Annotated in this window: 50 protein-coding genes, 2 tRNA genes, 1 rRNA gene, 1 other RNA gene, 1 pseudogene and 1 riboswitch (1 of these 56 running past the window's edge); of the genes and pseudogenes, 13 read left to right on the plus strand and 42 right to left on the minus strand. The window is 26.0% G+C overall.

What is annotated here, in order from left to right; genetic code table 11:
• Together J2Z53_RS10650 and J2Z53_RS10655 are read right to left on the minus strand one after the other, a co-directional pair.
• Positions 1-184, minus strand: a 16S ribosomal RNA gene (locus tag J2Z53_RS10650); the annotation flags it as partial.
• 262 nt (positions 185-446) lie between these two features.
• Complete coding sequence (locus tag J2Z53_RS10655; protein ID WP_209797479.1) at positions 447-977, minus strand: hypothetical protein; 531 nt, start codon at positions 975-977, stop codon at positions 447-449.
• Between the two features lie 304 nt (positions 978-1,281).
• Here J2Z53_RS10655 and J2Z53_RS10660 point away from each other — a divergent pair, with 304 nt between their 5' ends.
• Complete coding sequence (locus J2Z53_RS10660) at positions 1,282-1,773, plus strand: PTS sugar transporter subunit IIA (protein ID WP_209797480.1); 492 nt, start codon at positions 1,282-1,284, stop codon at positions 1,771-1,773.
• Between the two features lie 54 nt (positions 1,774-1,827).
• Here J2Z53_RS10660 and J2Z53_RS10665 read toward each other — a convergent pair whose 3' ends face one another.
• The 4 genes from J2Z53_RS10665 to J2Z53_RS10680 all read right to left on the minus strand — a co-directional run bounded on the left by J2Z53_RS10665 (position 1,828) and on the right by J2Z53_RS10680 (position 6,876).
• Positions 1,828-4,035 (minus strand): SdrD B-like domain-containing protein, encoded by a 2,208-nt coding sequence (locus tag J2Z53_RS10665; protein WP_209797481.1) that lies wholly within the window; start codon positions 4,033-4,035, stop codon positions 1,828-1,830.
• 28 nt (positions 4,036-4,063) lie between these two features.
• Positions 4,064-4,708: a class D sortase gene (locus J2Z53_RS10670; protein ID WP_209797482.1), complete on the minus strand. Its 645-nt coding sequence runs from the start codon at positions 4,706-4,708 to the stop codon at positions 4,064-4,066.
• Between the two features lie 51 nt (positions 4,709-4,759).
• A complete protein-coding gene (locus tag J2Z53_RS10675) occupies positions 4,760-5,692 on the minus strand; it encodes a GNAT family N-acetyltransferase (RefSeq protein WP_209797483.1) in 933 nt (310 codons plus the stop codon).
• 419 nt (positions 5,693-6,111) lie between these two features.
• A complete protein-coding gene (locus tag J2Z53_RS10680) occupies positions 6,112-6,876 on the minus strand; it encodes a tRNA threonylcarbamoyladenosine dehydratase (RefSeq protein WP_209797484.1) in 765 nt (254 codons plus the stop codon).
• A 200-nt stretch (positions 6,877-7,076) separates the two neighbouring features.
• On the opposite strand from J2Z53_RS10680, the gene J2Z53_RS10685 reads away from it, so the two are divergent.
• Positions 7,077-7,769, plus strand: coding sequence for a 5'-methylthioadenosine/adenosylhomocysteine nucleosidase (locus tag J2Z53_RS10685; RefSeq protein WP_209797485.1), 693 nt, complete (start codon positions 7,077-7,079; stop codon positions 7,767-7,769).
• 113 nt (positions 7,770-7,882) lie between these two features.
• On the opposite strand, the gene J2Z53_RS12970 is transcribed toward J2Z53_RS10685, so the two are convergent.
• The 14 genes from J2Z53_RS12970 to dnaX form a co-directional block, all read right to left on the minus strand.
• The gene (locus J2Z53_RS12970) at positions 7,883-9,619 is read right to left on the minus strand and encodes an ABC transporter ATP-binding protein (protein ID WP_209797486.1); all 1,737 of its coding nucleotides are present in this window, start codon (positions 9,617-9,619) and stop codon (positions 7,883-7,885) included.
• Positions 9,612-11,411 carry an ABC transporter ATP-binding protein gene (locus J2Z53_RS10695; protein WP_234925846.1) on the minus strand — a complete coding sequence of 600 codons (1,800 nt, stop codon included), beginning with the start codon at positions 11,409-11,411 and terminating at the stop codon, positions 9,612-9,614. Before J2Z53_RS10695 ends, J2Z53_RS12970 begins: the two co-directional genes overlap by 8 nt.
• Before the next feature lie 541 nt (positions 11,412-11,952).
• On the minus strand, positions 11,953-13,356 hold the full coding sequence (locus J2Z53_RS10700; RefSeq protein ID WP_209797487.1) for a glutamate decarboxylase: 1,404 nt from the start codon (positions 13,354-13,356) through the stop codon (positions 11,953-11,955).
• Between the two features lie 112 nt (positions 13,357-13,468).
• A complete protein-coding gene (gene gadC, locus J2Z53_RS10705) occupies positions 13,469-15,034 on the minus strand; it encodes a glutamate:gamma-aminobutyrate antiporter (RefSeq protein ID WP_209797535.1) in 1,566 nt (521 codons plus the stop codon).
• A gap of 641 nt (positions 15,035-15,675) precedes the next feature.
• On the minus strand, positions 15,676-17,172 hold the full coding sequence (locus J2Z53_RS10710) for a carboxypeptidase M32 (RefSeq protein WP_209797488.1): 1,497 nt from the start codon (positions 17,170-17,172) through the stop codon (positions 15,676-15,678).
• Between the two features lie 23 nt (positions 17,173-17,195).
• Positions 17,196-17,372 (minus strand): hypothetical protein, encoded by a 177-nt coding sequence (locus J2Z53_RS10715; protein WP_209797489.1) that lies wholly within the window; start codon positions 17,370-17,372, stop codon positions 17,196-17,198.
• A gap of 145 nt (positions 17,373-17,517) precedes the next feature.
• Positions 17,518-18,609, minus strand: a complete 1,092-nt coding sequence (locus J2Z53_RS10720; RefSeq protein ID WP_209797490.1) for a glycerol dehydrogenase — start codon at positions 18,607-18,609, stop codon at positions 17,518-17,520.
• 154 nt (positions 18,610-18,763) lie between these two features.
• Positions 18,764-20,032, minus strand: a complete 1,269-nt coding sequence (locus tag J2Z53_RS10725; RefSeq protein WP_209797491.1) for an ABC transporter permease — start codon at positions 20,030-20,032, stop codon at positions 18,764-18,766.
• Complete coding sequence (locus J2Z53_RS10730) at positions 20,032-20,946, minus strand: ABC transporter ATP-binding protein (RefSeq protein WP_209797492.1); 915 nt, start codon at positions 20,944-20,946, stop codon at positions 20,032-20,034. The genes J2Z53_RS10725 and J2Z53_RS10730 overlap by 1 nt, the downstream gene beginning before the upstream one ends.
• Before the next feature lie 234 nt (positions 20,947-21,180).
• A complete protein-coding gene (locus tag J2Z53_RS10735) occupies positions 21,181-21,429 on the minus strand; it encodes a pro-sigmaK processing inhibitor BofA family protein (RefSeq protein WP_209797493.1) in 249 nt (82 codons plus the stop codon).
• A gap of 26 nt (positions 21,430-21,455) precedes the next feature.
• Positions 21,456-21,716, minus strand: coding sequence for a YaaL family protein (locus J2Z53_RS10740; protein WP_209797494.1), 261 nt, complete (start codon positions 21,714-21,716; stop codon positions 21,456-21,458).
• 198 nt (positions 21,717-21,914) lie between these two features.
• Positions 21,915-22,511 carry a recombination mediator RecR gene (gene recR / locus J2Z53_RS10745; protein WP_209797495.1) on the minus strand — a complete coding sequence of 199 codons (597 nt, stop codon included), beginning with the start codon at positions 22,509-22,511 and terminating at the stop codon, positions 21,915-21,917.
• A gap of 192 nt (positions 22,512-22,703) precedes the next feature.
• A complete protein-coding gene (locus J2Z53_RS10750; protein ID WP_209797496.1) occupies positions 22,704-23,042 on the minus strand; it encodes a YbaB/EbfC family nucleoid-associated protein in 339 nt (112 codons plus the stop codon).
• Between the two features lie 147 nt (positions 23,043-23,189).
• A complete protein-coding gene (gene dnaX, locus J2Z53_RS10755; protein WP_209797497.1) occupies positions 23,190-24,830 on the minus strand; it encodes a DNA polymerase III subunit gamma/tau in 1,641 nt (546 codons plus the stop codon).
• Between the two features lie 266 nt (positions 24,831-25,096).
• On the opposite strand from dnaX, the gene J2Z53_RS10760 reads away from it, so the two are divergent.
• From J2Z53_RS10760 to J2Z53_RS10775, 4 genes are all read left to right on the plus strand, one after another.
• Positions 25,097-25,294 (plus strand): hypothetical protein, encoded by a 198-nt coding sequence (locus J2Z53_RS10760; protein WP_209797498.1) that lies wholly within the window; start codon positions 25,097-25,099, stop codon positions 25,292-25,294.
• Positions 25,295-25,509: 215 nt separating this feature from the next.
• Entirely contained in the window at positions 25,510-26,301 is a 792-nt protein-coding gene (locus J2Z53_RS10765) for a thymidylate synthase (protein ID WP_209797499.1), read from the plus strand.
• The gene (locus J2Z53_RS10770) at positions 26,301-26,792 is read left to right on the plus strand and encodes a dihydrofolate reductase (protein WP_209797500.1); all 492 of its coding nucleotides are present in this window, start codon (positions 26,301-26,303) and stop codon (positions 26,790-26,792) included. The genes J2Z53_RS10765 and J2Z53_RS10770 overlap by 1 nt, the downstream gene beginning before the upstream one ends.
• 59 nt (positions 26,793-26,851) lie before the next feature.
• Positions 26,852-27,307: a hypothetical protein gene (locus J2Z53_RS10775; protein WP_209797501.1), complete on the plus strand. Its 456-nt coding sequence runs from the start codon at positions 26,852-26,854 to the stop codon at positions 27,305-27,307.
• A 210-nt stretch (positions 27,308-27,517) separates the two neighbouring features.
• Here the strand turns inward: J2Z53_RS10775 and ffs are convergent.
• From ffs to J2Z53_RS10815, 8 genes are all read right to left on the minus strand, one after another.
• An RNA gene (gene ffs, locus J2Z53_RS10780) (signal recognition particle sRNA large type) lies at positions 27,518-27,782 on the minus strand.
• A gap of 3 nt (positions 27,783-27,785) precedes the next feature.
• Positions 27,786-27,875 (minus strand) — tRNA-Ser (locus J2Z53_RS10785).
• Positions 27,876-28,034: 159 nt separating this feature from the next.
• Positions 28,035-28,226: a hypothetical protein gene (locus tag J2Z53_RS10790; protein ID WP_209797502.1), complete on the minus strand. Its 192-nt coding sequence runs from the start codon at positions 28,224-28,226 to the stop codon at positions 28,035-28,037.
• A 166-nt stretch (positions 28,227-28,392) separates the two neighbouring features.
• Positions 28,393-29,733, minus strand: coding sequence for a 2-hydroxycarboxylate transporter family protein (locus J2Z53_RS10795; RefSeq protein WP_209797503.1), 1,341 nt, complete (start codon positions 29,731-29,733; stop codon positions 28,393-28,395).
• A 597-nt stretch (positions 29,734-30,330) separates the two neighbouring features.
• Positions 30,331-31,101, minus strand: a complete 771-nt coding sequence (gene lgt / locus J2Z53_RS10800) for a prolipoprotein diacylglyceryl transferase (protein ID WP_209797504.1) — start codon at positions 31,099-31,101, stop codon at positions 30,331-30,333.
• 59 nt (positions 31,102-31,160) lie between these two features.
• Complete coding sequence (locus J2Z53_RS10805; RefSeq protein ID WP_407927661.1) at positions 31,161-31,619, minus strand: nucleoside deaminase; 459 nt, start codon at positions 31,617-31,619, stop codon at positions 31,161-31,163.
• A gap of 64 nt (positions 31,620-31,683) precedes the next feature.
• On the minus strand, positions 31,684-32,934 hold the full coding sequence (locus J2Z53_RS10810) for an HlyC/CorC family transporter (protein WP_209797537.1): 1,251 nt from the start codon (positions 32,932-32,934) through the stop codon (positions 31,684-31,686).
• A 355-nt stretch (positions 32,935-33,289) separates the two neighbouring features.
• Positions 33,290-33,673 (minus strand): cation transporter, encoded by a 384-nt coding sequence (locus tag J2Z53_RS10815; RefSeq protein ID WP_209797505.1) that lies wholly within the window; start codon positions 33,671-33,673, stop codon positions 33,290-33,292.
• 105 nt (positions 33,674-33,778) lie between these two features.
• On the opposite strand from J2Z53_RS10815, the gene J2Z53_RS10820 reads away from it, so the two are divergent.
• Positions 33,779-34,342 carry a hypothetical protein gene (locus tag J2Z53_RS10820; RefSeq protein ID WP_209797506.1) on the plus strand — a complete coding sequence of 188 codons (564 nt, stop codon included), beginning with the start codon at positions 33,779-33,781 and terminating at the stop codon, positions 34,340-34,342.
• Positions 34,343-34,360: 18 nt separating this feature from the next.
• Here J2Z53_RS10820 and J2Z53_RS10825 read toward each other — a convergent pair whose 3' ends face one another.
• Positions 34,361-34,579, minus strand: coding sequence for a hypothetical protein (locus J2Z53_RS10825; protein ID WP_209797507.1), 219 nt, complete (start codon positions 34,577-34,579; stop codon positions 34,361-34,363).
• Positions 34,580-35,146: 567 nt separating this feature from the next.
• Here J2Z53_RS10825 and J2Z53_RS10830 point away from each other — a divergent pair.
• A complete protein-coding gene (locus J2Z53_RS10830) occupies positions 35,147-35,467 on the plus strand; it encodes a bacteriocin immunity protein (protein ID WP_234925847.1) in 321 nt (106 codons plus the stop codon).
• A gap of 58 nt (positions 35,468-35,525) precedes the next feature.
• Positions 35,526-36,566 carry a coiled-coil domain-containing protein gene (locus J2Z53_RS10835; RefSeq protein ID WP_209797508.1) on the plus strand — a complete coding sequence of 347 codons (1,041 nt, stop codon included), beginning with the start codon at positions 35,526-35,528 and terminating at the stop codon, positions 36,564-36,566.
• A gap of 480 nt (positions 36,567-37,046) precedes the next feature.
• On the opposite strand, the gene J2Z53_RS10840 is transcribed toward J2Z53_RS10835, so the two are convergent.
• Positions 37,047-37,910: an Abi family protein gene (locus J2Z53_RS10840; protein ID WP_209797509.1), complete on the minus strand. Its 864-nt coding sequence runs from the start codon at positions 37,908-37,910 to the stop codon at positions 37,047-37,049.
• Between the two features lie 1,047 nt (positions 37,911-38,957).
• Positions 38,958-39,908: a hypothetical protein gene (locus tag J2Z53_RS10845; protein ID WP_209797510.1), complete on the minus strand. Its 951-nt coding sequence runs from the start codon at positions 39,906-39,908 to the stop codon at positions 38,958-38,960.
• A 111-nt stretch (positions 39,909-40,019) separates the two neighbouring features.
• On the opposite strand from J2Z53_RS10845, the pseudogene J2Z53_RS10850 reads away from it, so the two are divergent.
• A pseudogene (locus J2Z53_RS10850) lies at positions 40,020-40,403 on the plus strand (site-specific integrase); the annotation flags it as partial.
• Between the two features lie 94 nt (positions 40,404-40,497).
• Here J2Z53_RS10850 and J2Z53_RS10855 read toward each other — a convergent pair.
• The 3 genes from J2Z53_RS10855 to J2Z53_RS10865 all read right to left on the minus strand — a co-directional run bounded on the left by J2Z53_RS10855 (position 40,498) and on the right by J2Z53_RS10865 (position 43,713).
• Positions 40,498-40,572, minus strand: a tRNA-Arg gene (locus J2Z53_RS10855).
• Positions 40,573-40,672: 100 nt separating this feature from the next.
• Entirely contained in the window at positions 40,673-43,039 is a 2,367-nt protein-coding gene (locus J2Z53_RS10860) for a cation-translocating P-type ATPase (protein WP_209797511.1), read from the minus strand.
• A gap of 110 nt (positions 43,040-43,149) precedes the next feature.
• Positions 43,150-43,713, minus strand: a complete 564-nt coding sequence (locus J2Z53_RS10865; protein ID WP_209797512.1) for an alpha/beta hydrolase family protein — start codon at positions 43,711-43,713, stop codon at positions 43,150-43,152.
• 159 nt (positions 43,714-43,872) lie between these two features.
• Between J2Z53_RS10865 and J2Z53_RS10870 the strand changes: the two genes are divergently transcribed.
• The 3 genes from J2Z53_RS10870 to J2Z53_RS10880 all read left to right on the plus strand — a co-directional run bounded on the left by J2Z53_RS10870 (position 43,873) and on the right by J2Z53_RS10880 (position 46,846).
• Positions 43,873-44,601: a lysophospholipid acyltransferase family protein gene (locus tag J2Z53_RS10870; RefSeq protein ID WP_209797513.1), complete on the plus strand. Its 729-nt coding sequence runs from the start codon at positions 43,873-43,875 to the stop codon at positions 44,599-44,601.
• A gap of 145 nt (positions 44,602-44,746) precedes the next feature.
• Positions 44,747-45,490 carry a hypothetical protein gene (locus J2Z53_RS10875; RefSeq protein ID WP_209797514.1) on the plus strand — a complete coding sequence of 248 codons (744 nt, stop codon included), beginning with the start codon at positions 44,747-44,749 and terminating at the stop codon, positions 45,488-45,490.
• A 507-nt stretch (positions 45,491-45,997) separates the two neighbouring features.
• Positions 45,998-46,846, plus strand: a complete 849-nt coding sequence (locus J2Z53_RS10880) for a DMT family transporter (protein ID WP_209797540.1) — start codon at positions 45,998-46,000, stop codon at positions 46,844-46,846.
• A gap of 55 nt (positions 46,847-46,901) precedes the next feature.
• On the opposite strand, the gene J2Z53_RS10885 is transcribed toward J2Z53_RS10880, so the two are convergent.
• The 8 genes from J2Z53_RS10885 to J2Z53_RS10920 form a co-directional block, all read right to left on the minus strand.
• Positions 46,902-48,404, minus strand: a complete 1,503-nt coding sequence (locus J2Z53_RS10885; RefSeq protein WP_209797515.1) for a YfcC family protein — start codon at positions 48,402-48,404, stop codon at positions 46,902-46,904.
• A 310-nt stretch (positions 48,405-48,714) separates the two neighbouring features.
• The gene (locus J2Z53_RS10890) at positions 48,715-50,127 is read right to left on the minus strand and encodes an NAD(P)/FAD-dependent oxidoreductase (protein ID WP_209797516.1); all 1,413 of its coding nucleotides are present in this window, start codon (positions 50,125-50,127) and stop codon (positions 48,715-48,717) included.
• Between the two features lie 368 nt (positions 50,128-50,495).
• Complete coding sequence (locus tag J2Z53_RS10895) at positions 50,496-50,978, minus strand: mannose/fructose/sorbose PTS transporter subunit IIB (RefSeq protein ID WP_209797517.1); 483 nt, start codon at positions 50,976-50,978, stop codon at positions 50,496-50,498.
• A gap of 236 nt (positions 50,979-51,214) precedes the next feature.
• Entirely contained in the window at positions 51,215-54,004 is a 2,790-nt protein-coding gene (locus tag J2Z53_RS10900; RefSeq protein ID WP_209797518.1) for a sigma 54-interacting transcriptional regulator, read from the minus strand.
• A gap of 189 nt (positions 54,005-54,193) precedes the next feature.
• A complete protein-coding gene (locus J2Z53_RS10905) occupies positions 54,194-54,529 on the minus strand; it encodes a DUF190 domain-containing protein (RefSeq protein WP_209797519.1) in 336 nt (111 codons plus the stop codon).
• A gap of 31 nt (positions 54,530-54,560) precedes the next feature.
• On the minus strand, positions 54,561-54,947 hold the full coding sequence (gene crcB, locus J2Z53_RS10910; protein ID WP_209797520.1) for a fluoride efflux transporter CrcB: 387 nt from the start codon (positions 54,945-54,947) through the stop codon (positions 54,561-54,563).
• A 68-nt stretch (positions 54,948-55,015) separates the two neighbouring features.
• Positions 55,016-55,076, minus strand: a riboswitch (Fluoride riboswitch).
• A 96-nt stretch (positions 55,077-55,172) separates the two neighbouring features.
• A complete protein-coding gene (locus J2Z53_RS10915) occupies positions 55,173-57,467 on the minus strand; it encodes a vWA domain-containing protein (protein WP_209797521.1) in 2,295 nt (764 codons plus the stop codon).
• Positions 57,468-57,540: 73 nt separating this feature from the next.
• Positions 57,541-57,671 carry the 3' end of a hypothetical protein gene (locus J2Z53_RS10920; RefSeq protein ID WP_209797522.1) on the minus strand. Its footprint extends 547 nt past the window's final position, so 131 of the gene's 678 nt are visible here — the last part of the coding sequence; its start codon lies off the right edge, out of view; the stop codon is at positions 57,541-57,543.

The following is a 57,671-nucleotide window of genomic DNA, read 5'->3' on the forward strand; positions in this document are numbered from 1 at the left end:
TACAATATTATGCGGTATTAATCTTCCTTTCGGAAGGCTATTCCCCTCTACAAGGCAGGTTACCCACGTGTTACTCACCCGTCCGCCGCTAATCCATTTCCCGAAGGAAATTTCATCGCTCGACTTGCATGTGTTAGGCACGCCGCCAGCGTTCGTCCTGAGCCAGGATCAAACTCTCAATAAAAAGTTTAATCTTACTCTAAAACTTACTTTAATAAAAAGAATTGCTGGTTCTAAATGTATTTCTATATTCTGTTCAATTTTCAAAGACCATTTTATCTCGTCGCCCTCAAGCGACATGACTTATTATATATGGATTTTTGACACTTTTCGACTTTATTTTCCCTGTATGATTAATTTATATTTATATTTCTTTTGTTTTCTTATTATTACTATATTTATCTTATATTGATACACTAGGTATAGTTTGTGTGATAATTCTTGTATTATTCAACTTTTTTAACATTTTTTATAATTAATTTATATTTTTCTGCTAATAATTTATATTTTTCTAAAGTCTCATCTTTATTAAAAAACATAACAAATTTATAATCATAATTGCTCCATATAGTAATTTCATCATCTATAAAATAGAAAGTGCTAAATAATATTCCCTTTAAAGATAACTTTATGAAGATATTTAAAATACTCTTGTCTTCAATTTGAAAATATATATCTTCACTATTAAAATTATTTTTTATATTATTAAGAATCCTTTTTTCCTCTTCTGTTACTTCTTTTAACATCCTACTAAATTCTTCATTAGTTAAAACATTTCCATAATAATCAACTATAAATCTATCATTCTCTTCATAAGCTTCATTTAGAAATTTAATAAAGTTATTTTCAATGTACTCAGCTTCACTAATGTTTTTATATGTAATTATTGCATTACTATAATTATTAAATCCCTCCATTATACTTTTAGGTCTTATATTAACCATATTGATAAAACTACCTTTACTTAAAGATCTCATATTACAATTCCTTTCTTAACTTAAAATTTCTATATAATTAAATATTATAATAATTATTTTTTATAAAAAGAAAAAGCTACTAACTTAAAATAGCTTAACATTTATCTTATCTTTATTATTGCTAAAGTTAATATAGTAATCAATATAAATATATCTGCAACTATTGATATAAATATCCTTGCAAGTAGTATCAATCTTGATAAAAATACAAAAATGTTATACTATTTCTATATTATATGTAACACAATTATATGTAACACAATAATTAAAATTTAAAACGTTTTAATTGAAAGGATTTGAAAATATGTTTGAATTTTTAAAGAAAAATAAAAGAAATAGCTCATTAAGTTTTGTTGCACCTGTTACCGGAAAAACTATTGATTTATCAGATATTCCAGATCCAGTATTTGCTCAAAAAATGGCTGGAGATGGATTAGGAATTGATTCAACAGGTGATGTTATTGTAGCTCCTTGTGATGGTGACTTAACTTTAGTATTTAAAACTAAGCATGCTTTTGCTATGACTTTAGAAAACGATATCGAAATTCTTGTACATATAGGAATTGAAACTGTATCTCTTAATGGAGAAGGATTTGAGCAACTAGTTGAACAAGGAACAACTGTTAAGACTGGAACTCCTATTATAAAAATAGATAGAGAGTTTATTAAAAGCAAAGGTCTATCATTAGTTACTCCTGTTCTTATTACAAATCCTGATATTACCAAATCAATAGACGCAAAAATAGGCATTGATGTTGTAGCAGGAGAAACTACAGTATTAGAATATAGTATCTAAAAAATAAAAAGGAATTGTATTATATAAAATTCTAATACAATTCCTTTTTAATTATTATTTTTCTTTTTTGTTATTTTTTTGTTTTAATAGGATAATAGCAACTCCTAATATTATTAGCCCACTTCCTATTAACATATATTTAGAAAAATCTTTCCCAGTGCTTGGTAATTCTAATTTATCATTTTTTATGTCATCTTTTTTATATAAGCCTAATTTTAAGCTTTTATTATTTTCTCCTGATACCAATATAATTTTCTTACTTTTATATTCTTTATTTTTATTATTTTTTAGATTAGTTACTCCAAAGTTTGATGGTACTTGAAATAATGTATAGTATTCCCCTGGCTCTAAATTATTAAAGCTATATCTTCCATCTTTATCTGTGTTAGCTATTGAAATAAGTTTTCCATTTCCATCACAAAGTAATACATTAATACCTTCTATTCCTTCTTCGCCTTCATCTTCTTTTTCATTTCTATTTTTATCATTCCAAACTCTACTACTAATCTTTCCAGCCTTAACAATACCAGCACTTACTGTATTATTGGAACTAAAGTTATTAACATTAATATTTTCACTAAATCCACCAGTATTAACATTACTAAAGTTTTCATTTATATTTGTATTTTGTTTAGTAAAATTACTATAACCATTAGGTAGTATAACATTAACCTTATATTTACCTTTAGGTAATTGTTTAAAATATACTCTTCCATTTTTATCTGTAGTTTTTTCTCCTACCTTATTTCCAAATATATCTTTAACTTCATCTCCATTAGAATTAAGTAATTTAACTCTTATTCCCTTGCAAAATTTTTCATTATTATCTTTTATTCCATTGTAATTACTATCCTCAAAAACTTTCGCACTCACTTCTCCAAAAAAGGTCATACCTGCATTTAAATTACTATATAATTGTCCTTTACCTATATATACAGTATTTGATATTCCTCTTCTGTTTACTGAGCTTTTATTTTCACTATCAGTATCTACTTTTGGTGAAAAATAATTGTATTCTATTGGTTTTATAACTTTAATAAAATATCTACCTGGTAATAAGTTATTAAATTCATATAATCCATTGCTGTCAGTTATAGTTGTTTTTATTAATTGTCCATCTTCTGAAAATAATTTAACTTCAACATTACTTATTCCGTTTTCATCTTTATCTTTTATTCCATTATAATTTTTATCTTCAAAAACTCTACTTTTTATTTTTGCTTTATGAAAGGCTCCATCAATATCCTTTTTATTATCTCCTGAAAGTAATGAGTATATCTTTGTTTCTCCTGCATCATTTATTATACTACTATCACTATTAACATTTAATGTTGGCATGTATATATCTGTTGGTGATATAAATTTTAATTTATATTCTCCTGGTAAAAGATTATTAAAAGTGTAATATCCATTTTCATTTGTTTTTGTTTTATGTACTAATTTTCCATCTTTATATAAGTTAACAGTAACTCCTGAAATACCATATTCACCTTCATCATGTTTTCCATTCCAATTAGTATCATTCCAAACATAATCACCTATGCTTATAGGTTTTAGAAGTCCAGCATCAATACTATAATCATTTTTTCCTTTATTTAGTTCTATTTTTGAACTTATTCCATTATCATTAAAGTTACTATCAATGTTAGTATCTTCACTACTTTCTTGCTTTGTAAATAATTTATAATCATCAAATAAAAGAACTTTTACATAGTAAACTCCTTCACCTAAATTTTCAAAAATGTATCTTCCAAAATAGTCTGTATCAGTCTTTCTAATAACATTCTTATTTTCATCTAAAAGTTCTACTATTGCACTTCTAACTAATGATTCATTGTCCTGTTGTATTCCATCTCCATTTAAGTCATTCCAAACCTTTCCTCCTACTGAAGAAAGATCATTATTATTTTCATTTTCTTGAACTTCATCTTTATTAATTTTATTTTTTAAAATGCTATTTTTTAGTATTTCTTTATATTCCCCTATTGTTATTGGTGTATTTTTTGATAAACTCATCTTTTGTTTTTCGTTCATTTCCGGTGCAATTTGTCCTTTGTTTTCATTTAAGTATGGAAATTTATAATATAAATCTTTACTAGTATCTAATTCATTATTTTCTTCTTCTAAATCATTTTTTGAATTATTATTACTATTATTATCTGCATATGCATAATTAGTTCCTTTTATAGGAAGGAACTGTAATGTTACGGTGGTAACTATAAGTAAACTTAACCACCTTACAATATCTTTATACTTTCTCATACTATTTATCACCTTGTTTTTCCTATTTTTATTTAATTAAATCGAGTTTAACTATAAATCTATCAGGTGCAGGTCCAACATATCTAAAAGGATAACAAGTTACTAAAGTAAGGCTTGGTCTTTTTTCCTGCGCAAGAATTGATTCATTATCTGGTTTTGTAACATACGTCTTTTTAACTTTAAATTTGTAAGTATTGTTTAAACTTTGAACTTCAACTTCATCTCCAACCTTTATATTTTCTAAAAATCCAAAGGTTGTTTCTCTATGACCTAATATAACTGCTGTACCATTATCTCCTGGATATATTCCATTATCATAAAGTGTAGCACCACCTCTTAGGTTTTCTTCTGTAGCTCCCATAAGTATTGGTATTTGCTCTCCTGTTTTTACAACAATTATTTTACCTATTATGCTTTTTCCGTCTACTTTAACAACAGGATATTTATTTTTTTTCTTATTCTTATTACTACTATCTGGTTTTTTAGCTACTTCACTTTTTCTTTGCTTATCCCACTGATTTATATTTTTTGATATATCCATTTTATCTAATCCTATTTCAATAAATGGATGTGCAATTAAAATTACGCCTCCTAAAATACATATAATCCCCAAAATAGTAATTAGCTTATTTCTTTTTTTACCCACTTTTGCTGTACCATCTTTTTTTCTCATACTAACACTCCTGTAAATAGCATTATTATATAATAAGTCTTGTTAATTTCTTTATTTTTTTATTTTGTAATATGTTATATGATCCTGCCATATACCATTTATAAAAAGATATTTCTCATTTATCCCTAATTGTTTAAATCCAGTTCCTAATAATACTCCTTTAGATCTTTCATTTTCTAATAAAACTGATGCTTCAACTCTATGAAGATCCAAATCTTTAAAAGCATAATTTACTACTAAATTAACTGCTTCTTTCATATATCCTCTACCTTGATAGTCTTCATCCATAGAATAACCTAATATTCCACTTTTGAAAACTCCATAAACTATGTTTGATAATCTAACTTTTCCTATTATGATATCATCCTTTATAATTGCTAAATCTATTGAAGTTCCATTTAAAAATTGTTTATAACTTTCATTTAATAAATTTCTTTGACATTCTATTGTAAAAAATTCATTATCTCTTGTAGGTTCAAACTTTTCTAAATGCTTCTTATTTTTAGTATAGTATAATAATAAACCTTCTGCATCATTAGGAGTTAAATTCCTTAAAATTATATTTTCTCCTTTTAATTGTATCATTGGTGCACAATTTTTATATCTATAGTCTTCTCTATTTATTCCTAATATAAATTCATCTTTATAAATTCCATTTAAAAAAATATTATCTGATAATATACCTTCTAATATAAATCCTAAATCAAGAAAAGGTGCAAGATTAATTCCCTCACTAACCTTTATATTGACTTTAAAAATATTTTTATCTTTAAATGTTGCCATTAATACAAGTTCTAATGTTTCTCTTAATAGCTTATAATCATTTTCTCTATAGAATTTAAAATCAATTGTACATCTTTTATTAGTTATATCTAATTCTTCTATTGAAAACCTACCTATACTTATATTGTTTTTATCTTTTATAAGATACTCATTTGTACTACCTTTATTTAAAGATATATTTATATTATTATTTGATGACATATTAAATTCTCCTAAAATTTTAGTCTTATAACAATATTATATAGTATCATCTAGTGTTTACAAGGTATAAGTATTGATATTTATAAATAAAATATCTACTTTTTATTTATATAACATGAACTTATTTTTATTAAATAAAAAGTGCCGACAAAGTCGACACTATAATGAACTATAAATATATATTATATTTTTTTATTTATTTCAATTACTTAATTATATGTTTTATAGTTTATATATTTTTATGGATAACTTTAAAGTTATCCCCAATTTTATCAACATGTTGTTGATAACTTTTATTCAAGATACTACATATTGTATTTTGTATGCTGTTATATATTATATTTTTTTGACTAAGTAAATCGACAATAGTCAAAATTTATCTTTTTTTAAATGTAATTCTTAAAAGTTATCCACAATAATTATTTATTGTTCATTCCAATTATATCTTTTATAACTTCTCCCCCAATTATCATACCTGCAACTGAAGGTACAAAAGGCATACTACCTGGAGTTTGTCTTTTTACTATATTTATTTTTCCATTATCTTCTGAAACTTCTTTCTTCTCTTCACTAACTTCCTCTGGAGCATTTGGTTTTACTGGAAGTTCTTCTGAATAAACTACTTTAAGTTTTTTAACTCCTCTATTTTTAAGTTCCCTTCTCATTACTTTTGCAAGAGGACATACTTTTGTTTTAAATACATCACTTACTTTAAATTGAGTTGGATCAAACTTATTTCCTGTTCCCATTGAACTTATTATTTTTATATCATTTTCATAGCAATACTTTGCAATAGCAATTTTTGCAGTTACTGTATCAATTGCATCTACAACATAGTCTACATCATCATCTATAAAATCTTTAATATTATCTGGCGTAACAAAAGTTTGATGAGTTATTACATTGCAATCTTTATTTATACTTAAAATTCTTTCCTTCATAACATCAACTTTAACTTTATCTACAGTATTATAGTTTGCATGTATTTGTCTGTTTAAATTACTAATTGATACTGTATCATTGTCAATTAGAACTAAAGTTCCAACACCAGCTCTAGCTAACGCTTCAACAGTAAAGCTACCAACTCCACCAACTCCAAATACAACTACTTTCACTTTTTTTAATTTATCTAAACCTTCTTTTCCTATCAAGAGTTCAATTCTTGATAATGAATGTTCTGTCATTATTTTTCCTCTCCTTTTGTAAAAAATATTTATATATATTTTATTTTATATTATTAGGTTATACAAGAAATTTATTTAACCATAATATTCCCTACATCTTATAAAATAATAAGTTTTGCTTTGGTTTACTAAAATATTAATTAACATTATAATGATAGTTAGGTATTATAACCTAATTTTTGTTATGGAGGATTGTGTTTATGATAATTGGAATAATAAGTGCAATGGATGAAGAATTAGCAATTCTTTTAAAAGATATGGATGTTGAAGATAAAAAAGTTAAAGCTAATATGACTTTTCATAAAGGTAAGCTTTGGGGCAAGGATGTTGTTGCTGTAGTTTCTGGAATAGGTAAAGTTAATGCAGCAGTTTGTACTCAAATACTTATATCAGAATATAAGGTTAATAAAGTTATTAACGTTGGAGTTGCTGGTGGTATTGGAATGGATATATACCCAGGAGATGTTGTTATAGCTGAAAATTTAGTTCAATATGATATGGATACAACAGTATTTGGTGATAGACATGGTCAAATACCAAGATTAGATACTTTTGATTTTGTATGTGATAATGAATTAGTTAAAGTTTCTAAAGAAGCTTGTAATGAAATTGATAGTTTTAATACTTTCTCTGGAAGAATTGTATCTGGAGATCAATTTGTTGCAAGTATTGAAAAAATTAAGTGGCTTGAAGAAGAATTTAATGCTAAGGCTGTTGAAATGGAAGGAGCAAGTATTGCTCACGTTTGCTATTTAAACCATATTCCTTTTGTAGTAATAAGATCTATTTCTGATAATGCTAATAATGGGGCTCATATGGATTATGAGAAGTTTACTCCAATTGGTGTTAAAAACTCAACAACAATTCTTAAAAAAATGATAGAGAAGCTATAAAATATAAAATGACTTTATCTTTATAAAGATAAAGTCATTTTATATTTAAATTTTATATCTCCACATACCATTTCTTTTGAGAATTAAACATCTCCTCATATTTTCCTTTATTTTTAAAGTTCCTCATGAGTTCCACACTCTACAATCTCACCTTTATCTAAAACTACTATTTTATCTGCAATTTTGGCTGAGCCTAATCTATGAGTAACTATTATAGATGTTTTTCCCTTTGACATTTCATTAAACTTTTTATAAAGCCTTGTTTCTTCAACAGGATCAATTGCAGCTGTTGGTTCATCTAAAACTATAATATTATGATTTGAATAAAATCCTCTTGCAATTGCAACTCTTTGCCACTGTCCACCAGATAAATCAATACCATTAAATTCTCTAGATAGCATTGTGTTATATCCATCTTTAAACCTTTCTTTATCCATAACTAAATCTGCTTTTTTCATTGCAATATCTTTATATTTATTAGAAGAATCCTCCTTTAAAGGACTGCTAATTGAAATATTTTCTCCTAAAGTCATCTTATATTTTTGGAAGTTTTGAAATACTGCTGAAACAGCTTTAAATAAGGACTTATTAGAAATTTCCTTTGTATTAAAATCTTTTATTTTCACATCTCCTTTAGTTGGCAAATAAAGTCCAATCATAACCTTTACTAAAGTAGTTTTTCCAGAACCATTTTCCCCAACTACTGCAACTGTTTCTCCTGATTTTATGTGTAAATTTATATTATTTAAAGATAGTTTATTGCTTAATGGATATGAAAAAGAAACATTTTCTAATTTTATATCTGGAACCCCTTCTATTTCTACATCCCTACCTTCTTTCTCTTTAAGATTCAAAAAACTTATAAAATTCCTTACGGTTCCCATTCCTTTAGTAATATTTGATATATGAACACAAATCATTTCTTCCATTAAATTAAACATAGTTCCTATAGAGGCAAAAATAGCGCCAAAAGCCCCAATTGATATATGTCCATCAATTAAACTAACAACTAATAAATAAAGAACTCCAAAATAACCAAGTAATGTTATTAACTTCATTAATAACTCTAAGCTTATTGCCTTTTTTTGAGCCTTCCATATTTCTTTATTTAATATTTTTAAGGAATCTAAATATAACTTTTTAAAGTACCCAAAAGCTCCTAGGATACGTGTTTCCTTAAAATATTCTCTACTTCCTATACAGTTTTCATAGTAGTCATATTCCCTTCTAATAGGTGCTGATTTATCTTCAAGTTCACCAAATATTTTAACTCTTATAAATTGTGTAAGTACAATTGGAATGAAAATAAATAAAAGTGAAAGTGCCAAAATAGGTCTTAACTTATATAAATATATCCCCATAACTATAAAATAAGGCATATAAGTAGTAAAAATAGTAATCATTATAATAATTAAAACTACACTATTTTGTATACCTTCATTAGCTTTATTTATATTATCTAAAGTTTCAGGATTTTCAAATAATATTGTGTCTATCTTACCAGTTTTTATATTTACTAAGCTTGTTACCTTTCCAGTTGCCTTTTTTAATAAGTTTTGAAATATAAAATTACTTATACCATTTAACACTTGGCAAATTATAAAAACTAGTCCTAGTAAAAGTGCCATTAATATAGCATAGGATAATGTAGCTCTTCCATTTACCATATCTGTAACTGAATCAAATAATTTTTGAGTTGCAAAGGTATTAAAAGCCCAAGAACTTCCATGTAAAATACCAAAAATTATATGTAAAATGCAATAAATTGGAGCTGCTTTAAAAACCATTGGTACTAATATCTTTAATATTTCAGAAACAGAAATATTATCTTTTGATTTTTCCTTAATCACAATACCAACTCCTTTGACTTTCATACATATTTGCATACTTTCCATTAATATTCATAAGCTCTCTGTGACTACCTTTTTCTATAACTTTACCATTTTCAATTACAAAAATTTCATCTGCAAGTTTTGTAGAACCTAATCTATGACTTATAAATATTGTAGTTTTTCCCTTACTTATTTCTTTAAACTCATCATAAAGATTACTTTCACTTATTGGATCTAGTGCCGCTGTTGGTTCATCTAATATTTTTAAAGATGCATCACTTAAAATATTTCTAGCTAGTGCTATACGTTGCCATTGACCCCCTGATACATCAATTCCATCACTTTTAATCTTTCCTAAATTACTTTCCTTTCCCTTATCTAACTTGGAAACTAAATTATCTAGTTCTATAAGCTTAATTGCATTATCTATGTCCTTTTCCTTAAGTTTTTCATCTGTATAATTTAAATTTCCTAATGCTATATTATCTTTAATGGAAATAAAATATTTAGCAAAGTCTTGATAAACTACTGATGTTAATTTTTTCAATTGACTTTGAGTATATTCTTTTATATTTATTCCATTTATTAAAATCTCTCCTTCAAATTCATCATACAAGCCAGTTATTAATTTTGTTATTGTAGTTTTTCCTGCTCCATTTATGCCTACAAAGGAATAACGCTTGTCCTTTTCTATAATGAATGAAAGATTTTTTAGTATATATCTATCAGTATTAGGATATTTAAATGATACATTTTTAAACTCTAAAATTTCTAAAGTTATATTTTCTGTGGTAGGTTTATCTATGGCGTTTTTACATTCCTCCATATTCATAAATTCAGATAAATCTTTTAAATATTCTTTGCTTTTTGCAAGTTCTTGAGTATATGCAGTTAAATCCCAACTCATTACTTGAACAAGGTCAAAAACTGAATTAGTTATGGAAATAAATAAACCTATATTTAAGAAATTATCTTTAACTAAATTTAATAAAACTATTACTATTAAAACTGAAATAATTGCAGTAATTATTCCTCCAAGTTTCATTCTAGTAAACCATTTTGCATATACTTTAAATTCAAATTTTCTTACCTTTTCATATAAATTCAGCCACTTTTCATTTAAAAAATTTGTATATTGAAATATAGCTCTTTCAGAAGCACTTTCTCTTCCTGTAATTACTTTTTCTATATAGTTAGACTGTCTTTGATATTCTGAAACACTTCTATGGGCTTCATAATTTGACTTTCCAGCCTTTATTGATAAATAAAATAATGGAATTGATATTAAAAGAATTATAAATGCAGACCACCAAACAGCATAAATTAATACAGAAATTAAACCTATAACTCTAATTGCTAAGGCAATTGAATTTAATATATTGTCAAAAGATTTTGTTATTTGTAATTCAGGAGTTTCTGAAACCCTTGATATTAAATCCCAAGTTTCCTTATTTTCAATATACTTATATTTAAGTTTAGCCTTCTTTTCAACTATCATAACTCTAAAATTTTCCCTTAATTTTGCCTCAAGTTTAACTTTTATAAAATCAACTAACTTTTTTGAAGTCCACTGAAAAGATATTAATAATATAATTAAAATAATGGGGAAGATTATTTCTTTTATGTCTGCTTGTTTATTGAAGATTTTTATAGCTATATTTATAAAATTTGCTGTAACTATTATTTGAAATGTTGGAACTAACCCTTCAAAAACTTTTTGAAAAGTCATTATTAAAGAATATTTAGGAGAAAATTTAAAAGGTATTGTTAAATTTTCTAAAGCTTTACCTTTTACATTAATATACTTCATAAAATAGCCCTCCTTTTTATATTTTAGGAAACTTTTTATAGTTTTAAAAATGTAAACGTTAATTATTATTGTTTAATATAAATTTTATCAAAAAAATAAAATTATTTAAATTTTACATGGTTATTTAATTTTAAGATTTATGTATTCATAGGCAAGAAAATAAAATACAACTTTATACTTTTGTTATAAATTTATTAATTTCTAATAATTAATTTGATATATATAATAATCTTTTAATACTTCCAAGAGAATAGACAAAATTAGAAATAGCTTAACTAATTATTTTGTATTTCTTTAGTTAAGCTATTTTTTTAATTATATTTAAATTCTATAAATAAAAAGTCCACTTCTAAACTTTAGTCCAATCCATTTAGATTTAAGTGGCATAACCTTTCTTATATATGAATCTTCCATGTAGGTAATGAATAATAAGATTTAATTTTTACATAAAAAAGAACTTGTTTAAATTTAATTTAAACAAGTTCTTTTATAATATAGTGAATTTCAAATAAGGTTATTTTTATAATTTATTTACTTCAAATTAGTGTGTAAATCCGTATGCACCTTTCTTTGGTTCTCTTTCTTGTAATACACGAGCTTTATTAAGTGCATTAATTCCGTCCTTCATATCTTGAATAAATTGTTCAGCCATATTATGACCTAAGTCAGCACGACATACAATACGTTGAATTATTACATCTTGTAGATTTTCTGGTAATGGATAAGCTGGTACTTGCCATCCCTTCATTAATAATCTATCTGCTAAATCGTATAATGACCATTCTACATTAGCATCTTCTTTTAACTTATAGCAAACTATTGGTAGATGTGATCCATCATTATATATTTCAAATAAGCCCATAGCTTCTATTTCTTTTGATAAATACATTGCAACATCTTTTGTTCTTTGATGTATTTGTCTGTATCCTTCAAATCCGTATCTTAAGAAGTTATAATATTGTCCAATTATTTGGCTTGCACTTCTTGAAAAGTTAATAGCCATTGTTGGTAACTTGCCACCTAAGTAACTTACTTCAAATACTAATTCTTTTGGTAAATATTGTTCATCTTTCCATAATACCCAACCAATTCCTGGATAAACAAGTCCATATTTATGACCTGAAGTACTAATTGATACAACATTCTTTAATCTAAAATCCCATTCTAAATCTGGTTCAACAAATGGTGTAAATAATCCACCTGATGCAGCATCAACATGAATTGGTACTGAAATTTTTGCAGTTTTATTGTATTCTTCTATCTTTTTATCTAATGCTTTAATATCATCATATTTTCCAGTATAAGTTATACCAAGTATTCCAACTACACCAATTGTATATTCATCAACATAATCTAATACTTTATCAGTATTTAAACTCATATGTTCTTCATCTAATGGAACTAATCTCATTTCTATATCCCAATATACACAGAATTTTTCCCAGCATACTTGATATCCTGAACATACTACTAAATTAGGTTTCTTTGCATTTACATCTATTCCTAATGCTTTTGCTCTGTTTCTCCATCTAAACTTCATTGCCATACCACCAAGCATACAAGCTTCTGATGATCCAACTGTTGAAGTTCCCATATACTTCATATCTGATGGTGCATGCCATAAATCAGCAATTATATTTACACATCTGTTTTCAAGTTCAGTTGTTTGTGGATATTCTGATTTATCTATAGCATTCTTTTCTAATGTTTCTGACATTAACTTAGTTGCTTCTGGTTCCATATAAGTTTGACAGAAAGTAGCTAAATTTAATCTTGCATTACCTTCATCCATTAATTCATCCTTAACTAGTCTATAAGCGATTCTTGGTTCTATTGGATTTTTATGAAGAGTATATCTTGGTAATTCTACATCCTCCTCTTCAGTTCCAAATATTGGTGTTCTGTAAGTATCCTTTAATTTTTTATCTTCTCTACTAAACAACATATTACTACCTCCATAAATTAATTTTTATTTTAATGTTCATCATAGGTAAATATTTAGTAGTAAATTCTAGCCTTTTTGGTGAACTATTTTTTTAATTTTTATTTTTTATAATTTAGTTCTTTTTATCAGAGTCTTTCATATTATCTATTTGTTTCATAACATCATTTGGATGTGGATTAATATGATGTTCTCCTCTTGCCATTGGATGTACGAAACCATTAACTTCATGATGTTTAATTCTTGAAATTTTAGGTTCAACATTATGATGCTCTGATTTATCATGTAATGCATATATAACAAATGGTATTATAACTGATATTATAAAGCTTATTACTAATATAGCTTCATATTCTGTAATACTCTTTCCTGTTAAACTGCTTGGTGGAACAAATGAAATTACTAATGAAAGTATTGACATTATTAATCCAGCTGCTGCAATTATAGTTTTTACTCCTTTACCTCCTGGAATTTGATATGCTCTCTTTAAATTATTTTTCTTGTATATTAATACAAAATAACCTATAAAGAAGAATATATATCCAACTAAGTAAATTACAACTGTTAATGATATTGCAGTTAAGAAGGAAACATTGTTTCCGCCTCCACCGAATGTAAGAACTGCTGCCCATATTGTAACTACAAGTCCTTGAACCATAATTAATGGAACTGGAACATTATGTTCATTAACTTTTCTAAATACTTTTGGTAAAATACCTTTTTGAGCTGCTACATAAATTCCTCTTGAAGGTCCAACAACCCATGCACTAACTTCTCCCATAACACCAAGGGATATCATTAATGCTATTATTTTTACAAGCCAACCTAAGCTTCCACTAAAGTGTCCTATTAAAGCTTCAAATGTTTGTACAACACCTGCACTTAAGTTTAATTGTGATTGTGGTATTACTGCTGCAACACCTAAACCACCAACAGTATTTAATATAATAGCTAATACTACAAGTATTATCATTGCTATTGGATAATCTCTCTTTGGATTAACCATTTCATTAACATGAGATGCTGATGCTTCAACTCCCATATAAGCTAATATAAATGATACGAAAACAACTAATGTATTAATCTTTGTAAAATCTGGTACAAATGTACTTGAACTTATTTTTACATCAATTGGATTTCCTCCAGCTATATAAGCTATTACCAATCCAAATAAAATTATTGCTGGTATTAAGATACCTACTATAAATCCTGCCTTTGCTATTTTAGCAGTATTTTTTGTTCCTCCTAATTGAGAGAAAGTTAAAATCCAAAATATTACTAAAACACCTATAAATTTTATAATTGGATTAGTATTAAGTGCTGGGAAATCAAATACATATGATAGTGCTCCTAATATGAAATAAATCATTGTTACAAAGCCAACTGTAATTTGAAACCATTGAAAAAATATTGCCGCAAATCCAAACCTTTCACCTAAAGTATTACCTACCCAAGCAAATATTCCTCCTTCTTCCCATCCATCTACTGTAGCCATTTCAGCTGCACATAGAGCTACTGGTAAAAACCATAAGAATCCGCCTAATAGTAAGAAGAATACCAAGTGAAATCCTGATGTTGCAAATGTTGGGTATTCGTATACTGTCATTACCATAGATGCTGTTATTGCAAAGAACCCAAATAAAGTTAAACTTTTTTTAGTACTTGCTGAACCATTATCCATAATTTCACGACCTTCACTATTAATTTTTGAAATTACACAACTTAAATTTGTCGACAATTTTAAGTGACTATGGAACTTTTTCTTGTTCCTATCTATGGCTCAAGTATATTCCCCTTTAATTTTTATGTAAATTTAAATATTTTTCTTACAAATCCTATTTTTTATAATATTATATTATTAAATAAAAATATATCCCATTTTCTCTTATAATCTATATTTTTTGCATTATTACTATGTTTTTTATAAAATTTAAATAATTGTTCTTGGCAATCCCTCTATTTTCAACGCTTTAAGAGATTTTCCTAAATATTCATTTAATTGTTAATTTTACAGAAATAGTATATGCCTTGCTGTAATCGTTTAACTAACTATCAAATCACACTTATTCTTTTAAACTTTTATCTAAAAACTTTATTTTTGTACTAATTCTGATACATATCTTAGTATTTAAGTCTTATTTGTTAATATCGTTCAATATTGTATTAATATATGCTTTTAATTTTTAAATTTTTTAATAATAAAGTCTATTTTTAGAGTATTTATTCCTACTTTTTATGAATTTTTAAACTATTTGTAATGAAAAAGAAAACACCTAAAAATAAAAGTTTAAAATTTTATTTTTAGGTGTTAACAATTTAAATCTACTTATATATTGATAAATACTTATTTTCTAGGTAATCTAAGAAATATTTTGCACTTAATTCCTCATTACTTATCATTTTTATAAGCTTACTTGGAGAATATGTTGCTCCATACTTATGGACATTTTCACGTAACCAATTGTGAATTCCATCTAAATTTCCTTTTCTAATATCATCATACAATCCTGTATATTCTTTTTTCATAACATTAAGCATTTGTGCTCCATAAAGATTTCCTAAAGCATAACTTGGAAAATATCCAAAAGATCCATCAGACCAATGTATATCTTGAAGAATTCCTTCGCTATCATTTTTAGGTTCTACCCCTAAGTATTCTTTATATTTTTTATTCCATTCATTCTTAACATCATCAATAGTTAATGTACCATTTATAAGTGCCTTTTCTATTTCATATCTAATTATTATATGAAGACTATATGTTAATTCATCTGATTCTGTTCTTATAAGTGAAGGTTTTACATAGTTTACTGCTTCATAAAATTCTTCTAAAGTTATATTATTAAATTCCTTAAATTGATACTTTGCATATGGAAAGAAATATTCCCAAAATTCTTTACTTCTACCTATAATATTTTCGTAAAATCTAGATTGTGATTCATGAATACTCATTGCAATTGCAGAATCAAGTCCAGTGTTTTGAAGATTATCTGGAATATCTTGTTCAAAGATTCCATGTCCAGCTTCATGAACACAACTAAATAATGCTGAAGTGAAATCAGGATTATCATAATTTGTAGTTAATCTTACATCCTTATTACCAAAGCCTATTGTAAATGGATGCATACTTTCATCAAGTCTTCCAGCTCCAAAATCATATCCCATTTTATTTAATACAAATATAGAAAACTTTTCTTGATCTTCCTTACTAAACTTTCCAATTAAAAAATCTTTATTTACTGTTTTTTCACTATTATTTATTTTTTCTAATATTTTTATTATTCCTTCTTTAAGTTCTCCAAATAATTTATCTAACTTCCTTACTGTTAATCCTTCTTCATACTTATCTAAAAGAGTATCATACTTATTATCTTCATAACCCCAATAATCTACAAACTCTCTTTGAAAATCTATCATTTTCTTTAAATGAGGCTTAAATATTTCAAAATCATTTTTTTCCTTAGCTTCTTCCCATGCACCTTGTGAAAGAGTTGATGCAACAATAAATTCTCTATATCTATCCTCTGGAATTTTTTTTGTTTCATTGTATTCTTTTTCAATATTTTTTATTATAGCTTTATCTACATCTGATAATCCTTCAGTATTTCCCGCGAAATAGTTTAAAAGTTCTCCTAACTTATCAGAAGTTGTCATTTTAAATATTTCGCCTGACATATGCTCTATAATTTCTGAACGTTGCTCGATAGCCTTCTTTGGCATCTTTGTTTGCATATCCCAGTATATAATTTCTAGTGCCTTGTTCATCTTGCCAATACTTGCGACATACTGTTTTAATTCTTTTAATTTTTCTTCTCTCATGTTCTCAATACATCTCCTTTGAATTAATATTCTGGTCCAAAGTAAAGAACAGATTCTGTTTCTCTACAGTATTTTGTTATTATGCATTCGCTTAATTTTCTTGGACATTTAAAACATACACACTGTATGTCTTTTCCATCACAGTTTCCATTCTTTTTTTCTGGACATTCTAAACAATTTACTCCAACTCCTGCTGCCACTAAATACTCCCCCTAAATTATTTATTAAAAATATACTATACTTTAATTATAGCTTTATTTGTAAATTAAATCATATAAATTTAATGTAAATAAAAAATAACGTAGAAATTAATTTCTACGTTATTTTTTTATTAATTATATACTTTTATATATATTGTTCTCCTAATGAGTTAGCTGTAAGTATAGCATTAAATACATCTTCAACCTTAACATCACCTAAAGTATTATGTATAGTTTCTCCTTCAACACAAGCTGCAACTGCAACTTTCATTATGTCATCTTTATTAATTTCTTTTAATCCAATTTGCTTAAGAGTTATAGGAAGATTTACATCTAAGCAGAAGTTTATAACTTCTTCTATTTCTTCCATAGGACTATCTTCTAATATTAATTGTACTAATGTACCAAATGCAACTATTTCTCCGTGCATATACTTTTCACATTCTTTAAGAACAGTAAATCCATTATATATTGAATGTGCTGCAGCAAGACCACCATTTTCTGCTCCAACTCCACTTAAATAAGTTGTTGCTTCTAAAACTTTTTCAACGGCAGGAACAGATACTGAATTTTCAACGGCTAACTTAGCCTTTAATCCATATTCTAATAATATTTCATAACAAAGCTTTGAAAGTGCGTAGCCAGCTTGAGAAACTGCACCTGAAACAAGATTAGGTGACTTTGCATTTAAGCAAGTTCTTGCTTCAAAAAATGTTGCAAGTGCATCTCCCATTCCAGCAACAAAAAATCTAACTGGTGCTTTAGAAATTATTGTACTATCAACTAATACAAGATCTGGATTTTTTGGATAGAACAGATACTCACTAAATTCACCATCTTCTTTATATACAACTGAAAGTGCAGTACAAGGAGAATCTGTTGCTGCTATTGTTGGTACTATAACAACTGATATATCTTCAAAATGTCCAACTGCTTTAACAGTATCAAAAGTTTTTCCTCCTCCAATACCTATTATTGCATCACACTTATTATCTCTTATAACTTTTTGTAATCTTTCAATTTCTTTCTTAGTACTTTGTCCATTAAATATTTCAAAGAAAACATTTTTTTCAGTGTTTTCAAAACATTTTTCAATGGTGCGTTTCATCATATTCATAACAAATGAATCAGCTACAACAAGAAAAGATGTACCTAATGTTTCAACATGATTTTTTAATTCTAAAATTGCATTTTCACCTTGAACATATCTTGAAGGTGCTCTCATAATTTTAAGCATTTAATCATCTCCAAATAATTTATTTTTTATAATTCATTAAATATTATTAACAAATCAGCAGATTCATTATACATATTTTAATTAAGTATATATATTTAAAAAATGCAAACGTAATAAAGAACAAGGTTTAATTAAACCTTGTTCTTTATTACGTTTATACCAACATATCTCTTTTACTAAATACTACATGAGCTATTATATATGAAACTATTATAGTTATAACCATAAGTGTAGCTCCAAGTTCTGGAGTGAAATTTGTATTTGCATATATATGTGCTATGTCTCCACCTATAACCCCTGGAGTATTACCGTAATTTAAGAAATTTAAATGTGCATATTCTCCAATTTTTTTACTTACAGTTGGTAAAATTACAGCAGCAATTGAAATTACAACTGAAACTGCCATAGTTATCATACTACTCTTAAATAAAGAAGATATCATAAATATAAATGCACAACAAGCTACTACAAATAAAATTTGTAGTAAGAAACTTCGTAAAACAAAATCTCCCATAGTTGAATTATATCCTGAGTTTGCTACTAAATCCAATTGCTTAAAGCCTTCTTTCATCAAGATTTCCTGATTTACTTTATATCTAAGACCTAGTTCTACTGGCATCTTTATAGCATCAAATCCTGTAAATGCTCCAACTGCTCCAAAGGCTATTAATTCACTTCCACATATCATCATAACAACTGTTATTACTATTGCTACAAATTTTGATAATATTACTTTTCCTCTTGAAATTGGCTGTACTAGTAAAAATTTAAGAGTTGCTGGAGTACATTCTCCTGATATTATATCACTCATAAAAACTGCTATACCTGCAACTAAAATTGCCATACCAAATATCATCATAACTTGTATAGCTAGATTACTAGGATAGAATTCCCACTTTTTTACTGGTTTTAAATTATTATCTAAAAAATATTGATTTATATCAATTTGCTTATTTAAACTATCTAAATATTTTTTATCTACATTTCCTTCTCTTTTTGCTTTTTCCTTTTCGCTATTAAGATTTTTTATAGAAGCTTTAACTTCCTCTCTCCAATCTGGAGTTTTAGCATTAATAAGTTTTTCTTGAAGTTTTCTGTCTTCTTTTAATCTTTTTATATCCTCCTTTGCAAAAGCTATACGTTCTTTAGTGCTAATTATTTCTGATTTATTTTTAGTTTTATTATTTTCTAAAGACTTTAAATGTGCTTCACTACTTTTTAAATCTTCATTTTGCCATTTTAACTGTTTATCTATAATTTCTATTTGTCCTTGTGGAGAGTTCCAATGTTTTGATTCATTTGCACCAACTTTACCAACAACTATAAGTCCTATCATGGCTAAAATAAACATCCCAAACACTATCCATGTTTTTCCTCTTTTTGATATTTTAATAAGTTCGTTTTTAATTAATGTAAGTACCATTATCTTATTCCTCCTTCCACAAGTTCCATATATCTTTGTTCTAATCCTTCTCTATTCTTATATATCTCTTCTATCAATATATCTTCTTTTACTAATGCTTTAATTAATTCAGGAGTCATACCAATATGGATAACAACATTTATTCCATCTTTATTTCCCTCTGCTGTTACTACAAAAGGTTGATTTCTAAGTACTTTAATTACTTTGTCCTCTTTATTTCTTGTTACTAATGTTAAACTTTCCTTGCTTGTTCCTTGAATTGCCTCACCCATATCTTCTGTAGCCTTTATAACTCCATCATTTATAAAAGCAACTCTATCACAAAGTTGCTGAACTTCACTTAATATATGTGAAGATACAAGAACTGCCATTCCTCTTTCTCTTGAAGCTTTTTTAACTATATTTCTAAAATCTATAATTCCTGATGGATCAAGTCCATTTGTTGGTTCATCTAATATTAATAATTTTGGGTTTCCAATAAGAGCTGCTGCAAGTCCTAATCTTTGTTTCATCCCAAGAGAATATTTTTTAACTTTATCATCTATTCTATTTTCTAATCCTACAAGCTTAATTAATTTATTAATTTCATCCTTTGATACCTTTCTTATTCTTGCAATTTGCATTAAGTTTTCTCTTCCTGAAAGGTATTTATAAAGTTCTGGATTTTCAACTACAGCTCCCACATCCTTAAGTGCCTTTTCTTTATTTTTTTGTAGACTTTCTCCACAAATTAATACTTCTCCTGAAGTAGGTGATATAAGTCCAACTAACATTCTGATTGTTGTTGTTTTACCAGCTCCATTTGGTCCTAAAAAACCATATATCTCTCCTGGTTTTACTGTAAAATTTAAATCTTTTATTATTTCTCTTTTTCCAATAACCTTTTTAAGGTTTCTAACTTCTAAAACATTCATTACTACCCCTCCATTACTTTCTATAATAAAATTCTAAATATAAAAACTTAATTTTAAATTATACAATTTCTTATTAAATCCTTAATAATTTCTTAAGTGAAAATTTTATTTGATAAATTATAGTTTTTGCTATCATACAAAAATTATTTAAATATTTTTACTTATTTTTATAAGTAATAAAAAAGAGAGCAATTTTTACAAAATTATTGTAAAAATTGCTCTCTTTAAATTTTATTAAATAAATAATTGAAATAATATAAGTACTACCACTCCAGGTATTCCAAATATACCAGCTATTAAAGCTGTTATTATATTTATAGCTATATGAAATCCTAATGTGCCTCCAATTAAATTCACTATATATAATAATATAACTCCTATTATTCCATTTATTAATAATTTAATTGGCCATTTTAATAAAGTTATAAGTACATATAAAACAATTAATCCTATAACTCCATATATAATTAATTCCATATCCATAAAAACACCTCTTTATTCTGCAAATATCATATGTTTATAATATACTTTCTATTTACTTTTATACTTTTCTTCCTTGCTTCATTTATTAAATAAGAATATCGTTTTTTTGCTGCTTCTTCTTTATATATTGCGGCTTCAATAAGTAATGAATCATCTACATTATCAAAAATACTTTTTGCAACCTCTATCTCTTTGTTTGTCTCTTCTATTGCTCTAATTATTTTATTGCTTTCATCTTTATTACATATTATACTTCTAAAATAGTTAAAACTAAAAAATTTACCCATACTACCCCCTAAAAAAATTGTGTATATATAATTCTATCCAAAAACAGGGTTAAGTATACAAGCTTTTTTAAATTTTAGTAACATCTTTTTATTAATGTCATAGATTATTATCATAAGAAGCTTTTCACTCATTCTCAAACAAAACTTCTAACTCCCATCTAAATTAGGGACTCAAAAAAATTTTTGAGTCCTTCTTTTTTATATTTGAGTTCTTCCTTCTAATGCCTTTGAAAGAGTTACCTCATCTGCATATTCTAAGTCTCCACCAACTGGTATACCTGCTGCAATTCTAGTAACCTTAATATCTAATGGTTTAAGAATTTTTGCTATATACATTGCTGTAGCTTCTCCTTCTATATTAGGATTTGTTGCTATAATAACCTCTTTAATTTCCTCTTTCATTCTAGATACTAGCTCTCTTATTCTAATATCTTGAGGCCCTCTTCCTTGCATTGGTGAAATATTTCCATGAAGTACGTGATAAACTCCATTATATTCTTTTACTTTCTCCATAGTCATTATGTCCTTTGGTTGTTCAACAACACATATAGTGCTCTTATCTCTATTAGGATTTGAACATATTGCACATGGATCAGAATCAGTAAAATTACCACAAATTGAACAATATTTTATTGTTCCTCTTGCTTTAACTAAAGCATCTGCAAATTCTTTTACTTCATCTTCTGGTAAATTAAGTACATGAAGAGTTAATCTTTGTGCTGTCTTTTGTCCTATACTAGGTAACTTTGCAAATTCTTCTATTAGTTTCTCTATTGCAACTGGATAAAATTCCATAAATCTCGTCTTCCTTTCAAGTTTTCTTTATTAAAATTAAACTTTAAAACTCTAATAATAGTAGTTTAATATAGTTTATATTATTTAACAACTTATATAAATAAATTTAAAAGGATCTTAAAAATTATTTGTAAATAAAAAAGCCAGTTAAATAACTGACTTTTTATTAATTTAGTTATAAAATACTTTTAATTAAAATAATCCTGGTATATTCATTCCACCAGTTAATTTACCCATTTGATTTGAAGTTTCTTGTTCTGCCTTTCTTAGTGCTTCATTTACTGCACTTAAAACTAAATCTTCTAGCATTTCTACATCATCTTCATCTACAACTTCTGGCTTTATGTTAATTGCTAATATATCTTTTTTACCATTTGCAGTTACAGTTACAGCTCCGCCTCCAACTGATGCTACAAATTCTTTTTCTTCAAGCTCTTTTTGCATTTGCTCCATTTTCTTTTGCATTTGCTGTGCTTGTTTCATTAAGTTATTCATTCCTCCCATACCACCTGGGAATCCACCTCTTGCCATGTATATGTCCTCCTTAATAATAAAAATCTAATTTTAATTATATATTATTTTTAAAAACTTTACTATATATTATAGTGCTATTCATTTATATTCTCACTTTATAACTTATGTGTATTAATTCTAAAGTGTACCAAATAATATAATCCTTTATTCATCAATTATTTCTAGGAAATCTTTTCCTATTACATCACTTAATACCTCTTCTGGTGCTGAGTTTTCTTTTCCTTCATTTAAAACTTCAAATCTAACTCTTACATTTCCCTTTAAAACTTCTGAAAACACTTCATTTATAATCTTATTGTTTTCTGCCTTTTCTAATCTATTTTTATTAAAAGAATATTGTTCAGTATATTGAACTGTTATTACTCCATTTTGACAGCTTGCTGGTCTACCAGTAGTTATTGAAGCATAAATAATCATAGCTCTTCTATTTTTAAATTCTTCTAATATATCTTTCCATGATGCTTTTACATTCTGTATAGTTATATCATTTGAAAGATCTTCATTTTCTTTAATAATCTCTGAAGTCTTTACATTATTATTTATTTTTTTAGAAACTACTTGATCCTTTAAATTAGTGACTGCCCTTTCATCATCTACTTTTTGTCCTTGATTAACACTAGACACTTGTATCTTTCCTGATTTTAAAGCTGCCTCTAATCTGTTTAACCTTCCAAGTATAACTTCATTTGAAGTATCATATTCTATTTTACACATTTTAATTATAGCAAGTTCTAAATACAGTCTTGCCTGCTTTGACATTTTTGCCTTCTCTTCAGCCTCTTGCAAAATTCTAATACTTCTCATTATTTCTTCTACCCTTATTCTTTCTCCTTGTTCTTTTACAAGGGCTATATTTTCAAGGGACATATCAAGAACCTCTTCTGGATTATTTGTTACTTTAATCATAAGAAGATTTCTATAATGAGCTATTAAATCTTTTATAAATAAAAATATATCCTTACCTGCATAAACTATTTTGTCTATTGTAGTCATTGCATTTTCTATATTTCTCTCTATTATAGCTGAAGTTATTTGGAATAAATACTCATTAGTAACCAATCCAAGCATTGAAACTAATTCATTATAATCTACATTACCATCACCCATTGCAATTGCTTGATCTAATATACTTAATGAATCTCTCATTGCTCCATCTGATACTCTTGCAATAAGTTCTAAACTCTTATCTTCTGCAAAAACTCCCTTACTTTCAGTAATTTCTCTAAGTCTTCCTGTTATTTCAGAATTATTTATTCTTCTAAAGTCAAATCTTTGACATCTTGAAAGTATTGTTATTGGAAGCTTTTGAGGATCTGTTGTTGCTAAAATAAATATAACATTTGCTGGTGGTTCCTCTAGTGTTTTAAGGAAAGCATTAACTGCTCCTGTTGAAAGCATGTGAACCTCATCCATTATATAAACTTTATATTTAGCCTCTTGTGGAGGATATTTAGAATCTTCAATAATATCTCTAATTTTATCAACTCCGTTATTTGAAGCTGCATCTAATTCTGTAACATCTATTGCAAGACCTTCATTTATTTTCTTACACATCTCACATTCGTTACAAGGCTCACCATCTTTTAAATTAAAACAATTTAAAGCCTTTGCAAACACTTTAGCTGTTGAGGTCTTACCAGTTCCTCTAGTACCACAGAAAAGATATGCATGAGCAATTCTCTCATTTAATATTTGATTTTTAAGTGTTGTTGTTATGTGTTCTTGACCTACTACATCTTTAAATGTTTTAGGTCTCCACTCTCTATAAAGTGCTGTATATGCCAAGGTCTTGTCACCTCTTTTTTCTAAAGTTAAAGTTTATATTAATTATACAATAAATATATTAATAAAACTATGGATAAACTTCTATTACTGATTATTACCTATAATATAAATTCTATAAGCTATTTATTAAGATAACTTTATATTATACTTAGCTATATAAAATCAATGTTCACCTAAAATTTTAATGTATATTCAAACTAATAAGTATCTCTAAAATTTTTCAAAGGTTTCATATATTAATAGCATTAATTGCAATTTCTATAATTATGATTCATGCTTATATATTTTTACATTTAGGCTTTAAGTGGAAAATTGGATATATCTTTGGATTTTCAGCCCTTGTAGATTTAAATTTAATATTCATTACAGGAATACTTAGAATATTTAATAAAAGTATCCATAGTCACAAAGGACTTGGGGTAATATTTATAATATTAATGTGTTTACATATAGCACTTATCTAATTTTTAAAAAACCTAAAATACTGTTTTTAGCATTTTAGGTTTTTTATTTATCATTTACATATTTTTTAATAAACTTAATTAATAATTTTAAGCCTTTCATACAGTTCTATCTTTTGTTAAAATAATATAATGAAATTAAAAGTATAACTAAATTATAAAATGAATTAAATAATCACTTTTTTAAAATGTACTAAATAAATGAAAGGGGTTTTAAAATGAGTTTATACGATAAGCAATACCTTGATATTGTAGAAAAAATTTTAGACCATGGATACTATGACCAAAATAGAACTGGAGTTGCTACATATAAAATTCCTCATCAAATATTACAATTTGATTTAGAAAAAGAATTTCCTATACTAACAACTAAATTCGTAGCATTTAAAACTGCTGTTAAAGAACTTCTATGGATATATAAAGACCAATCAAACAATGTTAAAAAACTTCAAGAACAAAACGTTAAGATTTGGAATGAATGGATGATGGATGATGGAACTATAGGAACATCTTATGGTTGGGTTGTTAAAAAGTTTGATCAAATAGACAAACTAATTGAAACTCTAAAAACTAATCCACAAGATAGAAGAATGATGATTAATCTATGGCAAATTCCTTACTTAGATACAGGTGCCCTTCACCCATGCTGCTTCCTTACTATGTGGGATGTAACAGATGGGAGATTAAACTGTATGCTTATACAACGTAGTGGAGATATTCCTCTTGGAGTACCTTTTAATACTACTCAATATGCAGTTCTTGTTCACCTTATAGCTCAAGTAACTGGATTAAAGCCAGGTTTATTTACTCACGTTATAAATAATGCCCATATATATGAAAATCAAGTAGAAGGAATGAAGCTTCAATTAACAAGAAAAGATGAAGCATATGATGCTCCAAAACTTTGGATAAATCCAGAAATAAAAGATTTTTATGATTTTACACCAGATGATATTAAGTTAGAAGATTATAAACACCATCCATCTATAAAAATGGAGGTATCTGTTTAATGTTATCAATAATAGTTGCAATTGCAAACAATAATACCATTGGAAAAGATAATAGTTTATTATGGCATATACCAGAAGATTTAAAAAGATTTAAAGAAATAACTTCTAATCATAAAATACTTATGGGAAGAAAAACTTTTCAATCTTTACCTGGAATACTTCCAAATAGACATCATGTAGTTTTAACTAGAGATAAAAGTTTTACTGTAGATTCTGATAGTGTATCTGTAATTTATAACTTAGAAGATTTATTAAAACAATATGAAAATTCTAGTGAAGAAGTTTTTGTAATAGGTGGAGGAGAGATTTATAAATTATTACTTCCTTATGCAAAAAAACTTTATTTAACAAAAGTACATAAGGATTTTGTTGGAGATACATTTTTTCCACAAATAGATATGAATGAATGGGAAGTTATCCACAAATCTAACACTAAAACTGATGAAAAAAGTGGATTAAATTTTGAGTTTATAGACCTTTTAAGAAAATAAGTATTACTATTATTAAATTAATAAATCTAAAATTTAATAATTAAAAGGAGGAGTATAAAATGAGTTTTTCAGATAAATTTGCTCCAAGAGTACAGAAAAGATTTTTGTTATTATTTGCTGGTCTATTTTGGGGATTTGCAGGATATAAATTATTAAGTCTTGGACTTCCAAATATGATAAATGGAACAAGTTCTTCTATTATAAGCATTATCTTTGCAATAATAATATTTTTTGTATTCTTTAAATTTATATTTTTGAAAATGCATCTTAAACATAAAAATAGAATATTATCTAATCCTAATGATTTTTTGTGTGCCTTTGCTTTTTTTGATATTAAAGGTTACATTATAATAATTTTTATGATTACTTTTGGAATAGTAATTAGAACTTATAATCTTATAAGTCCTGTTTACTTAAGTCCTTTTTTTACAGGATTGGGATCAGCATTATTTTGTGCAGGTGTTCTTTTCTTAGTTGCATTTATTAAATATAAAAACATTATTAAAAAAATATAAGTAAAAGCTATTTTATACTAAATATTTAGTATAAAATAGCTTTTTATTTATTACAAGAAAAAGAGGGTTCTTTGATCTTGGTTTCAAAGTTCCCTCTCTTTCTTATCCTATTGTTTTTGTCCTATATTGTTAATCCTATTGAAGAGTAACCAAATTTAATTATTTTTATTGAATATGTACGTCTATATTCAAAATTTAACATTAAAAAAGCTGCGCACCTCGATTCGACAGTGGTTTATATGCGTTACCTATGCAGTTAGCTCAGGCTAGATTGATCCACGGCACACGGAAGTATCCACTTATTGCTGCTTCCTTCCGGACCTGACAAGGTTCATGGGCTCCAGTTGCGTGGGACCCAGCCATCAACACCACTTACATAGGGCAGACCACACAAAGCAAAGCCTCCACGAGGAATTCGATCCTGCTGTAGCGGATTGCAGGTTACAGGGCACCGCTAACTCCCCATCTAGCACAGCTCTGGCGGAGAGGGTGGGATTTGAACCCACGGTAGAGTTTCCCCTACACACGCGTTCCAGGCGTGCTCCTTCGACCACTCGGACACCTCTCCATATCAAAAAAATTTAACGGTTTAAGTAATTCCTACTACCGTTTTATGGTTCTTGACCTACGATATATAAGCTTTATTCTTTTTTACACTTCATCATTCTAACACAAATATTATTTTAGTTCAATAGAAACATTCTATAAGAATACTAAGTTATTTATATTATTTGTTTTTGTCATTAAATTTATTTTTATTTTCAGAATACATTTGTTTTTTTATCTGACCATTTATTAAAAGTATCGGTATTAAAAATACAAACAGTGCTCCTCTTATTACATTATTATGTATTAAAAATATAATTGATATTAATACTAACATTTCTATTGCATTTAGTATATAAGATAATTTTTTCAAAATTTCACCTACTTAATAAGATTTTATATCTATTATATCTAATACTCACCTTTAATAAAATATTTATATAAAAATAAAATTATATATAACACTATAAAAAAGTCTCTTTAACTAATTTATTTAAATTAACTAAAGAGACTATGTTTAATTTGTATATTCTATATAATTAAAGCCATATACTGAAAAGAACTCCAGCTAATACTAATATTAATGCTCCTCCAAGTCTTGTAGCTATTTGAGCATAAGCCATTAAGTTCATTCTCTTTGCAGCTCCTAATATTTCTAAGTCTCCAGATCCACCTCTGTTAACGTGACATAAACCAGCAGCTATTGCAGATTCTATAGGATAGAAACCAAATATTTTAGATGATAACCAAGGTCCAATTATAGCTCCAATAACAGCAAATAATGAAATTACTACTGTTGTAAAGTTAAATGCTTTTAATAATGCTCCGAAATCAACTAAAGCTAATCCAACACCAGCTATAAGAACATAAAATAAGTTACCTACCATAAATTTTTGAACTTGTTTTGCTCCAACTCTGATTCTTTCTGGAACTAAGTTAAATCCATTAGCTAATAATACAAAGATAACTAAGTAAGCAAATGGGTGAATTACTACTCCACCTATAGTTGGGAAAAATCCTTTTCCAACAAGATTTGCTAAACAATAAAATGCAAGTGTTATAAATAATCCAGCTGCTCCATCTTCAAATGTTGCTTTAAAAGTAGACTTTTCTGATTTTGCATTAGCAGCTCCCTTTATTAGTTCACCATGACCTGTTAATTCTGGTTTCTTATTACCAATTCCGTTTAAGATTGCACCTGCTATAATAGCTATAATATTTGCTATTGTTAATATTGCCATAGCAGATGAATACCAAATCTTTGGATCCTTACCAGTTACTTGTCCCCATATTTGGCTCATAGGTATAGCACCAGCTCCATTTCCACCTCCCATAATAGGAAGTGCATAGTTTAATATAACATCTTTAGGATGTACACCTGTTACTAATCCACCTAATATAGCAAATCCACCAGCTGTAATTGTAGCGATAATAACCATTGGAATAAATCCACCTATAGTTTTTGCTAAAAACTTTCTATCAATAGATAATAATGAACCACAAATCATTATAGATATGTATAGATTTAAAAATCCACCGCTAAAAAGTGACTTTACATTTTTTACATATACTGTTGGTATAAGTCCAACATAAACAAGCCATGACATTACTAAGAATGCAAGTATTGCTCCACCACCAAGGTAATCTTTCCAAATAGGAATTGAATCACCAATTTTACCTAAAACTATACCAAAAGTAAATATTAAAAATAAGCTTCCAACCATATCCTTAGGTAAAGATTTAGTTTGTATACCTAAAATTATTATAACTGCACCAACAAGAAATAATGGCATAGGTATTCCAAAAAGACTTATTTTAAAGAATTTTTTTATAAGTCCGGGTTCTTGATTACTTGAAGTATTTTTAATTTTTGCTTCCATGATAAAATCCTCCTTAAATTATTTAAATATAGTCTTACAGATTCTTAAAATGTAATAACTAAGTTGTAATAAAAATATTCATAGTGTCTTAAACGTTTTTGGCAAACGTTATCATAAAAGCCAAAGTCATTTAATCACTCTTAAATATAAAAAAAATAAATTGAATTACTAAATTCAGTTATTAAACAAATTAAGAATACATTTACATTAAAGTTTTTTATTTGATAAATAAAAAAATAATCTATTAAATTATTTTTCTTATTTATTAAGTTATGCTTAAAAATATATTTTTGAAACATCTAACATTTGTTTATTTTTTAAACATTTGTGATATGATTATATTTTACCACATTATTCTTAAAGTTCAATATTTTTTTAAAATTTAGTTTATCTGTATCTTTTACACCTATTTTTTATCATTTATATTATTTTTTTTGATATTTTATATTACTTTATTAATTATATTGCTTTCACATTTTTATTTTTTTTTATCATTTGTTGAAAAATTGTATTGAATTATTTTACTTATATGTGTAACTTTTGAATTTAAAATAAAAAAAGAATACTTAAAAAGTATTCTTTTTTATTCAAAAATAATTATTTTTTATTTTTTATAATAATATAAGTTATAAATATAAAACCTAAACTGATTCCAATAAGAGATATTATTTGAGCTATTCTAAGTCCAAAAAACATCAAACTATCAGTTCTTAATCCCTCAATAAAAAATCTTCCAACAGAATATAGAATCATATATGAACTTATTACAATTCCTTCATAACCTTTTTTAACTTTATAAAGTATTATTACTAATAAAAAACATACAAATATATCCCATATTGATTCATATAAAAAAGTAGGATTGTAAAACTGTCCATTTATATTCATTCCATTTTGAATAAACTTAGGAAACTTTGATATAAATTCATAAGAAACAACATCTCCATGAGCTTCACTATTCATAAAATTTCCCCATCTACCAATTCCTTGAGCTAATATTATTGATGGCGCAACTAAATCAGCATAGGCTAAAAATTTTATCTTTTTAACTCTTGTATATATAAAAGCTGATAAAAATGCTCCTATAAGCCCTCCATGAATAGCAAGTCCCCCTTCTCTTATATTAAATATATCAAATAAATTGTTTTTATAACTATTCCATTCAAAAATTACATAGTATGCTCTTGCACCTATTATCGCACAAGGAAATGAAATTAAAAAAATATCAATTAAAACATCAAAGTTCAATCCTTTTCTCTTTGCATTTATATATGCTAATAAAAAAGCTAAAATAATTCCTATTCCTATAAGCACTCCATACCACATAACCTTAAACCCAAAAATTTCAAAGGCTATTGGATTATTCATATCATACCTCCTTTAATTTAGTATTTATCTTAATATAACAAATAATATTCATTTCTTCATTATTTTTTAATTAATATTTTTTCTTTTCTTCTAATTTTAAAAAATTCCGTCATAAGTTTGCTACACTCTTCATTATATAACCAGTTAATTTCCAAATATGAATTTAAATACTTATTATTAACTATGTCAACAACAGATCCACAAGCTCCCATATCTTTATTAAAAGTTCCTATATAAAGCTTTGAAATTCTACTTTGAACTATGGCACCAGCACACATTGGGCATGGCTCTAGTGTTACATACATCTCACAACCATTTAATCTCCAATCACCTATAAATTTACATGCCTCCTCTATTGCAATTATTTCAGCATGTGCAATAACACTCTTTTTACTTTCTTTTAAATTGTACCCTTTGCCAATCACCTTTCCATCCTTTAAAATAATTGCACCAACAGGTATTTCACCTAAGTTTAAAGCTTTTTTACCTTCATTAATAGCTAAATTTATATAACTCAAAAACATCACCACTTTAAATATAAAAATGTAGGATAAAAGGACAGTTTAATACTGTCCTTTTATCCTAAGTATATATTCTTACTTTCATAATTCTATTCTTTTCAACTTCTTCCACTACAAACTTAATTCTATCTATTACAACTTCCTCATGTTCTTCTGGAATTCTACCAAGTGCTCCTATAATAAGTCCACCAACTGAATCAAACTCCTCAGATTCCATATTAACTCCTATAAGATCACTTACATCATCAAGTCTAGCACTTCCATCAACTACATATTCATCTTCTTTTATTACTTCAATGCTATCTCTCTCTTTATCATACTCATCTTCTATATCTCCAACAATTTCTTCAACTAAGTCTTCAATTGTTACAATCCCAACAGTTCCACCATATTCATCTAAAACTACTGCCATATGATTTCTTGATTTTTTCATTTCAGTAAAAAGTTCTGTAATTTTTTTAAATTCAAATGTATATAAAGGTTCACGCATATAATCTTTAACTACAAGTTCTCCACCATTATATCCTGCAATAATAAGATCCTTTACGTTTAGTATACCTACTATGTCATCTATAGTATCATCATATACGGGAATTCTAGAAAACTGTTCTTCCTTTATTACTTTTAATAATTCATCATATCCATCATTAATTTCTATAGCTGTAACATCAACTCTTTGTACCATAACATCTTTAACCTGAAGATCCGCAAAATCAAAAACATTAAAAATCATTTCTTTTTCTACATCTTCAAGAACGCCTTCTTCTTCACTAACTCCAACCATTGTTTTTAATTCTTCTTCTGTAATAAATGGTTCAGCAGCCTTTGGATCTCCTCCAAATATTTTTATAAATACTGATGAGATTATAGTAAAGATAGTAACAAAAGGCTTAAATATAAAAACGCATAACTTTATAGGCTTACTTACCTTTAAAGAAACAGCTTCTGACTTTTGCTTTGCAATGGATTTTGGAGTAATCTCTCCAAATATAAGAACCAAAACAGTCATTACTCCAGTTGCAATTACAACAGCACCTTCACTTCCACCTGACATCTTAACTGCAAGGGAGGTAGCCAAAGATGATGCTCCTATATTAACTATATTATTTCCTATTAAAATAGCTCCTAAAAGCTTATTAGGATCTTCTATTAACTTTTGTACAAGTTTAGCTCCCTTTACTCCTTCTTCCACCATATGTCTAATTCTAATTTTACTTAAGGACATAAGTGCCGTTTCTGACATTGAAAAAAAAGCAGATAGTATAAGAAGTACTATTAACAGAATAACCTGCCCCGTATAACTAGAGTCCAACAATTATCACTCTCCTATATTCCTCGTTTTAATTACTTAATTATATCATATACAAGAAAATTTTTATATATACTCATATCCTATTGTAAGTAAAAAAATACTATTTATTCCATTGATTTTATAATAATTAAATTAAATTTTATATTATTTGATATAAAACCTTTCATAAAATTTTAACTATATTATTATCTAAAAATATTAATAATAAATTAAACCACTTAAATTATAGTTAAAAATTTAACATATATTTTATTATTAGTTATTTTTTTAACAATAGGTGTATTTTTTGTATTTACTTATATGTCTAAATTCGAGTTATTTCAACATATATAACGTTTTCTTAATATTCTTGTTATTATCTTAACAAATACTTTTTAGCTTCTTTATCAAGTTTTTTATCTATAATTTCAACTACATAATCTAAATTTCTGCTTCCATGCAATTTTATTAAATCTAAATTATTTATTCCAATATCTTTAATACTTCCTATCCATTTAATTATATTTTCCTTTTTTTGTTCATTCTCATCATAATTTATAGTTGCATATCCTTTCTCTTTATCGAGTTCTATTTTAGTTATTCCATTTAATTTCATAACAGCTTTTTTCAAAAACATCTCATAACCTTCATGCTTACTTAAAATTATTTTTAAACATTTTATTTCAATTATTACCTTACCAGGTGTACATTTATAAACCTTAAAGTTTATTAATTTATTTACTATTTTTGATTTAAACACTATTTATATCTCCTAAATAATTATTTTTTATTAAACACTTTTATATACTTTATTTATTAAAAAGTATTATAATTTATTTATAATACTTTCTGGAGGTGTTTATTTTTGAAAAAATTAGAATTATTTATTAAAAATTTATGCGGTGAATTTAATAATGATGAACAAATATCCAAAGAAAAATCCCATGGAAAAATAATTCATCCTAAAGCTAAACATATTAATGGAGTATTAAATGATAGAATTAAAAATATACCAGAAAACTTTGATGGATATTTTGTTTTAGAAGAAAGTTATTATGATACAGGTACGTTTAAAAACATACTTCCTCATTTATTTTTATTTAATTTAGATAAAGATCATAATATTGTATTAACCTCTTATGAGATTCCTGAAGATATAACTAAAGAAGAGTTTAGAAATGATAATTTAGATTTAAATATAGATTTTAATAATTTAAAAGTATCTAATAAATTTAACCCTATTACTTATTATTGTGTAGATGGAATATTTAAAGGAGAAAGTGTTAGTCATCTTAACGCTGAAACAACTTTTACATTAAAAGAAACTATTAAAGATGGAGTTTCAATTGTTAGTGAAGTTTTTGAGAAAAATGGAAAAATTACTTTTGGATGTACAGATCCAATAGTTTATAAAAAAAAGAAGCCTTAAATTAGGCTGCTTTTATATTTATTTTAATGCTTCTAATGTTTTATCTAAAGATTTTGTAAGATATATAAATGTAAATTGCAAAGAGAATATAGTAACTATTGCTAAAATTTCAATCCAAGTAGGTCCTAATAATTCAAAATCAAAAAGTAATACAAAGTTATACAATATAATCTCCAAACAAGTTGCTGTAGAAGTAACCTTTAACACTTCCTTTAATTCATTATTATTTAACTTCATGAGGGCACATTTTCCCATAAATAATCATCAACTCCTAATATTTTTATTAATCTATATATCTTTTAATTTATATCTTATTTTAATTATACAAAAAATTTTTTTATTTTTACATAGTAATATTCTTAATTTTTAGATACTTTTATTATGAAATTTTAATTTTGTTATGTATTAAATTAACACTTTATTCACAAATTATTTTCTACTAGAACAGGATGACTTTTACCAATAAAAACCAAATTATTTTATTACTAAAGATACTTTTGAATAACTTTATATATAAAAAATATAAATTTAGATTAAAAAATTTATCTAAATCATATAAAAATTTTAAAGCCATATCACAGATAAAATGAGTGCTTAATATGAAAAAATATTGATTATGAATATTTTTTCTTCATAAACGCCTCCTTTTTTTTATTATATTTTATTATAAAATTTAATTTTTTTCAGAAATTAAATAACATTTATTGCCTATATTGTAATATTTAATATATAATTTAAATTATAAAAATCATAATAAATTTATATTAAATATAGCTAGCTTCAAGTAGAAAGTAGGTAATTACATTGAGTAAAAAAGAAAAAATATTAGAAAAACAAGATGATCTATTATCAAGAGTTTATGATTTAATTTTAAATACACAAACTCTTGATGATGAACGCTCTAAACTAGTTGAATTTAAAAATTCAGTTGAAATGGGAAAGGACTTTGAACAACAAACAATGGAATTGGCAGAATCTCTAAGACAACTAGCAGTTCGTAAGGCAAAAGATAAAGAGACACTTAGCCCAGAAGTTGGTAGATTCTATATGGATATTTCCACTACTGGATTACTTAAAAAGAACTTGGGTATTGGCTTAACTGCAATTAGCTTTTTAGCTAATTGATTCTATAGTATAAAAATCAATTTTTATACTATCTTTAATCTATTGAGGAGAATAATTTATGAAAAAAATACATAAGAAAAAAGTTAAAAATATATCATTTATGCTTATAGTTCTTTTTAGTGGTATTTTAATTTTGTCTGGTTGTGGAAACAAGATAAAAAAACAAATGGAAAATGCCATAAATGATATAAATTCAGGTAAATATAGTGAAGCTAAAACTGAAATTAATGAAATTTTAAAAGAAGATTCAAGTAATTCAAAGGCAAATTTATTAAATAATATAATAAATATTTTTGAAAATGCAAAAAGGTCCTATGAAAATAAAGACTATATTAAAGCTAATGAAGAAATTTCAAAAATCCCTAATGAATATAATAATTATAATATAAAAAATGATATTGATACTTTAAAAAATAATATAAGTAAAAAATTAAATGAAATAAAAGCAATAGATAATAAAATAAATGAAGTAAATAAATTAATTAATAATGGGAATTTAGATGAAGCTAGGAAAAATTTAAATGGTTTAAAAAATAAAGAGTTAACAGAAACACAAAAAGAAAAAGTAAATGATTTAAAAACTAAATTAAATAAAAAAATAGATCAGAAAAAAGAGGTCGAAAACAAAAAAGTAGAAGCTGAAAAACAAAATAAACATAAAGAAGACAACACAAATAAAAATTCTTCAAATAGTAAAACTACTAATAACAAAGTAACAAAAACTTTTCAAAATCAAAGTAACATACACTATGTAAATAGAAGGTTAGGGATACAAATGGAATTACCTTCAAATTGGAGAGGAAAGTACTATGTAAGAGAATCAGATAACACAATTATCTTTTGTTATAAAGCTCCAAAGAAAAATATTGTAGGCAGTTTATTATATATAGAAAAGATAAAAAAAGATGAAAACATAGATTACATAACTATGGATGATATGGTTATAAAAAATATAAATGATTCAAAATATGCATTGGGAGTTTCAACAGATGTTGGAACAAACGCATTAGATTTAGGAGAATTTGAAATTTATAAAGAATACAGTAATTTAAAAAAAGAAAAAGGGTTAGTATATAGAACTATAAGAGCTATTAATTAAATAAAAAGAGTCATTAGACTCTTTTTATTTATATAAATTATTAAAATTTTTTCAAAATTTATATCAATTAGTTAATGGTACAAAATAAAATAACTTAAACCTCTATGAGGTTTAAGTTATTATTTAAATATATGTGGCACCCGTAATAGTAATAAACCCATATATTTTAGTATATTTTTACATGTTTTAATATTCTATATAAACCGTTGAATTTACTAGATTTGCAAGTATTTTTATATTTTTATAAATTTGCTTCTGTTTTCTTTTATATTTGAGAATTTTCACCTTTTTCCTTCGACCTTTGAATTCGATTAATATAAATCTAGTTTGTAGTAATAATAACTTACTATTTAAGCTATTTTAACATATTATATCTTTAATCTATTCGAAATGTATTTATATAAACCTTTATATCTATTTCACATTTTTAAATATTCTAACATTAATAAATTATACCTAAAATTCTAAAACAATATTTTTTTAATTTTTTGATAGTATTTCTAACCAATTTCTCGGAAAACCTATACATCTTAAATCTATGTACTCTTGATATTTATTAATTATATCTTGTAAATTTATAAAAAATCTATTCCAAACCTCTTTATTTACACATATATGCTTAATAGCTATTATATAAGAAAATATTTTTTTATTATCTATACTATATTGCTTGTACTCTTTTTTTATTTTTATAATAGGTAAATCATAATTATATATTCGTCCATAGTGTGCACATTGATTTCTCAAGTGTGTTAAACTTTGTAACCAAGTATCCAATATCTTCACATTTAGATTACATAAATTATTTTTTATGAAACTTTTGTCAGCAGGTAACATATTAGAATATAACTTCGACATCATTCCGAATGTCATTATTTCTACTGCTACCCATATAGGTAGTTTTCCATCATATTTATCCATATGGTGTTTTATAAATAATTTTTTATAATTTTTATGTTTTTCTGATTCCAAATTTAACATAAAATCATTATAAAAATCCTTATCTATATAAATTTCTTTTCTTAAATATCCAATTGTTCCATGATTAATAGCTAAAGTATATGCTATATATGTTCTAAATGAAATTTCAATAGTTCCTAATATATCTAATAATAGTGTTCTTAATTCTTTATCAAACATATATAAGGAGTTTATATGTTCAAATGTTATATTATCTTTATATGTATTATCAATATCTTTAAACTGTAATAAATAAGCTGTAAATCTATAATAATTTATATTGCTTAATATAAATTTTGCATTTTCTTCATTTTTTATTACTAATCCTCTATCTTTTAATATTTTTATTTGTTCACTAAAAGTTTTTGGTTGTTTAAGCTCCAAAGTAAAATCCCCCCATATATGAATAAAACCCACTAAGAATATACTCCTAGTGGGCACTAAAACACTCGTCCCATCAATTTGAGCATTATATAAAGAGGCTTGATGGGTTCATTTCAAAAAAGCTTCTTGTATATTTGAGCATACCCTAAAATAGAATAGAGGCTTTACAAGTTCTATATATTAATAGTATGCCATTAGCGTAAATTTGTATACCTATACTAGCTTTCAAATTTTATTTTTTTTTTAAATTAATCTTATTTTGCTTTACTTTTTTCTATTTTACTGTATTTTCTTCAATTTTTCAAAATATTTATTAAAATTTTTTATCTTTATAATACAAAATAGTCCCAATTTAAGCCCCCCTTCAATTAGTATTTAGAATTTTGTGTATATATACCTGTTACTGCGAATTTTTCAAATTTACTCAAAACTTTTTGCAGCCCCCCACATACATTCATATAATTCAATACAATAATTACTGGTCATAACCCTTTTATATTTTTATAATAATCTTTCAATAACTGCTCTACTTCTTCTATAGTATAATATATTTTATTCTCTTCATTATTATTTATCTATACTCCATTATAATAGCCTCCTTAATTTAGGACGTCATTTATATTTATTTTTAATCAACTCTAAACTAGATGATTCCAAATCACTCACTTATTTGTATTCATCTATATATAAATAAGAGGATAAGAACTTTAATCTTATCCTTTTACATATGATTAATTCATATCAATACCTAAATCTATGTTTCTTAATACTCTTTCAAAGGTTATATCTTTTCTATACCTTCTATTGTTACTTGTTACATATCTAAAACATAATATAGCTTTAATATTTCCTCTTTATTTAAGGTATTATATCATAACACCATCTAACTCTTCTCTTAATTCATTGGTATATAAACTTTCTTCTATTTAAAACAATTATATTTACTCTTGTTTCATAACTCATCCTATATACTAACGGTACTTAAAATATTATTTTCTATTTATTTTTACTATATCAGTTTACTTAAGAAATATCTAAATTATTTTATTAAATTAAATAAATATCAATATTCGTTTTTTTTAATTCTTTAAAAGTTTTCTTTATTTTCTTTTTATCTCCTAACCAAGCTATATCCTTATAATATTCAAAATCTAATTTAGCAACATTTAACTTAGCATAAAATATTATTTTTATTTTCAAATATCTTTTTATATCATTATCAATATTTAAAAACTTCAATCTTATAAATAAATTTTCATATAATACATATACCTTTAAAATATATGTAGGTAATATCATACTTATTGTTAATATAATATTATCTATAAATCCAAAAATATTATCAAACTCAAATAATGATTTTGGTTGACCTATTAAATCAGATATAAGCCATATACTCCATATTATTCCTATAATAATAAAAATCTTATTAAGAAAATTTAATATTACTGCTTTATCCATTTCTTTTCCTAGCTCTATTACAACTTTAATCATTCCCAAAAACAAAATAATTATTCCTATTGTAAATTCTATCCAATAATTAAAAATGTATGTACTTTGAATAAAATCTAAAATAATTGTTATTTTAAAAGAACCTAGTAATATATTTTTAAAATAATTTTTTAAATTATATTTATCTATTTCAACAACTTTAAATGCAATAAAAATTCCTGATGAAATAAACCAAAATAATGTATTTTTTATTAATCCATAATCCCATATTCCTATTATCTTAAGTAAATAACAAATAAATATTGTCCAAATAAATAATATAATTGTAATTCCAAAAATCTTTTTACAGAAAAAAGCCTTCAATAAACTTTTAAAACTTTCTTTTAGATTTTTCCTATCATTACTTTTAATTATTATAAATATAATTCCTAATAAAATTATTGTTAAATATGCTAATTCTCTATTATTCAAAGAATTTTGATCCATTATATACCTAATATTTTCATTACTACCTAAATTATTGAATAAGCTATCTATTTTATTCATATTTTTTAGAACCTACTCCTTGTAACAAAACTTGTTTATAATATCAAAATTATATATAAATATTTTATCATTTAACCACATTATTGTTTAATCTATATATTTATCTTTTAAGATAATTTAAAGACTAATGGAAGTGAAAGAACTATATCTATACCTAATATACTACTTAATGAATTTAAAGCTCATAGAGGAAGTTCTGATGAATTTATCATATTAAATAGAGAAGGTGAGCTGTGTAATCCTAGAAATTTATCTATGGATTTTACTAAAAAAGTTCAAAAGTATAAAGAGCTACCACAAATAACTATCCATGGTTTAAGACATACTCATGCTACTTTATTAATATTAAATGGTGAAAACATTAAGATTGTTTCAGATAGGTTAGGTCATAAAGATGTTACTACAACATTAAATACCTATACTCATGTTATGAAAGAAATGAAGGATAATACTGCTGAATTATTAGATAATTTATTTAGCAAAAATGGCGACTAAAATCTCAATAAAAACTTTTTGGCGAGTGATTGGCGAGTTTTAGGCAAAATAAAATGACTTAAACCTTATGGTTAAGCCATTCTTTAAACATATGTGGCACCCCTAACAGGAATCGAACCTGTATCTATCCCTTAGGAGGGGATTGTTCTATCCATTAGACCATAGGGGCGTATATTTAAAATTTTAATCTAATAATATGAATATGTCAATTGTTAAAGTAAACTTTTTCTTTATAAAATAACAAGAGTGGAAAACCCACTCTTATTATTCTATTGCTCCACATTTTTTTTAATTCTAATTACACTTACAAGTGTAGCAAGTATTGGGACTGATAATGCAATTGCTCCAGCTGATAATAACCATTGCATTGGAGATAATTTAGTTAAAGTAAATATTAATCGTCCTATTGGTGTAATAAATCCTAAAGATACAATCAACATCATTAAAATAACTAATCCAATTTTAAATGGTGTAATTGGAAGTGCAACTTTAAATAATATTACCATACTAACTCCAGCAAGCATTAATACTGATAGTGTTCTTGATGTTTCTAAGGATGTACCATAGTTATTTGATATAACAAAGGTTGCTGAAACAAAGATAGCTATTAAAACGCCATTTGGAATGCTAGCAGTTAATATCCTTCCAAGGAATCCTTTTTTTACTCTTTCACTATTAGGCAACATAGCTAAGAATAAAGCTGGTATACCTATAGCACAACTTCCAATTAATGAAAGTTGTATAGGTTGTATTGGAAATGGAAGTAATAATATTGAAAAAACTACTGCAAGTATTATTGAATAAGTTGTTTTAGTTAAAAACAACTGTGCAACTCTTTCTAAGTTATTTATTTGTTGTCTTCCTTCTGCAACTACCTTTGGTAATGCACTAAAGTTTGATTTCATAAGAACCAATTGTGACACTGCCTTAGCTGCATCTGAACCATTTGCCATAGCAATTCCACAATCTGCTTCTTTAAGGGCTAAAACATCATTTACACCATCACCAGTCATAGCAACTGTATGATCATTTTCTTGAAGTGCAATTACAAGTGCTTTCTTTTGATGAGGAGTTACTCTACCAAATACACTATATTTTTCAACTTCTTTTCTAAGCTCTTCCATTTCTTCTGGAAGTTCTCTTGCATCTATATAATTTTCTGCTCCTAAAACTCCTGCTCTTTTAGCAACTGCTGATACTGTCACAGGATTATCTCCTGATATTACTTTTACACTTACTCCTTCATCCTTAAAGAATTTTAAAGTTTTTGGTGCATCTTTTCTTATTATATCCTCAATTAATACTAAAGCTACTTTTTCTATTTCTTTGAGTTTTTCTCCTCTTAAAGAATTAAGTTTAGATTTAGCAAGTATAAGAACTCTTCTTCCTTTTCTTGCTTCTTCTTCAACCTTACATTTAATTTCTAAATATTTATTTCCCATTACTATTTCAGGTGCTCCAAATATCCATGTACCTTTATCTTTAGTAACAATTCCACCCCATTTTCTTTTTGATGAAAATGGAACCTTTTCTATTATTTCAAGATTCGAATCTTCTTTATATCTATCTAATACAGCTTGCTGTGTTGGATTTTTACTTGGAAGATTATGAGCTATTGATGCTAAAACAGCATCAATTTCACTATTTTCATATGATGATAAATTTACAACATCAATAAGTTTTAAAGCTCCTTCTGTTATTGTTCCTGTCTTATCTAAGCATAAAACGTCAACTCTTGCTAAAACTTCAGTTGCTGAGAGTTCTTGAACTAATGTATCGTATTTAGATAATTTAATTATTGCTACAATAAATGTTGCACTTGTTAAAAGAACTAATCCTTCTGGTACCATACCAATTATTCCTGATACAGTTCCAATTACAGCATCTTGCCAACTAGCTTTTATAAACTTAAGTTGAGTTGTTGCAAGGATTATTCCAATTGGAACTATTAATATAAGTAAAACTTTAAGTATTTTATTTAATGAATTTTGTAATTCAGAATTTGTAATTTTAAACTTTCTAGCTTCATCAGCTAATCTTGAAGAATATGTATTAGCACCAACTTTAGTAACTCTCATATATCCTTCTCCAGCAACTACAAAGCTTCCTGATAAAAGACTATCATTATTCTTTTTATGAATAGGATCTGCTTCTCCTGTTAGCATAGATTCATCAATTTCTATTTCATTTCCTTCACTTAACACTCCATCAGCTAAAATTTGATCTCCTGATTTAATATAAATAATATCATCTTTTACGATTTCTTCTATTCCTATTTTCTTTAAAACTCTATTTCTAACTACATTACAATTTGCTTCACTAATTACTGAAAGTTTCTCTATTATATTTTTAGCTTTTACTTCTTGTATAACCCCAATTAAACTATTTACAATGATTACTCCAGCAAATATTGCATTTTTAGGTGATCCTGCAATTATTACTGCTACTGCAAGAACAAGATTTAGTGCATTAAACATTGTAAAAAAGTTAGATCTTAAAATCTGAAGAAAAGTCTTTGACGGAGCCTTTGGAATTTTATTAACTTCACCTAATAAAACTCTCTCTTTTACTTGTTCTTCGGTTAATCCAATTATTTTATTAATTATAATTCTATCTTGATCTTCTCTGCATTCCATTAAATAACTCCTTTACTAAGTTATATCGTTATATTTAATAGTTTAATTGACTAATCTTAATTTACTCTTAATTTTTTTGAAAATATATATTAAATTTATTTTATTATATATTAGTATATTAATTCATTTAATGACTTAATTATTTGTCTACTACATTTTTCTATATTTTCATTACAGTAATATTCTTTTAATTTGTTTATTTCTCTTATATTTTTGCATATAAATAATTCAGCTTTCTCATTATCTTTTATTTTATCATAAAATTCTTTAGCAGACCTTTCTCCTTCATTGATTCCGCTAATGATCCAACTATTTATATCTTTATTTATAGAAATTATATCTTTACCTAATTTATTTGCATTTAAATTTGAATGAAATAATGTTTTTACTATATAAACATTAAATCCTCTTTCTGCAACTTTAGCCATTATAGGAATATAATAATTTTCATCTATATTATTTTGAGGATAAAATATATATCCAACTAAAGCATCTCTTTCTCTTGGCTTTATAACTATACTATTATTAAGGTTATTAACAGCAACTAATCTTTTATCCACAAATTTTTCTACATAATCTCTATTAACTTGTGAATAGTTTATACCTGAATAAATAAATATTCCTAAAAATATACTAATAATACTAATATAAATAGGTATCAAAATTTTTCTCATAATATTTCACCCCTATCTTTATTAAATATTATTTCCAAAATAGGTCATTTTTTATTACTACACTTTAATAGTTAAAAATTTCTTTAGTTCTTTTAAATTTCTAAGATATATAATATACTTTCCTTATAAGATTTTTAAAGTATGGAAAGGATTGGTATTATGTTAAGAACCTTAATTTTTTATCCTGGAATAATACTTAGCTTAATAATTTCGCCTATTGGTTTAATAAAAGTTAAATACCTAGAGCATAAGGGAAGAACTAAAGATAGAACTATAGCAATTTATAAAATAACTCATAACTGGGCAAAATTTGTTATTTGGCTTAGTGGTGCTAGGGTAAAAGTATTTGGGAAAGAAAACATTCCTAAAGATGAAGCTGTATTATTTGTAGGAAATCATCAAAGTAACTTTGATATACCACTTATATTAAGCACTATTGATGAACCTAAAGGATTTATAGCTAAAAAGGAATTAGAAAAATGGCCTTTAATAAGCATGTGGATGAAATATATAAATTGTGTTTTTATGGATAGAAGCAATATAAGAAAGTCTGCAGAAGCTATAGTAAAAGGAATTCAAACACTTAAATCAGGTTACTCAATGGTAATCTTTCCTGAGGGAACTAGAAGTAAAGGAAAACCAGTTGCAGAATTTAAGGCTGGAAGTTTTAAACTTGCTTTAAAATCAAAAGTAAAAATAATTCCAGTTACAATTAATGGCTCATATAAACTTCTAGAAGCTAATGGAGGCAAGATTAAAGCCTCTAATATTGAAATCTATATCCATGAACCTATTGATGTAACTAAGCTTTCAAAAGAAGAAATAGTTAATCTACATAACACAGTTAGAAATATAGTAGTTTCAAAGTTACCAAAAGAACAACAGTAAAACAAAAAGAAGGACAATCCCTTCTTTTTTGTTTATATAATTAAAATAATATCATTTTAATTAATATCTTTTTACCTTTTAGTAATTTTATTTTTACTGATAATAATTTATACTAAAGAAAAGAACTATATGGAGGATTAAGTATATGAAAAAATTACTTATAGGAATTATTATTTTAGGAAATATATTTACATTTGCTGGTTGTGGAAATAATTCATCAAAAAATATTGAAGCAAACAGCCAGCCACAACAATCTACAACTCAACAAGATTCTTCAACTAGTGGAATAGATAAAAATAAAACTGATAATGAAGTTGTAAAACCTAATGATGCAGACATTAATAAAGATACCATTGAAAATAAAGATTCAAAAAGTACAAAAGATACAAAAGATACTGAGGTATCAAAAAAGGAAATTAACGATACAAAAATAACTAAGACTCCAAGTAAAAACACTATAGTTGAAAATAGGGTAAAAGATAAAATAAAAGAACATAATCAAAAGCCTATAATTAAAAATAATTCTATTTCAAAGTATTATGGAACATGGCGTATAGAAAAGGTTATTGGCCAAACTAAAGTAAACTCAAACAATAGATCTCCTTTAGGTAAAACATTAGTAATTGGAAAGAATCTTTATTCTAATAATTCCTTTAATATTCAAATAGAAAACCCTAAATATTTAATTACAAAAATATCTGAAAAAGACTTTTGTAGGGGATATAATATTAATTCATTAAAGGGAACTGGATTAAATGAAGGAACCGTTACAGCCTTAGATATAACTAGTGATAGTAATCCTAATAGTGAGTTTGACGAGTTATATATCCAAGATGGATATCTTATATACTTACAAGAAGGTGTATTCTTCAAATGTACTAGAGGATAAATTATAAAATATCTTTTATTAATATGAGCCTATTAAAAAATTAAACTTAAAGAGAATAATTTTTATAAAAATAGATTAGAACAGTTAATTGTTCTAATCTATTTTTTGTAATAAATATAAATATATTACATATTTATATTTATTTAGATTAATTTGTTTTATTTTTCATATTTATATTTTTTTGTAATTAAGGTTAAAGTAAGTTAATATCAATATAAAAAGTTTTTAATAATTCTTATTTTACTTATTATTACATTTATTCTATTATATTCATATATTGATTATGCCTATTTCTTTATTTCTTAAATATTAAAAATCTATTCTTTGCAATTATTTTTTTAATTTTAATGTATAAATACTTATAACCTTAACTTTTTTTAGTTATTGCTGTACAATATATAAGTTAGTCTTAATAATTAAATTACTTTTTAGGACTTTTTAAAGGAATTTTTATTTATTTTAACTCAAATTTATACTATATAGGAGGATTTCACTTTGTCTAATTTAATGAACCACAAGAAAAAAGCTATATTTTTTATGATATTAGCTTCATTTTTCTTCACTACTATGAACATGTTTGGTAAGTTGGCCTCTGGTGTTACAGCTTATCAAAAAACATTTATAACAAATGCTGTAGCAACACTTATTCTTTGTATAATAATTTTTAAAAAGAAAGGTTCTTTCTTTGGTCATAAAGGAACTAGAATACTTTTACTTATAAGAGGAATAACAGGAACCTTTTCAATTGGTGCATTTTACTTCTCATTAGATTATTTAATATTACCTGATGCAACTATGATAAATAAATTAGCACCTTTTTTTGCAGTTATACTATCATTTTTAATTTTAAAAGAAAAAATTACAGGTAAACAGCTATTATTTCTTTTTATAGCCTTTGCAGGAAGTGTATTTATAATAAAACCGCACTTTAATGCTTCAATTATTCCATCTTTAGTTGGTGTATTTGCAGCTTTTTGTGCAGGACTTGCTTATACTATGATTAGATTGCTTGGAGATAAGGAAGAATTTTTTACAATAATACTTTCTTTTACTGGAGTTGCAACAATTGTCTGCTTTCCTTTTATGTTCATTAACACTTCTGGACTTACAAAAGAAAATATACTTTATATGATCTTTGCTGGACTTTCCTTTATTATAGGACAAGTATTTCTAACATTGGCTTATAGAAATGCTCCAGCCTCTGAAATATCAATGTTTGACTATGTAGGCTTAATAATAGCTGCAGTTTATGGATTTATGTTATTTAACGAAATTCCTGATGTATTATCAATTATAGGATATTTAATTATTATAGTAGCCTCATTCTTAAATATAATAGCTAAAAAGCCATCTTAAAACAAAAAAACACCCTTATAAAGTTTATAAGGGTGTTTTTTTATATATTTATGTTTTAAAAATGTATTTGTATTAATAATAATACTGCTGCAAAAATTGCTATATAAACCATAATTTTCATAATAAATTTAAGCCATTTATCATAAGTAACATCTACCATGGCAAGGGTTGCTAATATAAGTCCTGTTGGAGTTATAAATGATATTAATCCTTGACCAAATTGATATGCACTTATTATTACATCTCTTGGTAATCCAACTGTATCTGCAAGTGGTGCCATAATTGGAATAGAAAGTACAGCTAGACCTGAAGATGATGGAATAAAGAATCCTAATACAATAAATATTAAAAGCATTAAAATTATAAATACAGAACCATTAAGTCCTTGTACCATTCCTGAGAATGAATGAAGTATTGTATCTGATATTTCTCCATTATCTAATATTAAATTTATAGATCTTGCAACACCAATTATTAAAGCAACACCTATAAGGTCTCCTGCTCCAGCAATAAATGTGTCAACAAATTTCTTTTCTCCTAATTTTGAAAGTACTCCAAGAATTATACCTACTACTAAGAATAAAGCTGTCATCTCAGTAAATGACCATTGCATAGCTGCAACTCCATAAATCATAATAATGAAACTTAATGCAAAAATTATAAGCATTAATTTTAATCTAATTGTAAATTCAGGAGCTTTATTTTCTTCAAGAAATCTCTCTTCAATCTCTTGTTTTTGATCATATATAAGTGATTGTGAAGGATCTTTCTTAACCTTATTAGCATACTTTACTATATAAACAATTGTTATAATTGTTGCTAGTACTAATCCTATAAATCTAAAGGATAATCCTTCTGTAAAGTTTATACCAGCAGCATTAGATGCTATAACTGATGAAAATGGATTTACAGTTGAGAACATTGTACCTATTGAAGATCCCATATATATACTAGCAATACAAACTAAAGCATCATAACCTGCTGCTAAGAATATAGGAATTAATATAGGATACAGAGCTATAGTTTCCTCTGCCATACCAAATGTAGTTCCACCAATAGATATTAGTGTAGTTAATAAAATTATTAATATATATTCCTTACCTTTTGTAGCTCTTGAAAGACTTGCAATTCCTGCATTAAATGCTCCTGATGCATTTAATACTCCAATTACACCTCCAATTACAAATATAAACATTATAATATCTATTGTGTCATATGTTCCTTCAATTGGTGCTTGAACAATTTCTTTTAATCCTTGTGGTTTTTGTTCAACCTTTTCGTATGTTTCTGGGATAGCTAATGGTTTTTTTATACTTCCATCTTCAAATTTTTCTAGCTTTATTTTTATTCCAAGCTTGTCCAAAACTTGTTGTGTTGCCTTTTCTTGTGTTGTCTCTCCTTTTGGTGTCGTTATAACAAAAGTTTTTTCATCTTCATTATAAGCTAACTTAGAATATGAACCAGCTGGAATTACATAAGTTAATATAGCTGCTAATATTAGTACTATAAATAAAACTGTAAACGCTGATGGAAAGCCAATTTTCTTTTTCTTTGACATTCTCCTTCCCCCTTTTGTTTGTTAATTTTTTGAAAATTTTTTATTTTCTATCATTATAACATAATATACCTATGAAATCATTACCATGTAAATATTTTATTTAAAATTTTATCACTATATTTATAATATAGTTACAGTTAAAGAATGTCTTATTATTAAAAAGCCTTAAAAATATGATTATTATTAAAAAAATTATAAATATCAATATATTTATTAATTAATATATCATATAAAAATTATCTTTTTTATATGATTTATCTTTTTAATAAAAATTATAAAAAATAAGGTGGATTTAAATCCACCTTATTTTTTATTGCTTATTATTTTTAGATAGTTTTTCTCCCATCATTACTCCCATAGCAGAAGCCATCATAAGTCCTCTAGTCCATCCACTAGAATCCCCTAAACAAAATAACCCCTTAATGTTTGTTTCAAAATTATTATCTATTATAACTTTGTTGCTATAAAATTTTATTTCTGGTCCATAAAGAAGAGTTTCTTCACTAGCAAATCCAGGTACAACCGTATTTAATGATTCAATAAAATTAATTATATTAGTCATTGTTCTATAAGGTATAGCTGATGTTAAATCTCCTGCAACAGCATCAGGCAAAGTATATTTTACGTTGGATCTATTTAGTTCCTTTTGCCATGTTCTTTTACCTGATAATATATCTCCATATCTTTGAACTAATATACTTCCATTACCAAGCATATTTACAAGTTCCGCAACCTTTTTACCATATTCTATTGGCTGATTAAAAGGTTCCTCAAAGTTATGCGAACTAAGTATAGCAAGATTTGTATTATTTGATTTTCTATCTTTATAAGAATGTCCATTAACTATTGCCATATTATTATCATAATTTTCTTGTGATACAAACCCACCAGGATTTTGACAAAAAGTTCTTACCTTATCCCTAAAAGGTGCTGGATATCCTATAAGCTTTGACTCATATAATACTTTATTTATCTCTTCCATAATTTCATTTCTAAGTTCAACACGTACCCCAATATCAACAGTTCCAGCTTTATGGTCTATATTATGCTTTATACACATATCACTAAGCCAATCTGCTCCCTTTCTTCCGGTAGCAACAATGACTTTATCACATAATATATTTTCTGAATTACATTTAGTTGCTGAATCTGTTACTTTTACACCCTTTACCTTTCCAGATTCTATAATTAAATCTTCTACTAGTGTATCAAATTTTATTTTTATACCATTCTGTAATAAATAGTCTTGAATTTTTAAATAAATATCTTGAGCCTTTTCCGTTCCTAAATGTCTTATAGGACAATCTACAAGCTTTAAATTTCCTTCAATAGCTTTTCTTCTTATCTTTTTCAATCCCTCTGGATTATCAATTCCTTCAACTTTATTATCAGCCCCAAATTGAAGATATATTTTATCCGTATAATCTATGTATTTTTGAACTAAATCTCCCCCTATTAATTCTGGTAAATCTCCTCCAACTTCATGGTTAAGTGATAATTTACCATCTGAAAATGCTCCTGCTCCTGAGAATCCAGTTGTTATATGACAATATGGTTTACATGATACACATTTATTTGTCTTGACCTTTGGACAACATCTCTTATCAATGCTTTTACCTGCTTCTATTAATAAAATCTTTTTATTTGGTTCCCTTTTATTTAATTCTAAGGCAGTAAAAATTCCAGCTGGACCTGCTCCAACTATTATTACTTCATAATTCATAAAATATCTCTCCTTTTAAAACAGACGAATTAATATTAAATAACCATATAATTAAGAGCTTTTAATAGAAGCTCAGTAAAAAGCGCCTCTCTATACCAGAGATTTATATAGGTATTAATGTTCGTTTTTTTATATGTAATTACCTCTTACAATAAGATATTAATCTATTTAATTTTAAAAATCAAGTATTTTACGAATTTTATTTTATATTTTTATATTATTATACGTATTATTTTAAAGTAAAGCCTAATAAATATGAAAATTCTTATATAATTTTTATTATACTTCTAAAAATGAAAATAATATAAAATTGACAATATTCATTGATTAAATTTTATCTCTGATTATTGTCAATTTTATAAGTTAATTTATAGTTTTTTTAATAAAGGCATTATGTCTTTTTTGGAATCTGAAGCTACCTTTCTTATTTCTAATTCAATTCCTTTACTGTATAATTTATTAAATGAATCTATATCTTCTTCATTAACTGATATAGCATTTGTTATTTGCTTCTTACCTCTTTTAAATGACATTCCTCCTATATTTACACTTTTAATATCAACACCTTCATCTACCATTTTCAATACATCTTTTGGATTTGTGAAAAGCAGTAATACCTTATCATTTTCATATTTAAGATTATTATATACCTTAATTGCCTTATCAACTGAAACAATATGAGCTTTTACTCCTGGTGGTGCAACTTGTTTTAATAATATCTTTCTAATTTCATCATTAGCTACATCATCATTACAAACTATTATTCTTTTACATCCTGTTGCTTTACTCCAAACTGTTGCAACTTGCCCATGTATTAATCTATCATCTATTCTTGCTAAAACTATTTCCATTATAAATGTTCCTCCTTAGTGTTTCTTTTGTTCTTTGACTTTTTCAATATTATCTATATTATCTATAGCAATTTTTATGCTAAAACTGTGTATCAAAAATACAAAAAAATGCACAATCCTTATATGTCCTAATTTTATAGGTATACAAAAATTGTGCAAAAATTTATTTAATACACTATTTTTCTTCTTTGATACTATTATTATAAAATATCAATATAATTTATACATTTTTGATACTACAATAATACAATTTCTGTAAGATAATATGTCTCATCTTCATTTAGCTGTAAATTTATTGATTCTTTAAATATAATTAAAGCATTCTTTATTTTATTTAAAACTACAGGTTCAAATTTACTAGTATCATCAGTATACTTTAACTCATCATTAATTAAAACTCTTTCCAATGCACAAGCTGTATGAAGTGCTATTCTAAGTTTCATTGAATTTGTGAATTGTCTATTTAAGCTATTTTCTAATATATCTATAAATTCCAATAATAAATTTAATACCTTGTCTGGATTTAAATAAGTCATTGTTTCTTTTAAACTATCGTAAAGAAGACTACTTAAAACAATATCATCACGGCCATCATCTTTTGATACAATACTTTCTCCTCTAAATATATTCTCAATAATTTTTTCTCCAGTTCCTGATATTAGACTTTCAAGAGATATAAAAGGTATATTCATTTTTGGATCTATAACTCCAACAACAGCTAGTACTTTCTTTTTATTTTCTATTTCTTTTATTTTTTTCTTGCAATCTTTTATACCAATTGGTATTACATCTATATTATCTTTTGAAATAGTATTTACTACATCTTCAACAAGTTCCTTAAGTTTTATTGCTGCTCCTTTTCCACTTGAACAAATTGTAACTATTGCACCCTTTACATAATTATCTTCTTTACTATTTGAGTTAACACTATATCCTTTAAACTCTTTTAAATATTGATAAAGTCCATCCAAATCAACATCATTTAAAGAAGATTTTCTAGCTGCTTCTAATACAGTTGGGGTTGATACCATGTCTAATGTTCGCATTTTAATTCCTGTTTTATCATAAATTAAATTTCCAAAAGTATTTAATGATCCCATATCAACAAGAAGCAATACACCCTTACCTCTATCTACCTCAATTACCTTTTCCTTAACAATTTCTAATGTATCCTTTGGACTAATTTCAAGTGGCATATCAACTGCTATTATATTGTCACTATCGAATAATTTTACTGCAACATTTACCATACTACTTGCTGTACTACTTCCATGGGCTGCAACTATAACTCCTATTTTCCCATTAGAATCTGTTTCTTCTATTGATGTTAAAAGTAATGTTATATATGTAACTTCCCCTTTTGGAATATTTGTATTAAAATATTTTTCTGCCATTTTACATATTTCTTCAGCCAATTTGTATTCCTTTGGATGTTCTGTTATTACAGCTTCCATTTGTTCATAATCCGGTTCTATATTTTTATTTAATCTATTAAAAAAAGCACTCATGTGAAGACTTATAGCATATAAAAATCTATCATTATACTTTCTTCCAAGTCTTTCTTCTGCTAAGTCCTTTACTTTTTCTGAAAAATCCAAAATATTTTCATCTACAATCTTAAGTAATCCTTCTCTTGAATACTTATCACCTTTTAGCTTATCATAGAAACATTTTATATGAACTGTTATATCCGTTGTAATAAATTTATTTATAGCCTCTTCATCCATTCCTTCTTCTCTTAAAACAGATGCCTTATCTTCTATAATTTTATATAAATTAAATGGCGGCTCATAACTTCCTCCAGTTTCAAGTAAAGTTACGTTTCTCACAGGATTTATTACAAGCTCATTTGGAACTAAATTTACAATCTCTTCTTTTTCCTTAATTTTTGAACTTATGCTTATAAGTCCACTTTGTATATTATTAGGCATCATCTTTAAATTAATATCAATATATCCAGCTCCATTAATACTATTTAAAAATCCCTTTGCACAAAGAAGTTGTATGTTTGATTTTAATTGTCCTATATTACCAAAGCTGGTACTACCAATAAGAGCTTTTATAGCCTCAGATGATATCTTTATTGGTTTATTTACTCTAACTGCCTCATTATGCAATAAATGCTTTATAATATCAATTTTATCTTCAACAGATCTTTCTTCAAAACTTGGAATCCTAATTGTTATTGGAATTCTTCTTACAAATGTTTTTAAAAGAGTTGAAGATGGTTCCTCTGTTGTAGCTCCAATAATTAATACGTTTGCTTTTCTCTTTCTTTCAGTTTCACCAAGTTTGTTATATGTTCCTGTATCCATGAAATAAAATACCATTTCTTGACCTTCTGGTGGTAACCTATGAATCTCATCTAAGAATAATATACCGCCATTAGCCTTCTCAACAATACCTTCTTTCTCTGTATCGGCTCCTGTAAAAGCACCTTTTACATGTCCAAATATATGTGATAATAATAATTGTGGATTATTATAATAATCTGCACAATTAAATACAACAAATGGAGCATCATCTTTAAGTCTTCCAATATGTTTTGCATAACTACACATTATATTTGCAAATAAACTCTTACCAACACCAGTTGGACCTACAATTAAAGTATGTAGTCCACTAGGAGGATACATTATAGCTGCCTTTGCTTGTTCTATTTGTGTTTTTAAGCTAGTTTCTGATCCTATAAGATAATCAAAAGGGCATTTTTTTTCCTCTTCATGCTTATTATCTTCAATTAAAGAATTTATGTCGTCTATTTCTATAACATTTTCAGGAAGTCTAACATTAAATAATTTTTGAAATATTTCTTTATCAAAATATTTAACTGGTCTTGATTTAATTTTTACTACTTTTCCATCTCTACAAAGCTGATTTAATTCCTTACTTACATTATTTCTCAATATATTAAGCTTATCCCCTATTTCTTGTGCGCTTACACCTAGGTTTTCTTCCAGATTATCTTTTGTATATCCTAAGCAAATATCACTTAGATAATTATATATTTTTTCTATCCTCTTCAAGTATAATCCGCCTTTCTTATAATAAAACTTACACTTAAATCGATTGTAAGCCTTATCAATATCAAGTTTCAATTCAAATATCATTTATGAATGATATTTTACTGTTTATTAATAAATTATACTTATATTATATTAAGTTTCAATACAAAAATAGAATTAATACAGTTTTTTGTATTAATTCTATTTATTTTATTTATCTTCAAATGTAATTACTTCTACATTATCTATAATCGCTATCTTTCCACTACCTATTATAGGAGATACTATTTCAATAATATCTTTTACCTTACTTTCAAATGCAACTATTTCTATTACTATAGGAAGCTTTCTTGCTAATACCTCTAAAAAGTCTGAGTGTATTTTTTTACCCTCTCCAAATCCTTCTATACCTCTAATTATTGTAGCTCCTGAAATACCATCTTTTTTTAATCTATCAATTATAACAGTATAAAGTGGTTCTCCTTTATATTTATCATCACCATCAATAAATATTTTTATTAATTTTCCTTTATTTATAGTTTTCATAATTATATCTCACCTCCAATTTAATATTGTATTAAACTAATAATTTTGCAAAGGCCATTCCAATAATTACTCCAATAAAACTTAATATAACATTTAAACCTAAATTAACAACACCAATTATGTATTCTCCTGCATTTAACATACTAACTGTTTCATATGAAAATGTTGAGAAAGTTGTTAGTCCACCCATCATTCCTGTTGTTAAAAATAACTTTGTATTTGGAGATATCATTACTGTATCTAAGCTTAATCTCATAACAAATCCTATAATAATTGCACCTATAATGTTAGCTATTAATGTTCCATAGGGAAAATCTGCCCCAAATAATTTTGCTGCATTTATTGATATTAAATATCTTAAGGCTGCCCCTATAAATCCTCCACATCCAACTATTAAGATTAACTGAAATTTTTGCACTATATCACCTCAAATCTTCTTTAAATAAAAAAGCCAATGATTACCTACAAAGATACACCATTCCCATAATCTCTGTAGGAGTCATTAGCTTTTAAGCGGTTAGAGGTTAACTCCATAACCTATTATATTCAATATATATTCTTATTATATTTCTTAAACTTAATTGTTACAATTAAGTTTCTGTTAATAATATTTTAATATAGACTTTTTAATATATTTGTATTTTCAGGCTTTATTAGTAACAAATTTATTTTCTATAGTTTCTGAATCATTATAATAATTACTAGATTTCTTTTTATTTGTTATTTCTATATTTATATTTAAGTTATCTTTATTTACTACTATTATTGGATCATTTTTATATTTGCTACTATATTCACTTTCATGAGCTGCATCTGTTATTACAAATTCTAAACTGTCTTTATTTACTTCTTTTCCATTTATTTTTATACCTTGTAAAGCATATCCTTGAGATGCTATTTCATTTAATTTATAAACGCCTCTTGTTACATTATTTATTGTAAATGGAGTATTTTCTTTTATAGACATATTCCAAGATTGATCTAAAATTCCTCCTGAAATATTAAAAGTAAATTTATCTTTTTTAGTATTAGCTTGATTGTCATCCCCTACTACTTTTTTAACTACTGTTATTGTTGGTTTTAATACAGTTATATTGCTTGTTTTATTTAAATTTTTATCTAGTTCATTATAAAGTTGATTATTATTTAATGAATCATTTGTTATTTTTAAATTAAACTTATCATTATCTTTCATATAAAATGGAGTCTCATAATTTTCTATTGATTTATCTTGTGGATTAAATATTCTATTTCCATAATTAGGTACATTGATTTTTTCTCCTGTTCCTTCATCTGTCCATGTATAAGTGTATCCGCTATCTGGTCCATATTTTATATTTATATTATTTATTAAGTCTTTTAAGTTTACTTTATCTCCATATATTACTGTTTTATCATTTAAATCCATACTGCATTCATTAGGTACATTTATTGTTGGAATGTTAAACTTTTGTCCCAACTTACTGTTATCTGAATTAACTTCATCGGTATATGTTACATCTGCATATTCATTTCCTGGGACATTATTTCCTCCAAAATATTCATTATTAGCTTTAAAAGTAAATTTATAATTAGATTGCTTAGCTCCTATAACTTGATTGCTCCAATAAACCTCTAAACAATACTTTCCTTTTATTATTTCACCATTTACATCTCTTGCAGGTACTAAATCTAATTTATATCCTGGTGTTAAATTGCTTAACCCATAGTCTTCTGCTTTAAGTTGTGTACCCTTTGGTGGAGGAGTTACATTTGGAATTAAATTATATGGTATTATATCTCTTATAACCGCATCAGTAGTTAGAGAATTAAACTTTATAATATTATTAGCTAGATTATCATAAATACTTTTAATTTGATTTGGATCATTTGCAAATATCAAGTCATTTCCATCCGAACTTACTTTTGAATTGTAATTTTGAATATATTTTAAAAATGACTCTGTTTCTTCTTGAAACCTTACTGAATCACGACTCTTAAAACCTACTGAAATAAACTTTACATTTGGATACTGTTCTCTCAATATATTAAATTTATCTTCTACATTAATTATTGAATTATATATATCTCCATCTCCAAATTTTTGTCCTGGCAAAATATTAGGTAGTCCATCAGTAAAAAATATTACATATTTTTTTCTACCATCATTTTTTACTTTATCTAATGTATTTCCTAACATATTCATAGCACTCATTGTATCTGTTCCACCAACTGCTTTCAAATTTGAAATAGCATTATATATATCGCTATATTTATTTGTAAATGGTTGAATTAATTTAGCATCCTTATTACTTGCTCTTTTATAAATTTGAATATAGTATCCATCACCTAAATGATATAAACGAAATTTAATATTTCCAAATAAATTTTCTAATTCTATTTTTTCTCTCCTATTTTTATAAATAAGTTTTACTTCATCATCATCAATTTCAACTTCATGATAATTACCATTTTTATCTTTTACATAATATGACTCATTAATATACTTAACCTCAATATATTGATTTGTGCTAAATGCAATAACACCAATTGATGTGTTTGAAGAATCATTATCTAATATATTTTTAGAAAACTGTTTTGTTGCTGTCTTTAACGCTTCAAAAGGGCTAATATCATAACCACCTACGCCTTTTCTCATACTTCCTGATTTATCTAGAACTAATATTATGTCTTGACCTTCTCTTTTTTCCATACTACTAGGTTTTGCACTAATACTTAAATTTACATTATAACTTCTGTCATTTAATTGTTCTTTTGAATTATTTTTATAAACTGTATTAACAGTTTTATTTAAATTTAATAATGGTTCACTATTATAATTATAAACATTAGAGTTCTCATAACCAATACTAGCACTATAAGTTACTCTTTCCTGAAATAATACTATAAAAACACACAACACCAATAAAAAAGATACCTTTTTTATTATATTCCTCAAACTATACACCCCCTTACTTATATACAATAGTATAAAGTTTTTAAAAAGAGTGTCATTTAACTGACACTCTTTATTATATATTTTTTTTGATTTTATTTTTATTTAAAAGGATAAGTATTATTATACATGAAATTATACTAATTAGATAAATATAAAATCTGAAATTATCTCCTGTTTTAGGATTAAACATATTGTTATTAAAAA

The organism is Clostridium moniliforme (genome assembly GCF_017873235.1).
In the GTDB taxonomy this organism is placed as follows: domain Bacteria; phylum Bacillota; class Clostridia; order Clostridiales; family Clostridiaceae; genus Clostridium; species Clostridium moniliforme.

Coding starts and splice junctions, on each gene's coding strand:
- J2Z53_RS10795 (WP_209797503.1), bottom strand. CDS start 29,733: ATGGAAGCAAAAATTAAAAATACTTCAAGTAATCAAGAACCCGGACTT.
- J2Z53_RS10685 (WP_209797485.1), top strand. CDS start 7,077: ATGATAATTGGAATAATAAGTGCAATGGATGAAGAATTAGCAATTCTT.
- J2Z53_RS10895 (WP_209797517.1), bottom strand. CDS start 50,978: ATGGAAATAGTTTTAGCAAGAATAGATGATAGATTAATACATGGGCAA.
- J2Z53_RS10670 (WP_209797482.1), bottom strand. CDS start 4,708: ATGAGAAAAAAAGATGGTACAGCAAAAGTGGGTAAAAAAAGAAATAAG.
- J2Z53_RS10865 (WP_209797512.1), bottom strand. CDS start 43,713: ATGAGAAAAATTTTGATACCTATTTATATTAGTATTATTAGTATATTT.
- J2Z53_RS10725 (WP_209797491.1), bottom strand. CDS start 20,032: ATGGTACTTACATTAATTAAAAACGAACTTATTAAAATATCAAAAAGA.
- J2Z53_RS10765 (WP_209797499.1), top strand. CDS start 25,510: ATGAGTTTATACGATAAGCAATACCTTGATATTGTAGAAAAAATTTTA.
- J2Z53_RS10775 (WP_209797501.1), top strand. CDS start 26,852: ATGAGTTTTTCAGATAAATTTGCTCCAAGAGTACAGAAAAGATTTTTG.
- J2Z53_RS10720 (WP_209797490.1), bottom strand. CDS start 18,609: ATGCTTAAAATTATGAGAGCACCTTCAAGATATGTTCAAGGTGAAAAT.
- gadC (WP_209797535.1), bottom strand. CDS start 15,034: ATGGATAATGGTTCAGCAAGTACTAAAAAAAGTTTAACTTTATTTGGG.
- J2Z53_RS10880 (WP_209797540.1), top strand. CDS start 45,998: ATGAACCACAAGAAAAAAGCTATATTTTTTATGATATTAGCTTCATTT.
- J2Z53_RS10760 (WP_209797498.1), top strand. CDS start 25,097: ATGATTCATGCTTATATATTTTTACATTTAGGCTTTAAGTGGAAAATT.
- J2Z53_RS10700 (WP_209797487.1), bottom strand. CDS start 13,356: ATGTTGTTTAGTAGAGAAGATAAAAAATTAAAGGATACTTACAGAACA.
- J2Z53_RS10890 (WP_209797516.1), bottom strand. CDS start 50,127: ATGAATTATGAAGTAATAATAGTTGGAGCAGGTCCAGCTGGAATTTTT.
- J2Z53_RS10695 (WP_234925846.1), bottom strand. CDS start 11,411: ATGAAGTATATTAATGTAAAAGGTAAAGCTTTAGAAAATTTAACAATA.
- J2Z53_RS10905 (WP_209797519.1), bottom strand. CDS start 54,529: ATGAAAACTATAAATAAAGGAAAATTAATAAAAATATTTATTGATGGT.
- J2Z53_RS10710 (WP_209797488.1), bottom strand. CDS start 17,172: ATGAGAGAAGAAAAATTAAAAGAATTAAAACAGTATGTCGCAAGTATT.
- J2Z53_RS10750 (WP_209797496.1), bottom strand. CDS start 23,042: ATGGCAAGAGGTGGATTCCCAGGTGGTATGGGAGGAATGAATAACTTA.
- J2Z53_RS10740 (WP_209797494.1), bottom strand. CDS start 21,716: ATGGGTAAATTTTTTAGTTTTAACTATTTTAGAAGTATAATATGTAAT.
- J2Z53_RS10665 (WP_209797481.1), bottom strand. CDS start 4,035: ATGAGAAAGTATAAAGATATTGTAAGGTGGTTAAGTTTACTTATAGTT.
- J2Z53_RS10875 (WP_209797514.1), top strand. CDS start 44,747: ATGAAAAAATTACTTATAGGAATTATTATTTTAGGAAATATATTTACA.
- J2Z53_RS10730 (WP_209797492.1), bottom strand. CDS start 20,946: ATGAATGTTTTAGAAGTTAGAAACCTTAAAAAGGTTATTGGAAAAAGA.
- J2Z53_RS10845 (WP_209797510.1), bottom strand. CDS start 39,908: ATGAATAAAATAGATAGCTTATTCAATAATTTAGGTAGTAATGAAAAT.
- lgt (WP_209797504.1), bottom strand. CDS start 31,101: ATGAATAATCCAATAGCCTTTGAAATTTTTGGGTTTAAGGTTATGTGG.
- J2Z53_RS10680 (WP_209797484.1), bottom strand. CDS start 6,876: ATGACAGAACATTCATTATCAAGAATTGAACTCTTGATAGGAAAAGAA.
- J2Z53_RS10870 (WP_209797513.1), top strand. CDS start 43,873: ATGTTAAGAACCTTAATTTTTTATCCTGGAATAATACTTAGCTTAATA.
- J2Z53_RS10675 (WP_209797483.1), bottom strand. CDS start 5,692: ATGTCATCAAATAATAATATAAATATATCTTTAAATAAAGGTAGTACA.
- recR (WP_209797495.1), bottom strand. CDS start 22,511: ATGGAATTTTATCCAGTTGCAATAGAGAAACTAATAGAAGAATTTGCA.
- J2Z53_RS10655 (WP_209797479.1), bottom strand. CDS start 977: ATGAGATCTTTAAGTAAAGGTAGTTTTATCAATATGGTTAATATAAGA.
- J2Z53_RS10860 (WP_209797511.1), bottom strand. CDS start 43,039: ATGGAATGCAGAGAAGATCAAGATAGAATTATAATTAATAAAATAATT.
- J2Z53_RS10770 (WP_209797500.1), top strand. CDS start 26,301: ATGTTATCAATAATAGTTGCAATTGCAAACAATAATACCATTGGAAAA.
- J2Z53_RS10735 (WP_209797493.1), bottom strand. CDS start 21,429: ATGGATATGGAATTAATTATATATGGAGTTATAGGATTAATTGTTTTA.
- J2Z53_RS10885 (WP_209797515.1), bottom strand. CDS start 48,404: ATGTCAAAGAAAAAGAAAATTGGCTTTCCATCAGCGTTTACAGTTTTA.
- J2Z53_RS10660 (WP_209797480.1), top strand. CDS start 1,282: ATGTTTGAATTTTTAAAGAAAAATAAAAGAAATAGCTCATTAAGTTTT.
- J2Z53_RS10825 (WP_209797507.1), bottom strand. CDS start 34,579: ATGAAGTTAAATAATAATGAATTAAAGGAAGTGTTAAAGGTTACTTCT.
- J2Z53_RS10835 (WP_209797508.1), top strand. CDS start 35,526: ATGAAAAAAATACATAAGAAAAAAGTTAAAAATATATCATTTATGCTT.